At 51.0% G+C, this 57671-nt stretch carries 49 protein-coding genes and 5 pseudogenes (2 of these 54 cut by a window edge); 25 read left to right on the forward strand and 29 right to left on the reverse strand.

Annotated elements, in window-relative coordinates:
* From pilW to IUJ45_RS00270, 6 genes are all read right to left on the reverse strand, one after another.
* Positions 1–192, reverse strand: partial view of a type IV pilus biogenesis/stability protein PilW gene (pilW, locus tag IUJ45_RS00245; RefSeq protein ID WP_002232579.1) — the start only. Its footprint begins 570 nt before the window's first position; the window shows 192 of its 762 coding nt (coding positions 1–192); the start codon lies at positions 190–192; the stop codon falls past the left edge of the window.
* Positions 193–194: 2 nt separating this feature from the next.
* Complete coding sequence (rlmN, locus tag IUJ45_RS00250; protein ID WP_002222371.1) at positions 195–1289, reverse strand: dual-specificity RNA methyltransferase RlmN; 1095 nt, start codon at positions 1287–1289, stop codon at positions 195–197.
* A 143-nt stretch (positions 1290–1432) separates the two neighbouring features.
* Complete coding sequence (ndk, locus tag IUJ45_RS00255; RefSeq protein ID WP_002213338.1) at positions 1433–1858, reverse strand: nucleoside-diphosphate kinase; 426 nt, start codon at positions 1856–1858, stop codon at positions 1433–1435.
* 58 nt (positions 1859–1916) lie between these two features.
* Positions 1917–3068: a cell division protein ZapE gene (gene zapE, locus IUJ45_RS00260; protein WP_002220874.1), complete on the reverse strand. Its 1152-nt coding sequence runs from the start codon at positions 3066–3068 to the stop codon at positions 1917–1919.
* Positions 3069–3461: 393 nt separating this feature from the next.
* On the reverse strand, positions 3462–4289 hold the full coding sequence (fghA, locus tag IUJ45_RS00265; protein WP_002217061.1) for an S-formylglutathione hydrolase: 828 nt from the start codon (positions 4287–4289) through the stop codon (positions 3462–3464).
* 8 nt (positions 4290–4297) lie between these two features.
* Positions 4298–5434 (reverse strand): S-(hydroxymethyl)glutathione dehydrogenase/class III alcohol dehydrogenase, encoded by a 1137-nt coding sequence (locus IUJ45_RS00270; RefSeq protein WP_082308592.1) that lies wholly within the window; start codon positions 5432–5434, stop codon positions 4298–4300.
* 120 nt (positions 5435–5554) lie between these two features.
* On the opposite strand from IUJ45_RS00270, the gene IUJ45_RS00275 reads away from it, so the two are divergent.
* Positions 5555–5962 carry a MerR family transcriptional regulator gene (locus IUJ45_RS00275; protein ID WP_002213348.1) on the forward strand — a complete coding sequence of 136 codons (408 nt, stop codon included), beginning with the start codon at positions 5555–5557 and terminating at the stop codon, positions 5960–5962.
* 350 nt (positions 5963–6312) lie between these two features.
* Here the strand turns inward: IUJ45_RS00275 and IUJ45_RS00280 are convergent, their stop codons facing one another.
* The 7 genes and pseudogenes from IUJ45_RS00280 to IUJ45_RS00305 all read right to left on the reverse strand — a co-directional run bounded on the left by IUJ45_RS00280 (position 6313) and on the right by IUJ45_RS00305 (position 14057).
* Complete coding sequence (locus IUJ45_RS00280) at positions 6313–6627, reverse strand: integration host factor subunit beta (RefSeq protein ID WP_002213349.1); 315 nt, start codon at positions 6625–6627, stop codon at positions 6313–6315.
* A gap of 10 nt (positions 6628–6637) precedes the next feature.
* A complete protein-coding gene (gene rpsA, locus IUJ45_RS00285; RefSeq protein ID WP_002239753.1) occupies positions 6638–8323 on the reverse strand; it encodes a 30S ribosomal protein S1 in 1686 nt (561 codons plus the stop codon).
* Between the two features lie 154 nt (positions 8324–8477).
* Entirely contained in the window at positions 8478–9134 is a 657-nt protein-coding gene (gene cmk / locus IUJ45_RS00290) for a (d)CMP kinase (protein WP_002243579.1), read from the reverse strand.
* Positions 9135–9229: 95 nt separating this feature from the next.
* A complete protein-coding gene (locus IUJ45_RS10915; protein ID WP_256373242.1) occupies positions 9230–9364 on the reverse strand; it encodes a hypothetical protein in 135 nt (44 codons plus the stop codon).
* A gap of 13 nt (positions 9365–9377) precedes the next feature.
* A pseudogene (locus IUJ45_RS00295) lies at positions 9378–10744 on the reverse strand (sodium-dependent transporter).
* A 576-nt stretch (positions 10745–11320) separates the two neighbouring features.
* Entirely contained in the window at positions 11321–12013 is a 693-nt protein-coding gene (locus tag IUJ45_RS00300; RefSeq protein WP_002225170.1) for a 16S rRNA pseudouridine(516) synthase, read from the reverse strand.
* A 67-nt stretch (positions 12014–12080) separates the two neighbouring features.
* Positions 12081–14057 carry a LysM peptidoglycan-binding domain-containing protein gene (locus tag IUJ45_RS00305; protein ID WP_002246970.1) on the reverse strand — a complete coding sequence of 659 codons (1977 nt, stop codon included), beginning with the start codon at positions 14055–14057 and terminating at the stop codon, positions 12081–12083.
* Between the two features lie 177 nt (positions 14058–14234).
* Between IUJ45_RS00305 and IUJ45_RS00310 the strand changes: the two genes are divergently transcribed.
* The 3 genes and pseudogenes from IUJ45_RS00310 to IUJ45_RS00320 all read left to right on the forward strand — a co-directional run bounded on the left by IUJ45_RS00310 (position 14235) and on the right by IUJ45_RS00320 (position 16635).
* Positions 14235–14900, forward strand: coding sequence for a class I SAM-dependent methyltransferase (locus tag IUJ45_RS00310; RefSeq protein ID WP_002213370.1), 666 nt, complete (start codon positions 14235–14237; stop codon positions 14898–14900).
* A gap of 51 nt (positions 14901–14951) precedes the next feature.
* The gene (gene mutM, locus IUJ45_RS00315; RefSeq protein WP_002245999.1) at positions 14952–15779 is read left to right on the forward strand and encodes a DNA-formamidopyrimidine glycosylase; all 828 of its coding nucleotides are present in this window, start codon (positions 14952–14954) and stop codon (positions 15777–15779) included.
* 87 nt (positions 15780–15866) lie between these two features.
* Positions 15867–16635, forward strand: a pseudogene (locus IUJ45_RS00320) (1-acylglycerol-3-phosphate O-acyltransferase).
* Positions 16636–16946: 311 nt separating this feature from the next.
* Here IUJ45_RS00320 and IUJ45_RS00325 read toward each other — a convergent pair.
* On the reverse strand, positions 16947–17258 hold the full coding sequence (locus tag IUJ45_RS00325) for a hypothetical protein (protein ID WP_002237051.1): 312 nt from the start codon (positions 17256–17258) through the stop codon (positions 16947–16949).
* Positions 17259–17786: 528 nt separating this feature from the next.
* Here IUJ45_RS00325 and nrdA point away from each other — a divergent pair.
* From nrdA to yfaE, 5 genes are all read left to right on the forward strand, one after another.
* Entirely contained in the window at positions 17787–20066 is a 2280-nt protein-coding gene (gene nrdA, locus IUJ45_RS00330) for a class 1a ribonucleoside-diphosphate reductase subunit alpha (RefSeq protein ID WP_002237050.1), read from the forward strand.
* Between the two features lie 57 nt (positions 20067–20123).
* Positions 20124–21137, forward strand: a complete 1014-nt coding sequence (dcm, locus tag IUJ45_RS00335) for a DNA (cytosine-5-)-methyltransferase (RefSeq protein WP_002222381.1) — start codon at positions 20124–20126, stop codon at positions 21135–21137.
* Entirely contained in the window at positions 21130–22317 is a 1188-nt protein-coding gene (locus IUJ45_RS00340; RefSeq protein ID WP_002246001.1) for a type II restriction endonuclease, read from the forward strand. The genes dcm and IUJ45_RS00340 overlap by 8 nt, the downstream gene beginning before the upstream one ends.
* A 60-nt stretch (positions 22318–22377) precedes the next feature.
* The gene (gene nrdB, locus IUJ45_RS00345) at positions 22378–23511 is read left to right on the forward strand and encodes a class Ia ribonucleoside-diphosphate reductase subunit beta (protein WP_002237049.1); all 1134 of its coding nucleotides are present in this window, start codon (positions 22378–22380) and stop codon (positions 23509–23511) included.
* A 197-nt stretch (positions 23512–23708) separates the two neighbouring features.
* Positions 23709–23999, forward strand: a complete 291-nt coding sequence (gene yfaE / locus IUJ45_RS00350) for a class I ribonucleotide reductase maintenance protein YfaE (RefSeq protein WP_002217077.1) — start codon at positions 23709–23711, stop codon at positions 23997–23999.
* Positions 24000–24039: 40 nt separating this feature from the next.
* On the opposite strand, the gene ftsB is transcribed toward yfaE, so the two are convergent.
* The 6 genes from ftsB to mfd form a co-directional block, all read right to left on the reverse strand.
* On the reverse strand, positions 24040–24318 hold the full coding sequence (gene ftsB / locus IUJ45_RS00355; RefSeq protein WP_002213385.1) for a cell division protein FtsB: 279 nt from the start codon (positions 24316–24318) through the stop codon (positions 24040–24042).
* A 13-nt stretch (positions 24319–24331) separates the two neighbouring features.
* Positions 24332–25618, reverse strand: a complete 1287-nt coding sequence (eno, locus tag IUJ45_RS00360; RefSeq protein ID WP_002219188.1) for a phosphopyruvate hydratase — start codon at positions 25616–25618, stop codon at positions 24332–24334.
* 47 nt (positions 25619–25665) lie between these two features.
* A complete protein-coding gene (locus IUJ45_RS00365) occupies positions 25666–26106 on the reverse strand; it encodes a DUF4149 domain-containing protein (RefSeq protein ID WP_002237048.1) in 441 nt (146 codons plus the stop codon).
* Positions 26107–26120: 14 nt separating this feature from the next.
* The gene (gene kdsA, locus IUJ45_RS00370; protein WP_002232563.1) at positions 26121–26963 is read right to left on the reverse strand and encodes a 3-deoxy-8-phosphooctulonate synthase; all 843 of its coding nucleotides are present in this window, start codon (positions 26961–26963) and stop codon (positions 26121–26123) included.
* Between the two features lie 21 nt (positions 26964–26984).
* A complete protein-coding gene (gene panD, locus IUJ45_RS00375; protein WP_002217080.1) occupies positions 26985–27368 on the reverse strand; it encodes an aspartate 1-decarboxylase in 384 nt (127 codons plus the stop codon).
* A gap of 148 nt (positions 27369–27516) precedes the next feature.
* On the reverse strand, positions 27517–31629 hold the full coding sequence (gene mfd / locus IUJ45_RS00380; protein WP_082308594.1) for a transcription-repair coupling factor: 4113 nt from the start codon (positions 31627–31629) through the stop codon (positions 27517–27519).
* A 184-nt stretch (positions 31630–31813) separates the two neighbouring features.
* Here mfd and IUJ45_RS00385 point away from each other — a divergent pair, with 184 nt between their 5' ends.
* Genes IUJ45_RS00385 through mltB form a run of 3 tightly spaced genes read left to right on the forward strand, consistent with a single transcriptional unit; the run spans position 31814 to position 34552 of the window.
* Complete coding sequence (locus IUJ45_RS00385; RefSeq protein ID WP_002246960.1) at positions 31814–33241, forward strand: acyl-CoA dehydrogenase family protein; 1428 nt, start codon at positions 31814–31816, stop codon at positions 33239–33241.
* Positions 33232–33534 carry a hypothetical protein gene (locus IUJ45_RS00390; protein WP_226893058.1) on the forward strand — a complete coding sequence of 101 codons (303 nt, stop codon included), beginning with the start codon at positions 33232–33234 and terminating at the stop codon, positions 33532–33534. Before IUJ45_RS00385 ends, IUJ45_RS00390 begins: the two co-directional genes overlap by 10 nt.
* A complete protein-coding gene (mltB, locus tag IUJ45_RS00395) occupies positions 33443–34552 on the forward strand; it encodes a lytic murein transglycosylase B (protein WP_002237044.1) in 1110 nt (369 codons plus the stop codon). The genes IUJ45_RS00390 and mltB overlap by 92 nt, the downstream gene beginning before the upstream one ends.
* 32 nt (positions 34553–34584) lie before the next feature.
* Here mltB and IUJ45_RS00400 read toward each other — a convergent pair.
* From IUJ45_RS00400 to IUJ45_RS00415, 4 genes and pseudogenes are all read right to left on the reverse strand, one after another.
* Positions 34585–34689, reverse strand: a pseudogene (locus tag IUJ45_RS00400) (IS1595 family transposase); the annotation flags it as partial.
* A gap of 154 nt (positions 34690–34843) precedes the next feature.
* A pseudogene (locus IUJ45_RS00405) lies at positions 34844–35392 on the reverse strand (IS1595 family transposase); the annotation flags it as partial.
* Between the two features lie 64 nt (positions 35393–35456).
* Complete coding sequence (locus IUJ45_RS00410) at positions 35457–36422, reverse strand: IS30-like element IS1655 family transposase (RefSeq protein ID WP_002246325.1); 966 nt, start codon at positions 36420–36422, stop codon at positions 35457–35459.
* Between the two features lie 210 nt (positions 36423–36632).
* Entirely contained in the window at positions 36633–38639 is a 2007-nt protein-coding gene (locus IUJ45_RS00415; protein WP_082308595.1) for a site-specific recombinase, read from the reverse strand.
* A gap of 288 nt (positions 38640–38927) precedes the next feature.
* On the opposite strand from IUJ45_RS00415, the gene IUJ45_RS00420 reads away from it, so the two are divergent.
* Positions 38928–40955: a BCCT family transporter gene (locus IUJ45_RS00420; RefSeq protein ID WP_082308596.1), complete on the forward strand. Its 2028-nt coding sequence runs from the start codon at positions 38928–38930 to the stop codon at positions 40953–40955.
* Between the two features lie 90 nt (positions 40956–41045).
* On the opposite strand, the gene IUJ45_RS00425 is transcribed toward IUJ45_RS00420, so the two are convergent.
* Positions 41046–42599 carry a fatty acid--CoA ligase gene (locus IUJ45_RS00425; RefSeq protein ID WP_002246243.1) on the reverse strand — a complete coding sequence of 518 codons (1554 nt, stop codon included), beginning with the start codon at positions 42597–42599 and terminating at the stop codon, positions 41046–41048.
* Between the two features lie 143 nt (positions 42600–42742).
* On the opposite strand from IUJ45_RS00425, the gene IUJ45_RS00430 reads away from it, so the two are divergent.
* Positions 42743–43708, forward strand: a complete 966-nt coding sequence (locus IUJ45_RS00430; RefSeq protein WP_002246325.1) for an IS30-like element IS1655 family transposase — start codon at positions 42743–42745, stop codon at positions 43706–43708.
* A gap of 260 nt (positions 43709–43968) precedes the next feature.
* Here the strand turns inward: IUJ45_RS00430 and IUJ45_RS00435 are convergent, their stop codons facing one another.
* From IUJ45_RS00435 to IUJ45_RS00450, 4 genes and pseudogenes are all read right to left on the reverse strand, one after another.
* On the reverse strand, positions 43969–45162 hold the full coding sequence (locus IUJ45_RS00435; protein ID WP_002246241.1) for an SGNH/GDSL hydrolase family protein: 1194 nt from the start codon (positions 45160–45162) through the stop codon (positions 43969–43971).
* Positions 45159–46142 carry a peptidoglycan O-acetyltransferase PatB gene (gene patB / locus IUJ45_RS00440; protein ID WP_002246240.1) on the reverse strand — a complete coding sequence of 328 codons (984 nt, stop codon included), beginning with the start codon at positions 46140–46142 and terminating at the stop codon, positions 45159–45161. The genes IUJ45_RS00435 and patB overlap by 4 nt, the downstream gene beginning before the upstream one ends.
* Before the next feature lie 10 nt (positions 46143–46152).
* Positions 46153–47589, reverse strand: a complete 1437-nt coding sequence (locus IUJ45_RS00445; RefSeq protein ID WP_082308597.1) for an MBOAT family O-acyltransferase — start codon at positions 47587–47589, stop codon at positions 46153–46155.
* Between the two features lie 129 nt (positions 47590–47718).
* Positions 47719–47868: pseudogene (locus IUJ45_RS00450) on the reverse strand (sugar transporter); the annotation flags it as partial.
* 171 nt (positions 47869–48039) lie between these two features.
* Between IUJ45_RS00450 and IUJ45_RS00455 the strand changes: the two are divergent.
* From IUJ45_RS00455 to IUJ45_RS00505, 11 genes are all read left to right on the forward strand, one after another.
* Positions 48040–48183, forward strand: a complete 144-nt coding sequence (locus IUJ45_RS00455) for a hypothetical protein (RefSeq protein ID WP_033911062.1) — start codon at positions 48040–48042, stop codon at positions 48181–48183.
* 37 nt (positions 48184–48220) lie between these two features.
* Positions 48221–48433, forward strand: a complete 213-nt coding sequence (locus IUJ45_RS00460) for a heavy-metal-associated domain-containing protein (RefSeq protein WP_002246238.1) — start codon at positions 48221–48223, stop codon at positions 48431–48433.
* A gap of 147 nt (positions 48434–48580) precedes the next feature.
* Positions 48581–50164 carry a class I SAM-dependent methyltransferase gene (locus IUJ45_RS00465; protein ID WP_167459866.1) on the forward strand — a complete coding sequence of 528 codons (1584 nt, stop codon included), beginning with the start codon at positions 48581–48583 and terminating at the stop codon, positions 50162–50164.
* An 81-nt stretch (positions 50165–50245) separates the two neighbouring features.
* The gene (locus IUJ45_RS00470) at positions 50246–51343 is read left to right on the forward strand and encodes a hypothetical protein (protein ID WP_002249377.1); all 1098 of its coding nucleotides are present in this window, start codon (positions 50246–50248) and stop codon (positions 51341–51343) included.
* A gap of 113 nt (positions 51344–51456) precedes the next feature.
* Positions 51457–52572: a glycerate kinase gene (locus tag IUJ45_RS00475; RefSeq protein ID WP_002213413.1), complete on the forward strand. Its 1116-nt coding sequence runs from the start codon at positions 51457–51459 to the stop codon at positions 52570–52572.
* Positions 52573–52696: 124 nt separating this feature from the next.
* Positions 52697–53152 carry a low molecular weight protein-tyrosine-phosphatase gene (locus IUJ45_RS00480; protein ID WP_002233939.1) on the forward strand — a complete coding sequence of 152 codons (456 nt, stop codon included), beginning with the start codon at positions 52697–52699 and terminating at the stop codon, positions 53150–53152.
* A gap of 70 nt (positions 53153–53222) precedes the next feature.
* On the forward strand, positions 53223–53699 hold the full coding sequence (locus tag IUJ45_RS00485; RefSeq protein ID WP_002217097.1) for a Fur family transcriptional regulator: 477 nt from the start codon (positions 53223–53225) through the stop codon (positions 53697–53699).
* Positions 53687–54613: a CobW family GTP-binding protein gene (locus IUJ45_RS00490; RefSeq protein ID WP_002232543.1), complete on the forward strand. Its 927-nt coding sequence runs from the start codon at positions 53687–53689 to the stop codon at positions 54611–54613. Before IUJ45_RS00485 ends, IUJ45_RS00490 begins: the two co-directional genes overlap by 13 nt.
* Before the next feature lie 64 nt (positions 54614–54677).
* Complete coding sequence (locus IUJ45_RS00495) at positions 54678–55235, forward strand: peptidylprolyl isomerase (RefSeq protein WP_002249376.1); 558 nt, start codon at positions 54678–54680, stop codon at positions 55233–55235.
* 216 nt (positions 55236–55451) lie between these two features.
* Positions 55452–57299, forward strand: a complete 1848-nt coding sequence (locus IUJ45_RS00500) for a site-specific DNA-methyltransferase (RefSeq protein ID WP_415752980.1) — start codon at positions 55452–55454, stop codon at positions 57297–57299.
* Between the two features lie 12 nt (positions 57300–57311).
* A protein-coding gene (locus IUJ45_RS00505; protein ID WP_082308599.1) for a type III restriction-modification system endonuclease crosses the window boundary here: on the forward strand, positions 57312–57671 show its 5' end (the start). 2580 nt of this gene lie beyond the right edge of the window; 360 of the gene's 2940 nt are visible here — the first part of the coding sequence; the start codon lies at positions 57312–57314; its stop codon lies beyond the right edge, outside the window.

Consider the following 57671-nt stretch of genomic DNA (forward strand, 5'->3'; position numbering starts at 1 on the left):
TTTCAAGGCGTCTTCAATACTTGCCGTCGCCTGACGGTAGTCCTGACCGCGCATATATTCCATTGCCAACTGGGTTTTGATATTGGAAACCTGATTGGCTTTTTCTGCCCGCGAGGGGCGGTAGGAAGTGCTGCACGCGCCCAAGGCAAGGACAAGTAATAAAGAGATTCGTTTGGATGGCTTAAAAGGCATAATTACCCCTGTTGTCCGATTAAAATCTGCTGCCATTTTTGTTGGCGGCGCGTTTTATCCTGAACCTGCCCCGCCAACTGTCCGCAGGCGGCATCGATGTCGTCGCCGCGCGTTTTTCGTACGGTAACGACAAATCCTGCCTGCTGCAAAATATCGCGGAACACACGGATGTTCTCATTGCTGGAGCGTTCGTATCCGGAGTTTGGGAAGGGATTGAACGGAATCAGATTGAACTTGCAGGGAACATCTGTGACCAGTTCGATCAGTTCGCGCGCATGTTGCGCCTTATCGTTTATTCCGTCCAACATGACGTATTCGAAAGTGATGAAATCCCTGGGTGCTTTGACCAGATAGCGTTGGCATGCGGCCATCAATTCTTTCAAGGGATATTTTTTGTTCAACGGTACGATTTGGTTGCGGACTTCGTCATTGGAAGCGTGGAGGGAAACCGCCAAAGCCACCGGCATGACATCGCGCAACCTGTCCATTTGGGGAACCATACCCGAAGTGGAAACGGTTACGCGGCGGCGGCTCAAACCGTAGCCGTGGTCGTCCAGCATGATGCTTAAGGCGGTAACGACATTGTCGAAGTTCGCCATCGGCTCGCCCATACCCATCATCACTACATTGGAAATTACGCGTTCGTTTTTCGGTGTAACACCCATCGCTTTGTTTGCCCACCACAATTGCCCGATGATTTCGGCAGCAGTCAAATTGCGGTTGAAGCCCTGCCGGCCGGTCGAACAAAATGTACATTCCAAAGCGCAGCCGACTTGTGAGGAAATGCAGAGCGTGCCGCGATCCGATTCGGGGATGAAGACGGTTTCCACCCCGTTGCCCGTACCGACATCCAAAAGCCATTTTCGAGTGCCGTCTGAAGATTTTTGAGACATCATCAGCTTGGGAATTTCGATGCCTGCCTGTTCGTTCAGTTTATGGCGCAACGATTTTGCCAAATCGGTCATTTCGTTAAAATTTTGCGCGCCGGATTGGTGCATCCAACGCATAACCTGTTTGGCACGGAAGGGTTTTTCGCCCATATCGGCAAAATGTCGGGTCAGCCCTTGAAGGTCGTAGTTGAGCAGATTGGTTTTCATGTGTTTGTGTTTTTCTTAAATCAAGGCTTCAAATAAAAAATTGCAGGGCAGGCAAGTTTGATTTGAAGCCTTTTGCAACAGAGTCTTCAGACGGCATGGATATATTTTATGCCGTCTGAAGAGGAGTTGGGCGGTGTATTGTATCAACGGGGGCAGATTTCGGTTTGGCTGAAAAAGTAGGCAATTTCCAAAGCGGCATTTTCCACGCTGTCGGAACCGTGTACGGCATTAATGCTGACCGAAGTGGCAAAGTCCGCGCGTATCGTGCCTTCGGCGGCTTCGGAAGGATTAGTTGCACCCATCAGTTCGCGGTTTTTCAGGACGGCGTTTTCACCCTCTAATACCTGAATCATAACCGGACCGCCGGTCATAAATTCAACCAATCCGGCGTAGAAGGGGCGGTCTTTATGAACCGCATAAAATTCTTGCGCCTCTTTGAGGGTAAGCTGCTTCATTTTGGCGGCAACGATTTTCAGACCGTTCTCCTCAAAGCGGCTGTATATTTTGCCGATAACGTTTTTGCCGACGGCATCGGGTTTGATGATGGAGATGGTACGTTCAATCGCCATGCTATATCCTTATTTTTACTTAAGAAGAATCAAATCGGTATTCTATCAAAAAAATAACTTATCCGCCTGAAGCCTTGGGAGATAGGGTCAGGTGCGGCTGTTCCAAATAAACTTCGGACTGCATTTCGACCATCCGGCTGGCGGTGCGGGTAAATTCTTCGGCAAAATCGCCTTCCGTATAGATATGGTTGACATCTACCGCGCCGGTGGCACACAGTTTGACCCGGAAATCGTAGAGTACGTCAATCAGCCAAGTCAGCCGCCGCGCCTCCGCCTTTTCTTGCGGTGAGAGTTGTTCCAAACCTGAAATAAAAACCATTTCATAATGTTCGGCCAAATACAGATAGTCGGACTGTGAGCGGGGGCCGAAGCACAGTGCGCGGAAATCAAACCATATGGCACGGCCGGACTCGGCTTTGTGGGGAATCTCCCGACCATGGATGGTGCTGATGCCGGGGTTCAAATCGGTAATGCCTGTCATTTCTTTGAACAGTTTTGCCAGTTTTGCCTCATTTTCTTCATTGGCAGGCGTAAAGAAAATCTCGGCGGGGCGGAGGGTACGCAGTCGGTAGTCTTCACCGCCGTCAACGTTTAAGACGGTCAGGCTGGACTCGATGAGCGCGATTGTGGGAAGAAAACTGCTCCGGTTTTGACCTTGCGGGTAGAGTTCGGAAGGCGCGTAGTTTGAAGTCGCCACCAAAACAACGCCCTCGTTAAGCAGGTTTTCCAGCAGACGGCCTAAAATCATTGCATCCGCAATATCGCTGACATGAAATTCGTCAAAACACAATACGCGGGTTTCTTTGGCAATCTCGGCGGCAACGGATTTCAACGGGTTGCTTTCGCTTTTCAGGGTTTTCAGCCTCTGGTGGATTTCTGCCATAAAGGCATGAAAGTGGACGCGGCGTTTGCGGCGGTAAGGGAGGCAGCCGAAAAAAGCGTCCATCAGAAAGCTTTTGCCGCGTCCGACCCCGCCATAGAAATAAAGCCCTTTGGGGACTTGCGGGGAACGCAAACTCCTGCCTAAAAAACGGTTTCTTTTGCGTTTGAACATCATCAATTCGGTCCAAAGCCGATCGAGGTGTTCGATGGCGGCTGCCTGCGCGTCGTCGCGGATGAAGTTGGGCAGTTGTGAGGCAGCCTGATACCAAGTCAGCGGGCTGTGATTTTCAAACGGCGGGGCTTTAAAAAGTTGGTCTCTATTACTCATATTTAACCTTGTTATACTTCTTGCGGCGGAGAAAGAAAATGCTTACCGTCGGTATTATAAATGATTTCCTTCAAACTTGGCGTTTTCCGTGGAAAAGAATAATGACGCGCACAAGGGGGGGGTATGAGCAAAGGCGGCGTTTCAATATGGTGCAGATATGAGCTCAAATGCCTTTTATAGTAGATTAAATTTAAACCAGTACGGCGTTGCCTCGCCTTGCCGTACTATTTGTACTGTCTGCGGCTTCGTCGCCTTGTCCTGATTTTTGTTAATCCACTATAATCCGTAGAGTCGGCTTCTTCCGGCTCAGACGGCATACGTTTATGCCGGCACTTCTTACCGCCCTCGTGCCGGCTATCCCAAAACTGCTTTGAACACTGAACGCTCTTTGGTTTACTTCAAAAACGCGGCGTGATAAGCAATATGCTCGCCAATAAAACTGGCGATGAAGTAATAGCTGTGATCGTAGCCTTTATGGAAACGCACATCGACCGGCTGGTTTGCCGCACGGCAGGTTTCGATAAAATCTTCGGTACGCAATTGTGTCGGCAAAAACTCATCTTCCAAGCCTTGATCGATGCGCATACCTTGCACTTTATAGCCTTGTTGAATGAGTGAGTTCGCATCATATTGCTGCCATTTTTCACGGTCTTTCCCTAAATAAGCAGTAAAGGCTTTTTCTCCCCACGGCACGAGGCTTGGCGATAAAATAGGCGAAAAGGCAGAAACACTTTGATAACGTTCCTGATTCCGCAGCGCCAATACCAATGCGCCGTGTCCGCCCATTGAATGCCCCATAATGGAACGTTTGCCGTTGGTAGGAAAGTGTTTCTCAATCAGACGGGGCAGCTCGTTCAAAATGTAATCATACATTTGATAATTCGCCGCCCAAGGCTGTTCGGTCGCATTCAAATAAAAGCCTGCACCCTGTCCTAAATCGTAAGCATCATCGTTCGGCACTTGCTCTCCGCGAGGGCTGGTATCGGAGGCCACCACAATTACTTGATGTTCTGCCGCATAACGCTGAAAGCCTGATTTGGTAATGAAATTTTGTTCCGTACACGTCAAGCCGGAAAGCCAATAAATCACACCAAGCGGTCGATTTTCTGGATTATTTGGCAAATAGACGGCAAATTTCATTTCGCATTGCAGCGTTTGGGCATGATGCGCCCAAACTTGTTGCGAACCGCCAAAAATTTGATGTTGTTCAATCAGTTTCATCGCATACCTTAGTAGTGAATAACGGCGCGGATCGATTTACCTTCGTGCATTAAGTCAAAGGCTTTATTGATTTGATCGAGTGTCATTGTGTGGGTTACAAACGGTTCTAACTCAATGTCGCCTTTCATTGAATCTTCCACCATTTTCGGCAGTTCAGAGCGACCTTTCACACCGCCAAATGCTGAACCTTTCCAAACACGACCTGTTACCAACTGGAACGGACGCGTTGAAATTTCTTGTCCTGCACCTGCTACGCCGATGATAATGGATTGACCCCAACCACGATGTGCACTTTCTAATGCTTGACGCATTACGTTTACATTGCCGATACATTCAAAGGTATGGTCAATGCCCCATTTGTTGATGTCTAACAACACATCTTTAATTGGTTTATCGTAATCGTTCGGGTTCAAACAATCCGTTGCACCGAACTGTTTTGCCAACTCAAATTTTGATGGATTGGTATCAATGGCGATAATGCGGCCGGCTTTGGCTTGACGCGCACCTTGCACCACCGCCAAACCAATCGCCCCCAAACCAAACACGGCAACAGAGTCGCCTTCTTGCACTTTTGCCGTATTATGTACCGCACCAATACCTGTGGTAACGCCGCAGCCGAGCAAACATACTTGTTCATGGTTGGCTTCAGGGTTGATTTTCGCCAGTGAAACTTCGGCAACAACGGAGTATTCACTGAAAGTCGAACAGCCCATATAGTGATAAATCGGCTGACCTTGATAAGAAAAACGCGTCGTGCCGTCCGGCATTAAGCCTTTACCTTGTGTATCACGCACTGAGACGCACAAGTTGGTTTTACCTGAACAACAAAACTCACATTCGCCACATTCGGCGGTGTAAAGCGGAATCACGTGATCACCCGGTTTTACGCTTGACACACCTTCGCCCACAGTAACGACCACACCCGCACCTTCGTGTCCAAGCACCACAGGGAATACGCCTTCAGGATCGCTTCCTGATAACGTAAACGCATCAGTATGGCACACGCCAGTGTGGGTATTGCGGATTAACACCTCGCCTTTACGCGGCATTTCTACGTCGATTTCCACAATTTGTAAGGGTTGGTTAGGGGCGAATGCCACCGCCGCACGAGATTTGATGGTTGAATCGGCTTGTTTCATTTCCATTGTCTTTCCTCTTAATTCATTGACAAAGTTGCCTTGCCTGAGCAACATAGCAACAGTTTACACTTTAGAGTTAACTCTAAAGCAAGTGTTTTTTACTGTTTTTGTTTAGAAGGAGGGAAAATGACTTATACTACTGCCAAAGCCGCCGAAAAAATAGGCATCTCCGCCCACACCCTACGTTTTTACGACAAAGAAGGTTTGTTGCCCAATATCGGACGTGATGAATACGGTAACCGCTGTTTTACCGATAACGATTTGCAATGGTTGGGCTTATTGCAATGCTTGAAAAATACGGGAATGAGCTTAAAAGACATCAAACGCTTTGCGGAATGTACCGTCATTGGCGACGATACCATTGAAGAACGCCTTTCCTTGTTTGAAAATCAAATAGAAAATGTGAAGTGTCAAATTGCCGAATTAAAACGCTATTTAGATTTGCTTGAATACAAATTGGCGTTTTACCAAAAAGCGAAAGCATTAGGCTCGGTAAAAGCTGTAAATTTGCCGCAAATTCCTGAAACGGCTTAGTTTTAGTGCAATAAGCAGGATTTTTGTCCTGTTCGTAATAGAAATCAAAAATTTGTTGTTTAAAAAGCGGATTGTAAGCAATGATATAGTGGATTAACAAAAATCAGGACAAGGCGACGAAGCCGCAGACAGTGTAAATAGTACGGAACCGATTCACTTGGTGCTTCAGCACCTTAGAGAATTGTTCTCTTTGAGCTAAGGCGAGGCAACGCCGTACTGGTTTTTGTTAATCCACTATAAAAAAATCCACGCTCTAATCCGTTGCTTGCTTGGCTCAAGGTATTGAAGCAACGGATGAAGTTAAACCACAGAAAAAACGCCGCGTAACAGCGGCGTTTTGATGCTAAGGTTTAATTGGCATTTTCTTTTAAAGCCAAGTCGACCCGCTCGCGCAATTCTTTACCGGGCTTGAAGTGGGGTACATGTTTTTCAGGTACTTCCACACGCTCGCCGGTTTTGGGATTGCGACCGATGCGGGCAGGACGATGGTTCAAATCGAAGCTGCCGAAACCGCGGATTTCGATGCGTTGACCTCGGGCAAGCGATCTAGTCATGGTGTCAACCAAGACTTTTACGCTGTACTCTACGTCTTTTGCCAGAAGATGCGTGCCGTTTTTGGCGGCAAACACTTCTGCCAAACGAACCATTAACTCAGACTTTGTCATGTCTGCAACCTTATTCTTGTTCGCCGGAGAGTTTGGCTTTCAGCAGGTCGCCCAAGCTGGTGGTGCCGGCATTCGCATTGGCGGCGGCATTGACGGAGTTCAGTGCTTCGCGGCTTTCTTTGGCATCTTTGGCTTTAACGGAAAGTTTGATGCTGCGGTTTTTGCGGTCAACGGTAACGATGACGGCTTCAACTTCGTCGCCTTCTTTCAGTTTGGTGGTCAAATCTTCAACGCGGTCGGCTGCAAATTCGGAAGCAGGCAGGTAGCCTTCTACTTCGTCAGACAGGGCGATAACAGCACCTTTGGCGTCAACAGATTTCACGGAACCTTTAACCAAAGAACCTTTGTCGTTCACGCTGATGAAGTTGCCGAACGGATCGCCTTCCAGTTGTTTGATACCCAAGGAGATGCGTTCTTTTTCCACGTCGATTGCCAATACGACGGCTTCGACTTCTTCGCCTTTTTTGTATTTGCGTACGGCTTCTTCGCCGGATTCGGTCCAGGACAGGTCGGACAGGTGAACCAGACCGTCGATGCCGCCGGGCAGGCCGACGAATACGCCGAAATCGGTAATGGATTTAACCGCACCGGAGATTTTGTCGCCTTTGTTGTGGTTGGCGGCAAATTCTTCCCAAGGATTGGCTTGGCATTGTTTCATACCCAAAGAGATACGGCGGCGGCCTTCGTCGATTTCCAAAATCATGACTTCGACTTCGTCGCCCAGTTGTACGACTTTGCTCGGGTGTACGTTTTTGTTGGTCCAGTCCATTTCGGAGACGTGTACCAAACCTTCGATGCCTTGTTCGATTTCGACGAATGCGCCGTAGTCGGTCAGGTTGGATACTTTGCCGAACAGGCGGGTGCCTTGCGGATAACGGCGGGTCAGACCGCTCCAAGGATCTTCGCCCAGTTGTTTCATACCCAAGGAAACGCGTTGTTTTTCTTGGTCGAATTTCAATACTTTGGCTTCAACTTCCTGACCGACTTCCAAGACTTCGCTCGGGTGTTTCACGCGCCGCCATGCCAAATCGGTGATGTGCAACAGACCGTCGATGCCGCCCAAGTCAACGAATGCACCGTAATCGGTAATGTTTTTAACGATGCCTTTGATGACGGAGCCTTCTTGCAGGTTTTCCAGCAGGGCTTTGCGTTCTTCACCCAAAGTGGCTTCCAGAACGGCGCGGCGGGAAACAACGACGTTGTTGCGTTTTTTGTCCAGTTTAATCACTTTGAATTCGATCTCTTTGCCTTCGAAGTGAGAAGTGTCTTTTACAGGACGTACGTCGACCAAAGAACCTGGCAGGAATGCGCGGATGCTGCTAATCATAACGGTCAGGCCGCCTTTGACTTTGCCGTTGATGATGCCGGACAGGATGTTGCCGTTTTCCATGGCTTCTTCCAGGGCAATCCAATCGGCAGCGCGTTTGGCTTTTTCGCGGGACAGTTTGGTTTCGCCGAAGCCGTTTTCGACGGATTCGATGGTAACGGTAACGAAGTCGCCGACTTTAACTTCAATTTCGCCTTGAGCGTTTTTGAATTCAGCTACATCAATCAGGGATTCTGATTTCAGACCTGCGTTTACGGTAACGAAGTTTTGGTCGATTGCCACTACTTCAGCGGTAATCACCTCACCCGGGTTCATTTCTTGCAGGGTAAAGCTTTCTTCCAACAGCTGAGCAAAATTTTCCATAGACATATATAACTCTTTTCGGTACACCGCCAAGGGGTGCGGGGTGGGTTGGTGGATGTCTGCCGTCCTTGGCAGGGCAGACGGGTAAATAAGGTTTCAGACGGCATATGGGGAAATTCATGCTGTCTGAAACGCAATGCGGGCGATTATACCTGAAAATTTAAACTTTACGATACCAATCAAGCACTTTTTTTACAGTTTCTTCTATAGTCAGGCGGCTCGTATCCAAAAGCAGGGCATCGGGTTGTTGTTTCAGGGGGGCAACCTTGCGGTTTCGGTCTGCCTCGTCTCTGGCTTCGATGTCGGACAGGATGCGCTCGAATGCCAAACCTTCGCAGGGGATGCCGATTTGTTTGGCGCGGCGTTCGGCACGGATTTTGGATTCTGCCGTCAGGAAGATTTTAAGTTCGGCTTGGGGGAAGACGACCGATCCGGTGTCCCGTCCGTCGGCGACCAGTCCTTTTTCGGTCAGAAAATCGCGTTGGCGTTGCAGCAGGGAGGCGCGGACTTTAGGCAACTGTGCGACTGCGGATGCGCCCATGCCGATGGCTTCTGTCCGGATGCCGTCTGAAACGTCTTCGCCGCCGAGCAGGATGCGGCTGTCTGAAAATACGGCGGGCAGTTTTTTTGCCAGTTCGGAAACGTTTTCTTCATCGTGCCATCCCACGCCTTGTTTTTGTGCATATAGGGCGGTCAGGCGGTAGAGTGCGCCGGTATCGAGATAATCGTATCCCAATGCGGCGGCAACGCGGGCGGCAACCGTGCCTTTGCCCGATGCGCCCGGGCCGTCGATGGCGATGACTTTTTGTCTGTTCATAAGGGGGATTCCTGATGGTTTGGGGTATGGGTTTTGCCGTCTGAAGGATGTATTTCCCATTGGGGCGGATTCTACCTGTTTTAAAGGACGATTGTCTAAGCAGACGGAACGCCGCCTGCCCGGAAACATCCGACAGAAGTCGGCAAGCCGGTTCGGATTTCGGCGTTGCGGGTATTGTGGCGGGCATCAAGGCAATGCTGTCTGAAAGAGGTATGACCTTCAGACGGCATCGATTGCTGCGGATTAGAACAGGTTGCTGACGAAAATCAGCAGAATCACCAGCGGCACAAGATATTTCACATAAGCAAACCAAATATTGACCGTCGTATGGTTGCCTTTATAAAGCAATTCGTCCTTCGCTTCGTCCTTCATCACAAAACCGGCAAACAGCGCGGAACCGAGCGCGGTCAGCATAAACAAGATGTTGCCGCTGATGTAGTCGAAGGCATCGAAAATATTTTTGCCGAACACGGAACGTCTTTCCACGGACCATAGCTCAGAATGGACGGGATGTTGCCGAAAATGAAGATGGCAGCCAATACAATCGTAATCGCGGCGGTACGGCGGATTTTGGTTTTTTCCTGAATGGTCGTAATCAACACTTCATAAATGGTCAGCGAAGTTGTCAACGCGGCAATCAGGAGCAGCGAGAAGAAAATCACGGCGAACACAGATCCCGCCCACATATGTGAGAACACAATCGGCAAGCTTTGGAACACCAAAGTCGGGCCGGAATCGGGGGCAACGCCGAAGCTGAAGAGCGACGGGAAAATCATAAAGCCCGCAAGTATGGCGATGATGGTATTGGTAATTGCCGTGATAACTGCCGTCTGAACCAGATTTTCGTTTTTATCCAAATAGCTGGACAAGGTAATCATCACGCCGAAACCCAAGCTCAGGGCAAAAAATACCTGCCCCAAAACGAAGACGAACAGTTCGGCGGTAATCTTGCTGAAATCAGGTTTCAGATAGAAAGCAACCCCTTCCATTGCGCCCGGAAGGGTAACGTTGCGGACGACCATCGCGATTAGGAACAAAAACAGCAGCGGCATCAGCTATTTTGCCGCTTTTTCAATGCCGCCGATAACGCCTTTGACCAAAATCCATTGGTTCACGGCGACAAAAAGCAGCGTATAAAACGCAATTTCCCAAGGGCTGTTTCAATGTGTTCGGCAAAGAAGCCTTTTGTAACCACACCGTCGACGGGGCTGGAAATATTCAAATTTCCTCCAATAATATTAACGATATAGCTGATTACCCAGCCGCCGAGTACCATGTAATAAGCCATGATGCCGAACGCGCCGAGCAGCCCATCCAGCCGACCAGTTTCCAAATTTTGGCAATGGGTTTGCCGTTCATCGGGCCGCCGAACGCATCCAGCGCGTTCACGCCTTTGCGCCGTCCGATGACATTTTCCACCAAAATCATCGGGATGCCGATAACCAGCATCGCGATACAGAATAAAAACACATACGCGCACCACCGTTTTCACCGACCAAATACGGGAAACGCCACGTCGCGCCGAAACCGACAGTCGCGCCGGCAACGGTCAGGATATAGGTTAATCGGCTGGACCAGGTTTGACGATTGGTATTTGAAGGGGAAGACATATTGAAACCGTGTCCGATTGAGATAAAGCGGAAATTCTACACGCGTTTTTTAACAGGAACTGACTGATTGCTTTTCAACTGTCTAGTGATTTTCCATGTAAAAGGCATATATTTCAGTGAGTATTTCTGATGAGTATAACCCGATGAGGAAGAATCGGAGTTTATAAATAGATTAATTTGTTATTCTTCTACATCGGTGTATGGAAATGAAATTTTGTTAATTATATTAATGATAGCATTTAAATAATGATGAAAGAGAGGGAATTTGAAATATAGTGGATTAACAAAAATCAGGACAAGGCGACGAAGCCGCAGACAGTACAAATAGTACGGCAAGGCGAGGCAACGCTGTACTGGTTTAAATTTAATCCACTATAAAAAAACCATCTATACAAGGGGAGAAGTATAGATGGCAAAACACATTACGGGGAAAACGTCTTACTCATAAGCCTGCTTGAACAGGCGTTACTCAGACAAATGGATTATATCGTAAATTGATTTTTTGCGTTAAATTGGGTTAAACCATATATTTAATGAGTATGTGGATGAATATAAATGGAATTCTTGGATGTTATTTCAGAATTTTGGACATTCGATAAATTTCCATTCCCCGGGTTTGAGGTTTTCTGTTTCCAGATGTGCGAATCGCCGGCGATGAAGGTGTTGCACGCGGTTGCCGGCGGCGGCGATCATGCGTTTGACTTGGTGGTATTTTCCTTCGGTAATGGTCAGCAGCAGGGTGGTCGGGTTTTTCAAAACGGCATCGGCGGCACAAACGGTTTCGTTTTCGTCGTGGAGCAGCACGCCGTTTTTCAAGGTTTCGCAGAGCGTTTCTCCTGTGGGGTGTTTGAGCGTTACTTCGTACAGCTTGGGAATTTTTCTGCTCGGCGAAGTCAGGCTGTGGTTCAGTTTGCCGTCGTTGGTAATCAGCAATACGCCGGTCGTATCTGCATCCAGCCTGCCGACCGCCTGCATATCGATGTTCCGCATATTGTCGGGGAACAGGCTGAATACGCTGCGGTAGTGCTTGGGTTTGTGCGAAGTTTCGTAATCTTCAGGCTTGTTGAGCATGATGTAGAAATAGGGTTCGGGAACGACGGTTACTGCTTCCCCGTCAATATCCAACGTTTCGACGGATGAGGAATCGATGTCTGCATCGGTGTCGTCCATGCAGGTTCCGTTGATGAAAACATAACCGCCGGCAATCAGCCATTGGCACTGCTTGCGGCTTCCTATGCCTTGATATTGCAGGTATTTGATAAGTTTCATGATGGTATGGGAAATGTGGGATGAAAAAGACAGGACTGAGAAAGTCCTGTCATGTGCCGTATCCGAATCAGCTTCCAATCAGTTTGACCCTCTGTCCCGGATTGATGGTGTTCAGGTTGGGATTGAGCCGGCGGATGTCGTCGATATGGATATTGAAGCGCGCGGCGATACTTTTGAAGGTGTCGCCTTTGCGCGCGGTGTAGGATACTTTTTCAATACGGGTTTGGGCAGGGGCTGCCTGCGCCAGGCGGAGTACCTGTCCTTTTTGGATGGTGTTGCCTTTGATGTTGTTGGCGACAATCAGGTCGGCTACACTGACGTTGTAGCGTTTGGCAATGTTGAACAGGGTGTCGCCTTCTACAACGCGGTGGATGCTGGCATGGAGCGGGGAGATTTCGGCTTCGCCGTCGGCAGCTTTGGCTACGCGCGTTTCCAAACGTACCCGGCGTTTGCCGTCGGCGGCAACGGTATGTTGCGGAGATGAGGAAATGTTGTGTTCGGCAACTGTGTCAGGCGTGCCGATGACGGCAGAGATGGTTTCTTCAGCCTGTCGGCGCAGGTTGTTTCGGGCAACAAGCTGCATGAGTTCGTCTGCCGCCTGCATGTCGTTTTGGGGGACGATCTGCGCGAGTGTTGCGGTTTGGGTTTCAGACGGCATGGCGGTCTGTTTTTCGGTTTGAGGTTGCGCTGCGGCTGTCGCAAGGGCAGGTTCGGCAATACGGACAAGGGGATCGGGTTCCGTACGGACGGTTTTCTGCGGCAAAGGTGCGACGGTAATGTCCGCTGTCTGTGCGGCGGCGGGTCGGATTCGGGCAATGCCGACGTTCACCGTGCCTGCCGGCATATTGGAACGGTAGGTGTTGGGCGTATTGTCGATGTCGATGGAAACGACGGATTCCGATGCCGTCTGAAGGGTTTTGCCGTTCTTGGCGACAAGGATGCTGCGTCCTGCGTTGACAAGGTTGCCGTTCAGGTTGTTGAGGCGTTTGATGTCGGCAATGCTCATGCCGGTTGCCGTCGAGATGTCGGACAAGCTGGTTTTGGCGGCAGGCGTATAGACTTCCCATGAAAACAGGCTGTCGGGTGCGGCGTTGAGGTAGTTGCTTTGGAAGGTTTGTACGGACGCGACAGGAAGCAGCAGTTTGCGTTTGCTTTTGGGGATGAACGCGGGGACGTTGAATGCGGGGTTTAGGGCGAGCAGCTCGCTTTGCGTGATGCCGGCAAGCCGGGCGATGGCTTCGTTGTCGAGCGGACGGTCCGGTTCGACTGCCTGAAAATACGGTTTGTTGTCTATGTCGCTGATATTCATGCCGAAAGATTGGGGGGCGGCAATGATGTTGCGCACGGCGAGCAGCTTGGGAACATAGTTGCGCGTTTCGTTGGGCATACGCAGGTTTTCGTAGGTCGGTTCGAGCCCTTGGGCGCGGGCGCGGTTGATGGCGCGTCCGACGTTGCCTTCACCCCAGTTGTAGGCGGCAAAGGCGAGCGGCCAGTCGCCGAACAGTCCATAGAGGTATTGCAGATAGTTGAGTGCGGCATCGGTGGCGGCGTAAATGTCGTGCCTGCCGTCGTAAACCGGTGTTTTTTCCAGGCCGTAATGCCTGCCGGTAGCGGGCATGAACTGCCACAGGCCCGATGCGCCGACGTGTGATTTGGCTTTGGTGACGAACGCGCTTTCGATGAAGGGAAGCAGGGCGGCTTCGGCGGGCATATTGCGTTTTTTGACTTCGTTGGCGATATGGTACATATAGGGTCTACTCCGGTTGATGACCCTGTTGAAATAGCTGTGGCTTGCGATGAATTTGCTTTCGTGGCGGCGTACCAGTTCGGGATTGACTTCGCCCATCCGGAAGCCTTGGCGCAGCTCGCTCCACAGGCTGCCGGATTGGAAATATTGTTTTGTCGGTGGCAGGTCGAGTATTGAAGAGTTTAAGCGCATAATCGCCAAACCGATTTGGTGTGATGAGGTGTTTTGGGCGTATAGGAAACCCGGACAAACGGACAGACCTGACGCGGTCAGGGCGATGGTTTTGAGTTTGGACATGATTTATATCGGCGGAATAAACATATTTTATCGTCCGATGGTACTGTTTGACTGAAAAAGCGTCAAGTTTTACAGGAACTTTATGCGGATTCGGAAATGGGCGGCCGATGTGTTTTTTGACAGAAATCCTGTTTGGAATAGAATATCGGCAGGCAATCTGTTTGAAACGGACGCAATATGGATTCATGGTTTGAAGATACGGCGATGGGGCGGTATGTTGCAAAATTGGAACAGGATTTCTTCGGGCGGTATCTGGATTCATACCGTTTTTCGGGAATGTGTGCGGTTCAGGTGGGCGGTCCGTGGCTGAGCCTGTCTGAAGATGTTGTCTGTGTGCCGCGAGATATGTCGATGTCGGCGGAAAATATGGCTTTGGCGGATGTTTCTGCGGATATGCTGCTTTTCCCGCATACTCTGGAAGGCGGTGTTCCTTCGCAAATCCTGTCGGAAGCGCACCGGATATTGAAACCGTCCGGACGTTTGATGCTGACGGGTTTCAATCCGTATTCGCTCTGGGGATTCAGCCGTTGGTTTGACGGCGAACGCCTGCCGGAAAAACGGTTTTGTCTGCCGCTGCCCGAGTTGAAAAGGCAGCTTGCGGATGTCGGTTTCGATATTGAATTTGGGAAATTTATGGTGTATCTGCCGCCCGTTTCGTCGCTCGGGCAAATACGCTTTTGGCGGTTTATGGAAAAGGCGGGCGACCGTTGGTGGCCGCAGTGTGCCGCAGTGTACGGTTTGGTTTTGGTCAAAAGGGCGGCGGGCGTAACGCCCCTGCCCGCGTGGGACGGGTATTTGGGCGGCAAAGCCCTTGCGGCGGGTGCGGCAAGGATTGCGGATTAGGGACAGCCGTCTTTCAGACGGCATCTGTCAGAAGAAATGTCGGGAGGGGTTATGCCGGAATTGCCGGAAGTGGAAACGACGTTGCGCGGCATCGCGCCGCATATTGAAGGGAAAACGGTGGAAGCCGTGGTATTGCGCCAATTGAAGCTGCGCTGGCAGATCAATCCCGATTTGGGGGAGATTTTGTCCGGTCGGCAGGTTTTGTCCTGCGGCAGGCGTGCCAAATATCTGATTGTCCGTTTCCAAACGGGGATTTTGCTGATTCACTTGGGGATGTCGGGCAGTTTGCGGATTTTTACGCCGTCGGACGGACGTATCGGCAGGTCGGACAGACACGATCACGTCGATATTGTGTTTTCAGACGGCACGGTCATGCGTTACCGCGATCCGAGAAAGTTCGGCGCGATACTTTGGTATGAGGGAATCGAAGAACATCATCCGCTGTTGGAAAAACTGGGGCCGGAGCCTTTGTCGGAGGCATTTTGCACGGATTATCTGTATGTGAGGCTGAAGGCGCAGAAGCGCGCGGTCAAACTTGCCCTGATGGACAATGCGGTCGTGGTCGGTGTGGGCAATATTTATGCCAATGAGAGCCTGTTCAGAGCGGGCATTTCGCCCCACCGTCCTGCCAACCGTCTGAAAAAGAAAGAGTGTGCGCTTTTGGTTGAAACCGTCAAAGCGGTGTTGCGGCGCGCCATTGAAACGGGCGGCAGTACCTTGAGGGATTTTGTGGACAGCGACGGCAAAAGCGGCTACTTCCAACAGGAATATACGGTGTACGGGCGGCACAATCAGCCGTGCCCCCAGTGCGGCGGTTTGGTTGTGAAAGAAACTTTGGGGCAGCGCGGCACGTTTTACTGCCCGAATTGTCAGAAATAGGGCGGAAAACGGTTTCAGACGGCATTTTATCGGTATGCCGTCCGAACGTTTCAACAACAAACACCGATTATCGGGAAAGAATTGTTCATGTCTTCAAATAAAGCTTCATTTTTTACACGTCTGCGCCGCTTGTGCCGCTTGACGGTCTGGCTGTTCAAAACCGGGAAAAACCTGCGCGGTATTGACGGCGGTTGCCCCGAGTCGCGCAATCGGGCGGTAATCGAGTTGGGCAGGGGGGGTTTTGGCGGCTTTGGATATCGGATTGGAGGTGGGCAGACCCGCACCCGAACATCCGAACGGTGTCTTGGTTGCCGCCAACCACGTGTCCTGGCTGGATATTTTCGCGATGAGCGCGGTTTATCCGAGCAGCTTTATCGCCAAGCAGGAAATCAAAAGCTGGCCGGTATTGGGCAAGATGGGGCAGAACGCGGGAACGGTGTTCATCAACCGCAATTCGCGGCGCGACATCGAACCGATTAACCGCGCCGTCTGCGAAACCTTGCAACGCGGTCAAAACGTCAGTTTTTTCCCCGAAGCGCGGACTTCCTCCGGATTGGGGCTTTTGCCGTTCAAAGCCGCGCTGTTCCAATCCGCCATCGATGCGGGGGCAAAGGTTTTGGCGGTCGCGCTGCGTTATTATGACGAAACGGGAAAAAGGACGGCTCGTCCCTCATATGCCGATGTCGGTTTGCCGACCTGCCTGTGGCGCATCGTGTCTATGAAAAAATTGACGATAAAAGTCGATTTCGTTTGCGTGGCGGATGCGGCGGAAAGCGAAGACCGTTATGCTTTAAAAGATAAAATCGAAGAAAGCATCCGTGCCGTTGTCGCCGACGATGCGGATATCGCTGTCTGAAACCGGTTGTCGGAATGTGGCAGTATGATTCGCTTTTGTGGATGTATAGTGGATTAAATTTAAACCAGTACAGCGTTGCCTCGCCTTAGCTCAAAGAGAACGATTCTCTAAGGTGCTGAAGCACCAAGTGAATCGGTTTCGTACTATCTGTACTGTCTGCGGCTTCGTCGCCTTGTCCTGATTTTTGTTAATCCACTATATTAAGGCTGCGGCAACGGGAGGACCTCAAACGAAATGGCGTAAGGATAGTTTGTTGTATTCATAAAATATGCCGTCTGAACCTGTGTTCAGACGGCATATTTTATATGGGATTAACGGCGGAACCTGCTGCCGTCGAAATCATCGAAAGCCTCATAAGCCGCCCGGCATTGGGTTTTCTGTTCCTTATAAGGCAGGGAGCGGAATGCTTTGCGCGCCTTTTTGTTTTCGCGCAATTCCTGCACGTTGCCTTGCGATCGGTACCACGCGGCACGGCGTTCCAAATATTTCCTGCATTCGGGGTGCAGCATCTGCTTGTTTGCCTTGCGGATATGTTTGGTATCGCGGTGGGCGGGTTCTGACGTACCGGCAGCGGCAGTTGTCGATACCAGTCCCAATATTGCAGACAACAGTATGGCAAGCATCTTTTTGACAGATATGACGATCCTTTCAGTTTGTCATTCCTTCCAGTATAGGATGGAAGGATGGAACGGGCAAATTGTCGGCAGTTTCAGACTCATTCAGCCGACAAAACTTGCCGTTTGATATGCGGATTCAAATAACACATTAATCTCAATAATAAATTCCAATCGGTAAGAAAATGGAATTTGTCGGCGGCGGCGCGGCAAAATCATACTTTGCAAAATTTAACAATTTGCAGGGGCAGAAAACAGGAAGCTTTCCTTTTTCGTCGGAAAATCCTTATTTCGCCGCCTTGTAGCCGGAGCCGGTCAAAAGGCAAAAAATTTACCCGTTTTTTATCGGTAAAGAATTATCAGATAAAACAAATATTATAGGAAAAATACGACAGGCGGGTTTTATCGCGCATTGCCTGAAACTGAAAAATACAACCGTTGTCAAGACTGGAGAAAATGCCAAAAATCCACTATATTGTCTGCCTTAATTTATTTGAAAAGACTGTGTCTTGAATATCAAGAGTGGAAGAGGAAGCGATGAATACACCGACTGATTTGAAAGTAACCAAACGAGACGGAAGATTAGAAGCCATTGATTTGGATAAGATTCACCGTGTCGTCACTTGGGCGGCGGACGGATTGGAAAATGTTTCCGTATCTCAGGTCGAGTTGAAATCGCACATCCAGTTCTACAACGGCATCCGCACCGACGACATCCACGAAACCATCATCAAAGCCGCTGCCGATTTAATTTCGGAAGATACCCCGGACTACCAATACCTTGCCGCGCGTTTGGCGATTTTCCATCTGCGTAAAATAGCCTACGGCGAGTACGAGCCGCCGCACCTTTACGACCACGTTAAAAAACTTACCGATGCCGCAAAATACGACAGGCATATCCTTGAGGATTACAGCCGCGAAGAATTTGACGAGCTGAACGCCTATATCGACCACGAACGCGATATGTCCTTTTCCTATGCCGCTGTCAAACAGCTCGAAGGCAAATATCTGGTACAGAACCGCGTTACCCGCCAGATTTATGAAACACCGCAGTTCTTATATGTTCTGGTGGCGATGTGTCTTTTCAGCAAATATCCCAAAGAAACACGCCTCGATTACGTCAAACGGTTTTACGATGCCGTTTCCACATTTAAAGTATCGCTGCCGACCCCGATTATGAGCGGCGTGCGTACGCCTACGCGCCAGTTCTCAAGCTGCGTATTGATCGAATGCGACGACAGCCTGGATTCCATCAACGCCACTACCAGCGCGATTGTGAAATACGTTTCCCAGCGTGCGGGCATCGGCATCAATGCCGGACGTATCCGCGGACTGGACAGCGAAATCCGGGGCGGCGAAGCACGGCATACCGGCTGCATTCCCTTCTTTAAAATGTTTCAGGCGGCAGTCAAATCCTGTTCGCAAGGTGGCGTGCGAGGCGGCGCGGCAACCTTGTTCTACCCCTTGTGGCATATCGAAGCCGAAAGCCTGCTGGTGTTGAAAAACAACCGGGGCGTGGAAGACAACCGTATCCGTCAGCTTGATTACGGCGTGCAAATCAACCGCCTGCTGTACACCCGCCTGATTAAGGGCGGCAACATTACGCTGTTTTCGCCCAACGAGGTTCCGGGATTGTACGAAGCGTTTTTTGCCGACCAAGACGAATTTGAGCGGCTCTATACGAAATACGAGCAAGACCCTGATATCCGCAAGCGCATCATTCCGGCTGCCGACCTGTTTTCCACGCTGATGCAGGAGCGTGCCGGAACCGGGCGCATCTACATTCAAAACGTCGATCACTGCAATACGCACAGCCCGTTCGATCCGCGCGTTGCGCCTGTTCATCAGTCCAACTTGTGTATGGAAATCGCGCTGCCGACCAAACCTTTGGACAATATCAACGACCCGAACGGCGAAATCGCCCTGTGTACCCTGTCTGCCTTCAACTTGGGGGCATTAAACAGCTTGGACGAATTGGAAGGGCTTGCCGATTTGACCGTGCGCGCGCTCGATGCACTTTTAGATTATCAGGGATATCCGGTAGAAGCCGCGCGTACCTCCACTATGGGCCGCCGTTCGCTCGGTATCGGCGTGATCAACTATGCGTATTATTTGGCGAAAAACGGTGTCCGCTACAGCGACGGCTCCGCGCTCGGTCTGACCCACCGTACCTTTGAAGCCATACAGTATTACCTGCTCAAAGCATCGGCAAACCTTGCCAAAGAATACGGTGCGTGCACGCTCTTTAACCAAACCGTTTATTCGCAAGGCAAACTGCCCATCGACACCTACAAAAAAGACTTGGACGCTGTGTGTAACGAGCCTTTGCACTACGATTGGGAAAGCCTGCGTGCCGACATCGTCAAATACGGCCTGCGTAACTCTACTCTAACCGCACTCATGCCGTCTGAAACCAGTTCGCAAATCGCCAACGCCACCAACGGTATCGAGCCGCCGCGCGGATTGGTAACGGTCAAAGCATCGAAAGACGGCATTTTGAAACAAGTCGTGCCGGAGTTTGAAACCCTGAAAAATGCCTATGAAACCCTGTGGCAGCTTCCCGGCAACGAAGGCTATCTGAAACTTGTTGGCGTGATGCAAAAATTCGTCGATCAGGCGATTTCCGCCAACACCGCCTACGACCCGGGCAAATTCGAAGGCGGCAAAGTTTCTATGAAACAAATGCTCAAAGACCTGCTGACCGCCTACAAATACGGCGTCAAAACCCTGTACTACCATAACACCCGCGACGGCGCGGACGATACGCAGACCGATATTCAGGATGACGGCTGCGCGGGCGGGGCTTGTAAGATTTGATGAAAGGGGGAGTTTTCAGATGGCCTTTAGATTAATAAATCATCTGAAATATAAAATATGAAAAATAAAATACAAAATCAATTAGATAATATAGTTACCTTAAATAATGAGAAATTTACTTTTATTGATTTATTTGCGGGAATAGGTGGTTTTCGCATTGCAATGGAGAATGTTGGTGGGCGATGTGTATTTTCTAGTGAATGGGATGATAAAGCCCGTCAAACCTACCAAGTAAATTTTAATGATATTCCTTATGGAGATATTACATTAAAGGAAACCAAAGCAGCTATTCCAAGTAAGTTTGATGTATTAACAGCAGGATTCCCGTGTCAGCCATTCTCTATAGCTGGTGTTTCAAAGAAAAAAAGCCTAGGACGAGAAACAGGCTTCTTAGATAAGGCGCAGGGAACTCTATTTTTTGATGTTGCTGAAATTATTGGAAAACATCGACCTAAAATTTTTCTTTTAGAGAATGTGAAAAACCTTGTTTCGCATGACAAAGGAAATACATTTAAAGTAATTAAAGGGACTTTAGAAGAGCTTGACTATCAGATATTTTATCAAGTTATGAATGCAAAATATTATGTTCCTCAAAATAGGGAGCGTATTTTTATTGTAGGTTTTGATAGACAATATTTTAATAAGGAAATAAATTTCAATTTTCCTTCCCCACCAGAATCACAACCAAAATTAAAGCAAATTTTGGAAGATGATGTAGATAATTCTTTTACTCTTTCTGATAACTTATGGCTTTACCTTCAAAATTACGCTAAAAAACATAAGGCAAAGGGTAATGGATTTGGTTTTGGATTAGTTGATTTAGATGGAATATCACGAACTCTATCTGCACGATATTACAAAGATGGTTCCGAAATACTCATCCCTCAGAAAGGAAAAAATCCTAGGAAGCTGACACCTAGGGAGTGCTCGCGTTTAATGGGATTTCCTAAAGATTTTGTTATTGATGCAGTATCCAAGACAGCTGCATACAAGCAGTTTGGCAATTCAATTGCTGTACCGTTGGTTCAAGCTATTGCTAAACAAATTATAAATGAGTTAAAAAATGAATGACTTGGCAGCTCAGACAATACAAGTAGTAAATAAATCCGATGACTTAGTAGCTTCAGCAATACAGACAGCAAATAAATCAATTGCAGTATACTGTCGTTATATTCGTCCCAATGATGTTGGTACTACTGGTAGTCACCAATCAGGATTTTATATTCAAAAACATTTTTCAGACGACCTCTTTGATGTAGTTTGCCAAAAGGGAACAAATAAAACTATTTCAATCAAAATTAATTGGCAAGATGGAAGCGTCACTAATAGCAATTTTAAATATTACGGCCAAGGCACGAGAAATGAGGCGAGAATTACGGGTTTTGGCAAGAATTTTGAATTTTTAAGTGATAAATATAGTGGTTTCTTATTGGTATTGTGCAGAGCTTGTTATAAAGATTTATTATTCCATGCTTTTGTTTTATCTTCAGATGAAGATATTGAAATATTTATCGCAGAAACTAACATTTTACCAGGAAGTTTATATTTACCTAAAAAACAAGAAGTAGAGGATAACCTAACAAAATTATTTTCACTATTTCCTAACTTCCCCAAAACTGAAGAAATGGCAGTTTTGGCAAGGGAAAATATTGCATTAAATAAAACTAACGTTAGTAATGTGTTAAAACAATGGGTTTCAAAGGAATATGAATTATTTTCCATTTTTGAAAAACGTGAATTTGAAATTATTAAATCAAAAATTACTGATTTGGATAGCTTCATTAATTTTGCACATTCTTTTACAAATCGCAGAAAAGCAAGAGCAGGAAAATCTTTAGAGTTACATTTATCAAGAATATTTGACGAATTTTCCTTAAAATTTGAGACGCAAGCGAAGACAGAAGGGAAAAAGAAACCAGATTTTTTATTTCCTGGAAGTGAAGAGTACCATGCGATGGATGAATCAGGGAATTTCATATTTCAAACTGAAAAGCTGACAATGCTAGGTTCAAAGACTACTTGTAAGGATCGCTGGCGCCAAGTTTTAAATGAAGCAGATCGAATTCCTCATAAGCATTTATTTACTCTACAAGAAGGTATATCTGATACTCAAATTCAGGAAATGAGTGATGAGAATTTAACCTTAGTTGTCCCTAAAGAATCCGTAAAAACATTTGGAACTTTTGGGAAAACCCATGTTTTAACTTTAGAAAATTTTATTAAATATATAAAGTCTCAGCAGGTTAGTTAAAACTTACAGATCATTTTTAATTAATATAGAGAATAGATTATGTCCTGCGAACACTTAACTATGTCATACAGCACCTTTCCCAAAACCAAAAACGACGCGCTGAATGAGCCGATGTTTTTCGGTCAGCCGGTTAATGTCGCCCGTTATGACCAGCAGAAATACGAGGTATTTGAAAAACTGATTGAAAAACAATTGTCGTTTTTTTGGCGGCCGGAAGAAATCGACGTGTCGCGCGACCGTATCGACTACGCCAACCTGCCAGAACACGAAAAACATATTTTCATCAGCAATCTGAAATACCAAACACTGCTCGATTCCATCCAAGGGCGCAGTCCGAATGTTGCCTTGCTGCCTTTGGTTTCGATTCCCGAGTTGGAAACGTGGATTGAAACGTGGAGCTTCAGCGAAACCATACACTCGCGCAGCTATACCCACATCATCCGCAATATTGTGAATGATCCGTCGGTCGTGTTTGATGATATTGTCGAAAACGAATACATTACCGCCCGCGCCGAAGACATTGCCTGCTATTACGACGACTTAATCGAATACACCCAGTATTACAATCTGTTGGGCGAAGGGGTGCACAATGTCGGCGGAAAACCCATTACTGTGTCTTTGCGCGGGTTGAAGAAAAAACTCTATCTCTGCCTGATGTGCGTCAACGTGTTGGAAGCCATCCGTTTCTACGTTTCATTCGCCTGCTCGTTTGCTTTTGCCGAGCGCGAGTTGATGGAAGGCAACGCCAAAATCATCAAACTGATTGCCCGCGACGAAGCCCTGCACCTGACCGGCACGCAGCATATGCTTAATCTGATGCGTTCGGGTGTCGATGATTCTGAAATGGCAGAAATTGCCGCTGAGTTGCAGGACGAATGTTTCCAACTCTTCAAAAAAGCGGCGGAACAGGAAAAAGAATGGGCGGCATATTTGTTTAAAGACGGTTCGATGATTGGTTTGAACAAAGAAATCTTATCCCAGTACGTCGAATATATTACCAATCTGCGTATGCAGGCGGTGGGGTTGCCGGCCGGATTTGAAGGCGCAAATCAAAACCCGATTCCGTGGATTAATGCGTGGCTGTCGTCCGATAACGTACAGGTCGCGCCGCAGGAAGTGGAAATATCCTCTTATTTGATCGGTCAGATCGATTCTGAAGTGAATACGGATGATTTGGGCGATTTTGAGTTGTAAACGTTTTTTGAAAAAATGCCGTCTGAAGCCGGATGTTTCAGACGGCATTTGTATGTTGTATGATGGGAAAAACAGCGGGTAGGATCGGTTATTGTTCCTTTTATAGTGGATTATAGTGGATTAACAAAAATCCGGACAAGGCGAGGCAACGCCGTACTGGTTTAAATTTAATCCACTATATTTTTGATTGGTCGGAAATGGCGCGCATTGGTACGAATAAGGGTTTTTTTGAGCTCTTGGAGGGCGAGACCCTGTTGGAAGGCTTGGAACGGACGGGGCATATGGTGGAATATCAGTGCCGAAGCGGATATTGCGGATCGTGCCGAGTGAAGATTTTGGAGGGAAGCGTTACTTATCGGGAGCCGCCTTTGGCTTTTTTGGGGCGGGACGAGATACTGCCGTGCTGCTGTTGCGTCGAGGGGGATGTCAGGCTGGATTGCGGTTTGTCGGGGGAGGATGAGGGGCTGTCTGACAGTTTGTTGAAATAAAAGCCGTCCGAACATTGGTTCGGACGGCTTTTTGACGGTATTACCGGTTATGCCTGATGAGTCGGTAAAAGGTTTCACCGTCTTGGATATAACCCAGTTCTACCCGGGCGATTTCCGAAATGGCTTCTTGACCGTTTTCCAAATCATAGACTTCGGCGGCAAGGGAATGATTGCGTAGGGCGAGTGTCTGGTTTTTTTCTTCTTGAACGGCAATCTGTTCTCTCAGACTGCTGTTGCGTCCGATGCTGCCTTTGCCGAACCAGAGGCTGTATTGGCAACAGACAAGTGCGAAGGATAAAACGACAGTTACCCACTTCATACCTTAACCTTTTTTATTTGCCCAGTTGGTAGAATGCGGCTTTGCTGGGGTAGTCGGCGGCTTCCGCCAATTCTTCCTCGATACGCAGCAGTTGGTTGTATTTCGCCATGCGGTCGGAACGGCTCAAAGAACCGGTTTTGATCTGCATACAGTTGGTGGCGACTGCCAAGTCGGCAATGGTGCTGTCTTCGGTTTCGCCGGAGCGGTGGCTCATTACGCTGGCGTAGCGGTTGCGTTTGGCTAAGTCGACGGCTTTCAGGGTTTCACTCAAAGTACCGATTTGGTTGACTTTGACCAATAGTGCGTTTGCCACGCCTTTTTCAATGCCTTCGGCAAGGATTTTCGGGTTGGTAACGAAGAGGTCGTCGCCAACGAGTTGGACTTTGCCGCCCAGTTTTTCGGTCAGCAGTTTCCAGCCTTCCCAGTCGTTTTCATCCATCCCGTCTTCGATGGAGATGATGGGGAACTCGTTGACCAGGCCTTCCAGATATTCGGCAAATTCCGCGTTGGTGTAGGAGCGGCCTTCGGCTTCCAAGTGGTATTTGCCGTCTTTGTAGAACTCGCTGGACGCGCAGTCCAATGCGAATAATACGTCTTCGCCCGCTTTGTAGCCGGCGGCTTCGGTCGCCTCGACCATCAGTTGCAGGGCTTCTTTGTGGCTGTTCAGGTTGGGGGCGAAACCGCCTTCGTCGCCGACTGTGGTCGGGAAGCCTTTGCTGTCGCACAGTTTTTTCAAGGCGTGGAAAATTTCCGCACCGCAGCGCAACGCTTCGCGGAAAGATTTTGCGCCGACGGGCATAATCATAAACTCTTGGATGTTCAGGCTGTTGTTGGCGTGTTCGCCGCCGTTGATGACGTTCATCATCGGTACGGGCAGGGACATCGGGCCTGCGCCGCCCAAGTAGCGGTAAAGCGGCAGGCCTGAGTCTTCGGCAGCGGCGCGTGCAACCGCCATAGAAACCGCCAAAGTCGCATTCGCACCCAAATTGCCTTTGTTTTCAGTACCGTCCAATTCGATCATGATTTGGTCGATATAAGATTGCTCGTTGGCATCGATACCAATGAGGGCTTGGGCGATTTGGTTGTTGACGTGTTCGACCGCCTTCAATACGCCCTTGCCCGAATAACGGGATTTGTCGCCGTCGCGAAGTTCCAAAGCCTCTTTTTGACCGGTGGACGCGCCGCTCGGTACGGCTGCGCGTCCCATTACGCCGGATTCGAGCAATACATCACACTCGACTGTGGGGTTGCCGCGTGAGTCCAAAATTTCGCGGGCGAAAATATCAACGATTGCGCTCATGAATGTTCTCCAAGTGAAGTGAAGGGAGGTAAAAAAATGGGAGGGCTTCAGACGGCATCTTTGCCGGAAAGCCGCCAACTTAAGTAAATCGAAAGTAGGGCGGCCGCCATAAAAACAATACTGGAAATACCGTGCCACATTCCGAAGGATCCGCCTACAAACGACAACAGCCAATTTTCATGCCCGTATTTCAGTGCCTCGATAACGGGGGTAACCAAAAATTGGTTGGCGGCAAGGGCGGACAATAAAAAAAGCAGCAGGGCGGTTTGCCGCCGGGTTAGGGCGGCAAAGGCGGCAGCCAGTACCGCGCCCCAAACGGCAAGCCCGCTCCAAGAGAGGATGTCGAACAATACGCCGGCAATTTCGCCCGCCTGCATTTTGGGCAGCATTTTGAACAGCACCGGCGCGGCGATATAACCCGCCATAATCTGCATACCGAGCCACAAGGTTGCGGCATACAGGCTGATTTTTCGGAAAGTCTGCATCATAAGGCGAAACCGTGTTACTCGATTGTTAAAATCGGTTGTGATTTGATTAAATCATCCAATGCTTTGATGCGGATTAAAAAATCTTCTAAAAGGTGCAGCGGCAGCGCGCTGGGGCCGTCGCATTTTGCCAGTTTCGGATCGGGGTGCGATTCGAGGAACAGGCCGGCAAGGCGGGTTGCCATGCCTGCAAGTGCCAAATCCAAAGCCTGTGCGCGACGACCGCCGGATGCGGCAGAACCGGCATCGCGGGTTTGCAGGGAATGGGTAACGTCGAAAATAACCGGCAGGTTGCCGCAGGTTTGTTTCATCACGCCGAAACCGAGTATATCGACAACGAGGTTGTCGTAGCCGAAGCTGCTGCCGCGTTCGCATAAAATCAGTTTCCCGTTGTCGGCTTCGTGGAATTTTTCCACAATGTTTTTCATTTGAGAGGGGCTGAGGAACTGGGGTTTTTTGATGTTGATGACATTGCCCGTTTCCGCCATTGCGGCCACCAAATCGGTCTGCCGCGCAAGAAAGGCGGGAAGCTGGATGACATCGCACACTTCGGCGACGGGTTGGCACTGATGGGGTTCGTGTACGTCGGTAATGACGGGGATGCCGAACTCTGCTTTGACTTTTTCAAAAATCTTTAAGCCTTCTTCCAAGCCTACGCCGCGATAAGAATGGATGGAGGAACGGTTTGCCTTGTCGAAAGAGGCTTTAAAGATATAGGGAATACCGAGTTTGCGGGTTACTTCGACGTAATGCGCGCAGGTTTGGAGGGTGGAATCCAAGCTTTCCAAAACGTTGATGCCGCCGAATAGGACGAAGGGCAAGTTGTTGCCGAGGGTGATGTCGTTGATTTTAATATCCATAATCGATGTCCGTTTTCAGGGTTACAGCACGGTGTGCGGCGGCTCATAGGAGATGATGTCGCGGATTTTGTTGTTTCCGTCTACCAAGACGACTTTGGGTTCGTGTGCGGCGATTTCGGGTTCGGAGAGTTGGACGTAAGACATGATGATGACGATATCGCCTTTCTGCACCAGCCTTGCCGCAGCACCGTTCAGACAAATCACGCCGCTGCCGCGTTTCCCTGCAATGGTATAGGTTTCAAAACGTTCGCCGTTGTTGTTGTTGACGATGGCGACTTTTTCGTTGGGGTAGATGCCTGCCGCGTCCAACAGGTCTTGATCGACGGTAATGCTGCCGACATAGTTTAAATCGGCTTCGGTTACGGTGGCGCGGTGGATTTTTCCGCCAAGCATAGTACGGAACATGTATTTCCTTTTGGTTTGTGTGCGGTTTGACGGGCGCGATGCCGTCTGGAAATCTGAATGCCGTATTATAGTGGAGTTTCCTTCAAATTCATAATGGCGGCTTTCGGACAAGGAAAACGGTGTTTCAGACGGCATTGCGGTGTCGGCTTTATTTGGGCAGGCATCTGTTTTGCAAGGTTTTTAAAACGTTTTTTACGGTGTTGATTCTGACCTCGATATTTTCCATCTCTGCGGTAAACCGCAGCTTATCGGCGCCGGCAAGGCGGTATTTTTTGTCGTTCTGAATCAGCAGGATGATTTCGGTTGGATCAATATTGTTGTTTTTGCCAAAGGTTACCGTTACCGCTTCGCCGGCCGCATCAATGGCATTGATACCCAATTCTTTTGCCATAAGCCGTAAGTGGTGGCTTTCGATGAGGGTTTTGACGGGTTGTTCGGGCAGTCCGAAGCGGTCGACGAGTTCTTCGTGTATGGCGTTGATTTGTTGCACGGTTTCGCAGACGGCGAGGCGTTTGTAGAGGACGAGCCGTTCGTGGATGTCGGGGCAGTAGCTTTCGGGCAGTAGGGCGGGGCTGTGCAGTTTGATTTCGGTGGTGATGCCCAACGGTGCGTCAAGGTCGGGCTGGTGGCCTTTTTTGAGATCGCGCACGGCTTGTTTGAGCATTTCGGTGTAGAGCGTGAAGCCGACCTGTATCATTTCGCCGGATTGTCCTTCGCCGAGGATTTCGCCTGCGCCGCGGATTTCCAAATCCTGCATGGCGAGGGTGAAACCTGCGCCGAGTTCGTCTGCCGCCGCGATGGCGTCGAGACGTTTTTCTGCGTCTTTGGTGATGTATTCGGGCGTGAGCAGGTAGGCGTAGGCTTGGTGGTGGCTGCGGCCGACGCGCCCGCGAAGCTGGTGCAGCTGCGCCAATCCGAATTTGTCGGCACGGTTGATGATGATGGTGTTGGCGTTGGGAATGTCGATACCGGTTTCGATGATGGTGGAACAGAGCAACACGTTAAATCGTTGCTGCAAAAAGTCGCGCATGACTTGTTCCAGCTCGCGCTCGCGCAGTTGTCCGTGCGCCACGCCGATGCGGGCTTCGGGCAGCAGGGTTTCCAGCCGCTCACGCATGTTTTCGATGGTATCCACTTCATTGTGCAGGAAAAATACTTGCCCGCCGCGTTTGAGTTCGCGCAATACGGCTTCGCGCACGCTGCCTTCGCTGAACGGTTTGACAAAGGTTTTGACGGCGAGGCGGCGGCTGGGCGCAGTGGTAATCAGCGAGAAGTCGCGCAGTCCTTCCAGCGCCATACTTAAAGTACGCGGAATCGGCGTAGCGGTCATGGTAAGGATGTCGACATTGGCGCGCAGGCGTTTGAGCTGCTCTTTCTGACGCACGCCGAAGCGGTGTTCTTCGTCGATAATCACTAAACCTACGTTTTTGAATTTTATGTCGTCCTGCACCAGTTTGTGCGTACCGATAACAATATCGACCGTGCCGTCCGCCATGCCTTCCAGCGCGGCTTTGGTGGCTTTGCTGTTGTTGAAACGCGAAAGGCTGGCGACTTTCACGGGGAAATCGGCGAAGCGGTCGGCAAAATTTTGCGCGTGCTGCTCGACCAGAAGCGTGGTCGGTGCGAGTACGGCAACTTGTTTGCCACCCATTACCGCCACAAACGCGGCGCGCAGGGCGACTTCGGTTTTGCCGAAACCGACATCGCCGCACACGAGGCGGTCCATCGGCTTCGCCTGCGTCAAATCTTTAATCACGGCGGCGATGGCGGCTGCCTGGTCTTCGGTTTCTTCGTAGCCGAAGCCGTCGGCAAACGCCTGATAATCCAACTCGTTGATTTCAAACTTGTGTCCCGATTGGGCGGCACGTCGGGCGTAAAGGTTAAGCAACTCGGCGGCGGTATCGCGCGCCTTTTCGGCGGCTTTGCGCTTCGCCTTGTTCCACGCGCCACTGCCGAGCTTGTGCAGGGCAATGTTTTCATGCGCCTGACCGGAGTAGCGGCTGATTAAATGCAGTTGCGAAACAGGCACATAAAGCTGCGCTTCTCCTGCGTATTCGAGCAACATCATTTCGTTGGTTTCGCCGCCCAAATCTATCGTTACCAAGCCCATATACCGCCCGATGCCGTGTTCTTCGTGCACGACGGGATCGCCGATATTGATTTCGGCAAGGTCGCGCAACAGACCGTCTGAAACGGCGGCGTGTTTCTTGCGGCGGTTGTGGACGCGCGAACGGGCGACGTATTGGTAGAGGTCGGATTCGGTAATGACGGCGATGGCACTTTGGTCGGCAACTGCTTTTCCCTCTCCCCAACCCTCCCCCACGGGGGAGGGGGCAGGTTGCTGTCGGATTTGCCCGTGCAGACTATTTTCGATGGGGTACAGGCTGCTTTTGGTTTTCAGGTCGTCTGAAACGGCGGCTGCACTTTGTTCCCTCTCCTGTGGGAGAGGGCTAGGGAGAGGGTTTGTTGCGGATGCGGGAAATTCGGTTTGAGCGGCAACTGTTTTGCTCTCTCCCCAATCTTCCCCCACGGGGGAGGGGGTAGGTTGCTGTCGGATTTGTCCGTGCAGATTATTTGCGATGGAATACAGGCTGCTTTCGGTTTTCAGGCCGTCTGAAACGGCGGCGGCACTTTGTTCCCTCTCCTGTGGGAGAGGGCTAGGGAGAGGGCTTATTGCGGCTGCGGAAAATTCAGTTTGAGCGGAAACTGCTTTGCTTTCTCCTCGACTTTCTCTCTCAGGGGAAGGGGCAGGTTGCTGTCGGATTTGCCCGTGCAGATTACTTGTACCGAGGGGCAGGCTGCTTTCGGTTGAAACGGCGGCTGCTTTCAGACTGTCTGAAACGACGGCTGCACTTTGTTCCCTCTCCTGTGGGAGAGGGCTAGGGAGAGGGTTTGTTGCGGCTGCGGAAAATTCGGTTTGGTCGGTAACCGCATCGCCTTCTCCTTCGGAGGCGGAAGTAGTTTGCTGTTGGTTCGGCGATTGCAGTCCGCCCAGTTTGAACCCGTATGCCAACGGCGCAACTGTAATCATCAGCGGCTCATGCGCCGACAAGAAGCCCTGCCAGTCGGACACAGGTTTGGCTTTCAAACCGTTTTGCTGCAAGAAACCGAGCATGGTTTCGCGCCGTCCCAAACTTTCGGCGCACAGCAAAATCCGCCCGTCAAAGGCCGTCTGAAAATCCTTCAATGCCTGCAAAGGCTCGTCGGATTGTCGGTTGACGGCAAGGTCGGGCAGGGTGTGTTCCTTGCCGGAAACATCGGGCAGTACCTGTCCGTAGTTTTTCAGACGGCCTGCGAATACATCGGCAGAGAGATACAAATGCTGTGGAAGCAAAGGCGGATAGGTTTCGTCGCCCTGCGCCATGGCGTAACGCGATTTGACGTCGCTCCAAAAGCGGTTTGCCTCGGCATGAACATCGCCCAAAGAGACAAAGAGCGCATCTTCGCCGATATAGTCAAACAGCGTTTCCAGCTCGTTTTCAAAAAACAGTGGCAGATAATATTCTACGCCTGCACCGAAATGGCCGTTGCTGACGGCTTTGTATACAGCCGCATCGTTCGGATTACCGTCGACTTCTTCTCGGAAGCGGCTGCGGAAAATCTTTTGCGCCTCGCTGTCGGTGGGGAACTCGTGTGCCGGCAGCAGGCGGATTTCGGAAACGGGGGAAATGGTGCGTTGCGTTTCGGTGTCAAAGGTTTTAATGCTGTCGATTTCATCGTCGAACAAATCGATGCGGTACGGCATTTCGCTGCCCATCGGGAACAAATCGACAATACCGCCGCGCACAGCGAACTCGCCTGCCGCGACAACGTGGGAAACATGGTTATAACCTGCATCCACCAAATCGCTTTTCAGACGGCCTATATCCAAAGTCTGCCCTGTTTTCAGCCAAAACGTGCGCCCTGCCAGAAACGGCACAGGCGGCAGCTTCTGCATCGCCGTGGCAACCGGCACGAACAACACATCCGCCGCGCCGCTTTTAATCTGCCACAACGCCGACAGCCACTCCGACACCAAGTCCTGATGCGGCGAAAAACGTTCGTAAGGCAGCGTTTCCCAGTCCGGCAGAAACACCGCCGTATCGTGCGGACGGAAAAACCGCCATGCCGTCTGAAGGCGCAACGCCTGTTCTGCATCTTGAGTCAAGACAACCTTGAGCTGCTTATGCGGCAGATAACGCGCCAAAGCTAAGGGTAGCGAGCCTTGCGAAAGATTGAGCCAACGGGATTTTTCACGGGGTTTGGGGATGGGGTAGGTCATAGTGCGGCAATCGGCGGACAGTGATGCAAACGGTCATTTTAGCACGGGAGGGGGCGCGATGCCGTCTGAAAGGTCGGCGGATTGTTGCCCGGCGCACTTTGTGGTAAAGTTTAGAAAATCAACTCTAAACTGTGGCAGGCGGTTTGACCGGCCGCCGATTAATGGGAACCGACAGAGGAAGCCGATGATACACACCGAACCGAGCGCGCAGCCGTCAACTATGGACACGGCTGCTTTTTTAAAGCACATCGAATCCGCATTCCGCCGCATTTTTGCAGACGGTATCGACCTGATGCGATACCTGCCCGAAGACAAATGGCTTGCCTTGAAGCAGGCGGGTTTGCTGTTGCCCTTCCTCGACAAAAAATACGGCGGGCGCAAGGGCAGCCAGTTTGAAATTCAGGAAGTCTTGCGGATTGCGGGGCATTACGGCGTGCCCGTTACGCTGCGTACCGGCATCGAAGGCGCGCTGGTGTTGCAGCCACTGCAAGAGTTCGGCGATGAAGCGCAAATCGCACAGGGTTTGGACATGGTTTTCAAAGGCGAGGGCGGCGGTTTAGGCGTTACCGAACCCGAAACCTCCGGCGCGGCGATTGCCCGAGAAATGCAGTCTTACTACGAATATACCGACGGACAAACCATTTACGTCAACGCCGCGAAATACTGGCAGGGCAACTCGCAAAGCGACTTCCTCCTCGTTGCCGCCAAAGAGCGCAAAAACGGCAAACTCGCCAAAGTCATCGACCTGCTGCTCGTCCCCAAAACATACATCCGCTGCGAAACCCTCGCATCCGAAGGCTTGCGCGCCGTCCGTTACGCCGTCAACCGCATCGATGCCGAAATGCCTGCAACCGCCGTGATGAAACTCTCCCAGAGCGACGCTGCCGGTTTGCGCGCGTTCCAAAACATCTTTATCCGCAGCCGCCTGCAACTGATCGGCATGACGCACGGCATTATGGAATACACCCTTGAAAACCTGGAACGATACGTCCGCAACGACATCAGATTCGTCGATTACGAACGCCGCGAAATCCGGCGCCGCCATCAGGTTTCCGAGATTCTTTACCGCTACGTCTGCCATTCCGTTTCGCCCGTTGCACCCGTCGCCCATCAACTGATGGAGGCGAACATCGTCAAAACCCTCGCCACGGAATACACTTACGCCGCCGCGCAAATGTTGCAAAAACTCTTGGGCGCGAAGGGTTTTGAACGCGGACACACCGCCGGCAATATCGCTATCGACATCCGCCCCTTCACGATTTTTGAAGGCCCGAACGATATGCTTTATGCCGAAATTTACGACCAGTTTGTCCGCGCCACCGCCGAAGAAAAAGAAGCAGGCATGAAGTTGGACAAAAACCAAACCCTGCTCGACCGCCTGCAAACCGATGCCCGCTTTGCCGCCGTCGCCCGCGACTACACTTTGCCCGAAGACATCCGCAGCTTCCTGCAGGAACACACCCTGACCGATGCCTGCGCCCTGCAAAAAGTCTTTATCGGCAAAATCATCGCCCGACTCTTTGTCTTCGTACAGGCGGAACACGAAGACACCGCAGCCTTCCTGCTGAACGACATCCGCAAAGACATATTGGACTGCCGATATTGCGGATAGCGGGCAAATACGGCGGCAGGCAATGCCGTCTGAAGGGGGAAGTGCCTTCAGACGGCATTTTCGGCGGCGGCATACGGATTTCGGGCGGTGCAAGAGGCAACGTGCGGCATTCCGCAAAGCCGCCGATTGCGGCGGATGCCGCATTTCGCGCCGCGCCCTTGTGCCGCTTTCCCACTTACCCTATTTGTTCGGAACATATTTATGAAAAACAGAAAAATACTGCCGCTGGCAATTTGTTTGGCGGCTTTGTCTGCCTGTACGGCGATGGAGGCACGCCCGCCCCGGGCAAATGAAGCCCAAGCCCCCCGCGCGGATGAAATGAAAAAAGAAAGCCGCCCCGCGTTTGACGCGGCAGCCGTATTTGACGCGGCAGCCGTACCGGTATCCGACAGCGGGTTTGCCGCCAATGCAAATGTCCGCCGTTTTGTGGACGATGAAGTCGGGAAAGGGGATTTTTCCCGGGCGGAATGGCAGGATTTTTTTGACAAAGCGGCTTACAAGGCGGACATCGTCAAGATTATGCACCGCCCCTCCACATCGCGTCCGTGGTATGTGTTCCGCACGGGAAATTCGGGCAAGGCGAAATTTCGCGGCGCGCGCCGGTTTTATGCGGAAAACCGCGCGCTTATCGATGATGTGGCGCAAAAATACGGCGTGCCTGCCGAACTTATCGTGGCGGTTATCGGGATTGAAACGAATTACGGCAAAAATACGGGCAGTTTCCGTGTGGCGGACGCATTGGCGACCTTAGGCTTTGATTACCCCCGCCGCGCCGGGTTTTTCCAAAAAGAATTGGTCGAGCTTTTAAAGCTGGCAAAAGAAGAAGGCGGCGATGTTTTCGCCTTTAAAGGCAGCTATGCGGGCGCAATGGGGATGCCGCAATTTATGCCTTCGAGCTACCGGAAATGGGCGGTGGATTATGACGGGGACGGACATCGGGACATATGGGGCAATGTTGGCGATGTCGCGGCATCGATTGCCAATTATATGAAGCAGCACGGTTGGCGCACGGGCGGGAAAATACTGGTGTCTGCAACATTGGCGCCGGGTGCGGATGTTCAGGCAATCATTGGCGAAAAAACCGCCCTGACGCGGACGGTGGCGGATTTGAAGGCGTACGGCATCATCCCCGGCGAAGAGCTTGCCGATGATGAAAAGGCGGTTTTGTTCAAACTGGAAACCGCACCCGGCGTGTTTGAATATTATTTGGGCTTGAACAATTTTTATACGGTATGGCAGTACAATCACAGTCGGATGTATGTAACGGCGGTCAGGGACATTGCCAATTCGCTTGGCGGCCCGGGATTGTAATGTTTTTTAAAAGGGGCTGTACTAGATTAGCCCTAAATCCCACACCAATCCCGCAGGATTTTAAGCTGTTGAGACGGTGTGCCGAAGTTAAATCGAAATTCGCATTCTTTCAAGAACAGTGGGAAAGATTTGCAATCGATTCCGTTGTATAGTGGATTAAATTTAAACCAGTACAGCGTTGCCTCGCCTTAGCTCAAAGAGAACGATTCTCTAAGGTGCTGAAGCACCAAGTAAATCGGTTCCGTACTATCTGTACTGTCTGCGGCTTCGTCGCCTTGTCCTGATTTTTGTTAATCCACTATATTTTCGCAAGACGCGTTTTGCCTGATTCCAAAAGTTCTCAATGCCGTTAATGTGGTTCTGACGGTCTGCAAACTCCTTGGAATGGTTGATGCGGTAATGGATAAAACCGCTCACGTCCAACTTGTCGCAGCTGCTCAGACTATCGGTATAAACAATACTGTCCGGCATGATTTTCTTTTTGATGACAGGGAGTAACGTTTCAGACTTGGCATTATCCACCACAACGGTATAGACCCGTCCGTTGCGTTTCAGAATGCCGAAAACAACCACTTTTCCTGCTGCACCGCGACCACGTCTACCTTTATGCCGTCCGCCGAAATCGCTTTCGTCCGGCTCGACAGAGCCCTCAAAAACCTCATCGGCAGCCAAGGCCAAATGATGGTTGATAACCGTGCGGATTTTACGGTAGAACAGTGCTGCCGAATTGGGATGGATACCCAAAATATCGGCGGCAGAACGGGCGGTAACTTCCAGTACAAAAAAATGGAGCAGTTCTTTCTGTACTTTTTTCTTTAATTTGCAGTGCGTTATCTTCATATTTCGAGGGTAACATATCTGCTAATCTAGTACAGCCCCTTGGATTCGGATTTCAAGTGCAACACTAGTGTATTAGTGGTTGGAACAGATTCAAGAATAAAACACTTGGCGTTTCGTAGCCAAGTGTTTTTCTTGGTCGGTGGTTCAACTCATCTTGAACCCTGCGTATCTCCCGATCACTGATGTTACGGAAATCGGTTTGTTTGGGGAAGTATTGCCGGATGAGTCCGTTGGTGTTCTCATTCAGCCCTTTCTCCCAAGAATGGTAAGGGCGACAAAAATAAGTCTCCGCTTTCAATGCTTTGGTTATTTTGGTGTGTTGGTAGAACTCTTTGCCGTTATCCATGGTGATGGTGTGCACCCTGTCTTTATGTGCCTTTAATGCCCTAACAGCTGCCCGGGCAGTGTCTTCGGCTTTGAGGCTATCCAATTTGCAGATGATGGTGTAGCGGGTAACGCGTTCGACCAAGGTCAATAATGCGCTTTTCTGTCCTTTGCCGACAATGGTGTCGGCTTCCCAATCGCCGATACGGGATTTTTGGTCGACGATAGCGGGTCGGTTTTCTATGCCGACACGGTTGGGTACTTTGCCTCTGGTCCATGTGCTGCCGTAGCGTTTGCGGTAGGGTTTGCTGCATATTCTGAGATGTTGCCACAACGTGCTGCCGTTGCTTTTGTCTTGGCGAAGGTAGCGGTAAATGGTGCTGTGGTGGAGCGTGATCTGGTGGTGTTTGCGCAGGTAGGCGCATACTTGTTCGGGACTGAGTTTGCGGCGGATAAGGGTGTCGATGTGCTGAATCAGCTGCGAATCGAGCTTATAGGGTTGTCGCTTACGCTGTTTGATAGTCCGGCTTTGCCGCTGGGCTTTTTCGGCGCTGTATTGCTGCCCTTGGGTGCGGTGCCGTCTGATTTCGCGGCTGATGGTGCTTTTGTGGCGGTTCAGCTGTTTGGCGATTTCGGTGACGGTGCAGTGGCGAAACAGGTATTGGATGTGGTATCGTTCGCCTTGGGTCAGTTGCGTGTAGCTCATGGCAATCTTTCTTGCAGGAAAGGCCGTATGCTACCGCATACTGGCCTTTTTCTGTTAGGGAAAGTTGCACTTCAAATGCGAATCCGCCCCCCTTTTAAAATGCCGTCTGAACCACGTTTCGGTTCGGACGGCATTTTTGCATCCTTTTATGGGGATTTCCCGCATCAGGGCGGTATTCGGGGCGAATCCCGCTTCAGACGGCATTGCCGGTCAAGGCTTGTCCGAAGGAGGATGTCCCTGTTCTTTGGCGGGCGGGAGGAAAAGTATGCAGGGATTGCTTTTAATCTGATTCCAAAAACTCTTAATCAGATTGCGGATGCTGCCGATTTTCGTGCCGCGCGAGCGCAGGGCGACGAAGAGGGCGAGGCTGAAGCTGACGCAGAGGTTGACCAGGCCGATGGCGAGGACGCTGAAAATGCCGAGTACGAACGTGCCCAAACCGACGTTGCCGCTGACGGCGGCATAGCCGAGGTTGGCGGAGGAAAAGGCGACGTGGCGGATGTCCAGCGGCAGCCCGAGGAGGTGTCCGAAATAGCCGGTCATACCCAAGAGCATCCCGAAGATGAAGTTGCCTGCCAGTGAGCCGTAGTGTTTGTGGATGTAGGCGGCGAGGACGCGGCGGGGTCCGGGGCGCATTATTTTACGCAGCAAGGGGTTGAAGGGCAGGCGTTGGCGCAGGTTGAGGTAGTCGGCGCGGTTGTCGAAGAAGCCTGCGATGATGCCGGAGCAGAACAGCCACAGACCTGCAATGGCGGCATACCACAGCGTCGGGTAAGCGATGATGTCTATGGATTTGAACTGGTAGGCGGCGGTGTGGACATCGAGTATGGGCTGTTGGTGCAGATGGGCATAGCCGAACGATATGGCGCACGCCAAAAGGATGGCGATGGAAACGTTGCCGAAGACGGCGACACTTTGGGAGCGGCATACGTCGATGAGGAGCTTGGCGAGTTTGTTGTCCACCGCTTTGCCGCCTTCGTTGAGGTCGACCTGTTCGGCAAAGCTGGCGGCAGTCATCGCGGGCTGTTTGGTGGCGACGGTGCAGTGCAGCATATGGATGATCATAAAGCCGATGCCGTAGTTGAACCCAGCCGACAAGGAAGTCAGGAAGGGGCTGAGGCCGAGTGTGCCGATGCGGATTTTGAGCAGCGCCATCAGGGCGATGATGATGCCGCCGCCTGCCGCCGAGTAGAACATTTTGAAATATTCTTTGCGGTTGCGGGTGATGTAGTGTTCGCCGTGGTGGCTTTTGTTTTCGGTAATGCTGCGGGCGAGCATACGGATGCTGCTGCGGCGCAGGTGGCGGGTGCTGTATTGTTCGACCGCCGCGTAGATGAGGGAGTTCATCAGCGCGATGGTCAGGCGGTTGCTGTTGCCGGCACCGGTTTGGATGTCGGTGAGCAGCTTTAGACGGTCTACGGTCTGCCGGAGCCGTTCGAGCAGGTGGGCGACTTTGACCGACGAACCGGAGCCGGCGCCCGTCCCTTTGCGGCGCAAATAGTCAATCTGGCTGAAACATTGGTCGAACATCACTTCGAGGTGGGCGGTGTCGTAAGGCGTGGTGCCGTTGCGGTAGTGTTCGACCAGTTTGGCGGTTTCGCGTTGGAGGGCGACGAAGGAAGAATCGGCTTCCAGCAGGCGCGGGGCGATGCGGATGAGGTCGGGTTCGATGGCTTCGGATGCCGTCCAGACAGACAGCATTTCGATGGCGCGCAAACGCGCATCGGCAAGGCGGATGCCCGCCGTCTGCAATTTGGACGGCTCGGCGTGGCTCCGGATGAGTTCGTATAAAACCAGCCATTGGCGGATATTGAGCGTTTGCAGCCATTTGTCGTCGTTTTCGGAATGGAAAAGATAAAGGAAGACTTCGCCCAAGTTGGCAAAATCTTTATATGACGGGCTGAAGCGTTCGTAGATGCGTATGCCCATTTCCCGGGCAAAGCTGTAGCGCGAGAAGATGCCGAGTTTGATGAGTGCCGGATAAATGTGTATTTGCGCGAGCCAGATGTAAAAACACCGGCTGAAGCGGGACAGTAATTCCCTGTCTTGTTTGAATGTGTCGATAATCAGGTCGAAACGTTCCCCCGCACATTTTTTGCCGCCACGGCGCAAAAATTTAATCAGTGCGTTGAGGACGTTGACAAAATCGGTATGTCCCAAGCTTTCCGAAAGCAGGGGGCGCAGGTTTTGAGGGGTAATTTTCTTCATATCAGCCATTGTACCGCATCGGCAATCCGGCGTTAAACGCCCCGATAGCGGGGAGGGCGCGCCTGCGGTGGGCGGCGCATTTTCCGCCGGTTTGAAATCAAACTATATTAATGATATAATAAATATCGATAAATCAATCTGATAGAATAATCCGTATTGATTTTTAATTTTTTCGATTATAACAATTTCGGCCGGTTTGTGCATTTCGTCATCCGGAAGCCGGTATTTTACCGGCAGGTTTTGACCGCTTTGCCCGATGACCGGGTTTGTCTGTTTTTAACAAAGGAGTGAGAAGGTTTGTCCCTGTCTGAATTTATAGAACGCCGAACGTCATTTAATCCGATGGTTATTTTGACGACTTTGTTTTTTGTGTGTGTTTTGGTGGTATTGGTTTTAACCGTGCCGGATCAGGTGCAGATGTGGCTCGATCGGGCAAAAGAAGTCATTTTTACCGAGTTCAGCTGGTTTTATGTTTTAACGTTTTCCATTTTTCTGGGTTTCCTGCTGATACTCTCGGTCAGCAGTTTGGGAAACATCAGGCTCGGACGGGATGAAGATGTGCCGGAATTCGGCTTCCTGTCGTGGCTGGCGATGCTGTTTGCGGCCGGGATGGGCGTGGGTCTGATGTTTTTCGGCGTGGCAGAGCCGTTGATGCATTATTTTTCGGACATTACGGCCGGCACGCCGGAACACAGGCAGCAGCAGGCATTGCTGCACACGGTGTTCCATTGGGGCGTTCACGCTTGGTCGGTGTACGGTACGATTGCATTGGCTTTGGCTTATTTCGGTTTCCGCTACAAGCTGCCGCTTGCCCTGCGTTCTTGTTTTTACCCCCTGTTGAAAGAAAAAATTTCCGGAAGGTTCGGCGATGCCATTGATATTATGGCGTTGCTTGCTACTTTTTTCGGCATCATCACCACATTGGGGTTCGGGGCTTCGCAACTGGGCGCCGGATTGCAGGAAATAGGCTGGATTGCCGAAAACAGCTTCAGCGTGCAGGTTTTGATTATCGCCGCCGTCATGTCCCTCGCCGTCGTTTCGGCAATATCCGGCGTGGGGAAGGGTGTGAAGGTGTTGAGCGAGTTGAACCTGGGTCTTGCGTTTTTGCTGCTGTTTTTTGTTTTGGCGGCGGGTCCCACTGTTTACCTGTTGTCGGCATTCGGCGACAACATAGGGAACTACCTCGGAAATCTGGTGCGCCTCAGTTTTAAAACTTATGCGTACGAACGGGAACACAAGCCGTGGTTTGAATCTTGGACGGTGCTTTATTGGGCGTGGTGGTGTTCTTGGGCGCCGTTTGTGGGTTTGTTTATCGCGCGCATTTCAAAGGGGCGCACCATCCGCGAGTTTGTCTTCGGGGTTTTGCTCATCCCCGGCCTGTTCGGCGTTTTGTGGTTTACCGTCTTCGGCAATACGGCGATTTGGCTGAATGACGGGGTTGCGGGGGGAGTGCTCGAAAAGATGACCTCCTCTCCGGAAACGCTGCTTTTTAAATTCTTTAATTACCTCCCCCTGCCCGAATTGACGAGCATCGTCAGCCTGCTGGTCATTTCTCTGTTTTTTGTAACTTCTGCCGATTCCGGGATTTATGTCCTGAACAATATTACCTCTCGGGACAAAGGCTTGAGCGCGCCACGGTGGCAGGCGGTTATGTGGGGCGTGCTGATGTCTGCCGTTGCCGTTTTGCTGATGCGCTCGGGCGGACTCGGCAACCTGCAGTCTATGACCCTGATTGTTTCCCTGCTGTTTGCCCTGCTGATGCTGATAATGTGTTTCAGCCTGTGGAAAGGATTGAGTGCGGATAAGAAATATTTTGAGACCCGGGTTAACCCTACCAGTGTATTTTGGACGGGCGGCAAGTGGAAAGAACGGCTGGTGCAGATAATGAGCCAGACGCAGGAGCAGGATATTTTAAAATTCCTCAAACATACCGCATCGCCCGCTATGCACGAGTTACAACGGGAGCTTTCGGAAGAATACGGCTTGAGCGTCCGGGTCGATAAGATGTTTCATCAGGACGAGCCCGCAATCGAGTTCGTCATTCGGAAAGAGACGATGCGCGATTTTATGTACGGGATTAAGTCTGTCGGGCAGGATGTATCCGACCAGTTGATTAACGACGGCAAGCTGCCGCATATCCGGCATCAGACAACTTACAAACCCTACGCTTATTTTTTCGACGGGCGCGTCGGGTACGATGTGCAGTATATGAACAAGGACGAGCTGATTGCCGACATTTTGAAAAACTACGAACGTTATTTGATGTTGTTGGATGATGTCGGTCAGGAACTGATGGCGCACGAGCAGGTGGAATTGGCAGAGTAAATATCCTCGCTCCGGCGTTTGCCAAAAAAATGCGGTGAAGCAGATTCACCGCATTTTTTTTGCCGGACGGGGCTTCGGACGGCACGGCGTTCATTTGTTTCCGTCAAACTGCTCCTTCAACACCCGTTTCAATACCTTGCCCGTAGCGTTGCGCGGCAGCCCGTCTTTAAAGTGGATTTGTTTGGGGATTTTGAAATTTGCCAGCACGGTACGCAGGTGGCGGCGGATTTCGTTCTCGCCCAAATCCATACCTTCCTTCAATTGGACGAAGGCGACGATTTCCTCGTCGGCATAACGGTCTTTCACGCCGATGACGGCGGCGGCTTCGACGGCATCGAGTTTGTAGATTTCTTCTTCGATTTCGCGCGGATAGACATTTTGACCTTTGGAAATAATCAAATCTTTTTTGCGGTCGACGATAAAGATAAAGCCGTCTTCGTCTATGGTAACGAAATCGCCCGTTTTCAACCAGCCGTTGACGATGGTTTCATCGGTGGCGGCAGGCATATTGAGGTAGCCCCGCATCACCGAACCGCCCCTGACGATCAGTTCGCCCACTTCGCCGCGCGGCACTTCGACCAATTCTTCATCGACGGCTTTGACTTCCAAACCGGGCAGGGGGATGCCGACGCTGCGGGCTTTTTGCCTCTCGGGCGTATTGACGGCGACGACGGGCGAGGCTTCGCTCAGTCCGTAGCCTTCCAGCAATTTGGCGCGGGGGAACTTGGCTTTGAAATCGAGGATGGTTTGTTCCGCCAAAGGTGCTCCGCCGCTGATAAACAGGCGGATGCGGTTGAACCATCTGAAATACCAAGGGATTTTCGTCTTGCTCATCGCGGTGTAAATCGCGGGCACGCCCAAAAACACGGTCGCGCGTTTGAGCAGTGCCTGTTTCAAAACGTTGGAAAAGGGGAAAACGGATTTGACCAAAATAATCGAACACGCCATATAAATCGGCAGCAGCACCATAGCCGTCAGCGTGAAGCTGTGGAACATCGGCAGGAAAACGATAAAGCGGTCGCGCTTGGAGATTTTAAAGATGCGTTCGATGCCGTTCAGGTTGGCGAACAGGTTGGCGTAGCTGATTAGCGCACCTTTGGGATGCCCCGTCGTGCCGGAGGTGTAGATGATGTGTGCCAAATCATTTATCCGGGGTTGGCGGCCCAAGTCGGGTTTTTCGGGGAAGCGGCGCACGTCTTCAAAAAAGGCATCGCCTTCCGCCATTTCGCCGTCCGGACGGCTTTGGCCCGTCCAAATGATTTTTTCGACGGGCGTTTGCGCCTTCAAGCCCGCCAATTCTTTTGACAGGCCGGCCGAGGCGAACAGGAAGCGCGCCTTGCAGTCGTTCAGGATATACGCGTATTCGCTGTTTTTCAAAAATGTGTTCATCGGTACGGCAACCGCGCCGATGGCGGATACGGCGAAATAGGCGGTAATAAATTCCGTGGAATTGGAAACCGCCAGCGCGACCGTGTCGCCGAACTTCACGCCGATATTTTGCAGATACGCCGCAACGGCTTCGGCTTCCTGCTTGAGCGCGCGGTAGGCGGTTTTTTCCTTGCCGTCGAACACTGCCGTGCCGTTGCCGTTTTTGCGGCAGGCGGCGGTCAGCATTTCGTAGAAATTGGCATAAGTCCGGTTCATGAAACTTCCTTTATGGTTGCGGACGGAGAACGCCCTCATTTGAAAACAATATGCCGACGGATTCGCATTTGAAGTGCAACTTTCCCTAACAGAAAAAGGCCAGTATGCGGTAGCATACGGCCTTTCCTGCAAGAAAGATTGCCATGAGCTACACGCAACTGACCCAAGGCGAACGATACCACATCCAATACCTGTTTCGCCACTGCACCGTCACCGAAATCGCCAAACAGCTGAACCGCCACAAAAGCACCATCAGCCGCGAAATCAGACGGCACCGCACCCAAGGGCAGCAATACAGCGCCGAAAAAGCCCAGCGGCAAAGCCGGACTATCAAACAGCGTAAGCGACAACCCTATAAGCTCGATTCGCAGCTGATTCAGCACATCGACACCCTTATCCGCCGCAAACTCAGTCCCGAACAAGTATGCGCCTACCTGCGCAAACACCACCAGATCACGCTCCACCACAGCACCATTTACCGCTACCTTCGCCAAGACAAAAGCAACGGCAGCACGTTGTGGCAACATCTCAGAATATGCAGCAAACCCTACCGCAAACGCTACGGCAGCACATGGACCAGAGGCAAAGTACCCAACCGTGTCGGCATAGAAAACCGACCCGCTATCGTCGACCAAAAATCCCGTATCGGCGATTGGGAAGCCGACACCATTGTCGGCAAAGGACAGAAAAGCGCATTATTGACCTTGGTCGAACGCGTTACCCGCTACACCATCATCTGCAAATTGGATAGCCTCAAGGCCGAAGACACTGCCCGGGCAGCTGTTAGGGCATTAAAGGCACATAAAGACAGGGTGCACACCATTACCATGGATAACGGCAAAGAGTTCTACCAACACACCAAAATAACCAAAGCATTGAAAGCGGAGACTTATTTTTGTCGCCCTTACCATTCTTGGGAGAAAGGGCTGAATGAGAACACCAACGGACTCATCCGGCAATACTTCCCCAAACAAACCGATTTCCGTAACATCAGTGATCGGGAGATACGCAGGGTTCAAGATGAGTTGAACCACCGACCAAGAAAAACACTTGGCTACGAAACGCCAAGTGTTTTATTCTTGAATCTGTTCCAACCACTAATACACTAGTGTTGCACTTGAAATCCGAATCCAAGGCCGTCTGAAAACGGAAGGCGGCAGTTTATCATCTTTGCCTTCAGACGGCATATCAAACGCCGCCTTTGCGCCGTATGCCGGAGGTTCGCCCCCGTCCTTCCGATGCTTGAGGCGAATGCCGGTTGCGTCCGGCAAACCGTGCGCGGGGTGGCTATGCCGTCTGAAGCAATATGAAGGTATGCGTTTCAGACGGCATCCCCCTGTTGCGGAAATACCGTCCGCCTCCTGTCCGATTATTGCCTGATTGCAGCGGAGCGGACGAGTTCTTCGAGGCTGTCGGCGAGCATTTCCGCCGACCGTTGGTAGCCTTTGGCGGAAAAGTGTACGCCGTCTTTGGCGGCCCATCCGTGGTTGAGCCAGTTTTTCATGCTGCAAACGCCGCCCATCGCGTTTTGCCAAGACCAGAACATCGTCTGCCCCTGACGGGCGATGCGCCGCTGCATCTGTTGGACTTCGGTCAGGCGGACGGGGCGTGTGCCGCATACGCCGAGCGTGTTTTTCAGGGATTCGGGCGCGCCGATGATGAGGATGCCGGCGGCAGGTAGGCTGTCGCGGATTTGGCGGACGGTATCCAGCCATTTCTGTTCGGTATCGGCAATGTCGATGTTGTCGCCGAAGGCTTCGTTGGTACCGTAGGCAAGGATGACTAGATCGGCGCCGGTTTGGGCAAGGTCGTTCATACGGTCGGCACGCCATTTCGACCACTGGGTTAATTGTGCGCCGTTGATGCCCATCGCGGAAACGGTAATGCCGCCGGCGGGATTTTCGATGTTGATGAAGCCGATGTCCCACGGCATTTCGGTGTGTATGGTCAGGGGCAGTGCCGCGCCCGTATCCAGTACCTGCCAGCCGCCGCCGTTGGCGGAGACGGTGTTGCCGTTGACGGTCAGGGTTTGTTCGGCAAGCAGGGGTTTGGCAAACAGGGAAACGCGCTGCTTGCTTGCTATGCCGTCCGATGCGGTCAGGGTCATGCTGCCGCCGCTGCCGGTGTGGGCGAGGATGCCGCCGAGCGGGAAGTCTCCGGTGTTGTTCCTGCTGGTGAGGCTTTGCCAGTTACCGTTGTGCCGGACGGCCGCCATGCGCTGCCCTTTGACGTTGGCGGGGTAAACCCAGCCTATGCCGCCGTCGCCCCAAGTTTTTTGTAGGCGTTTGCGCAGGCTGTCGGTAAAGAAGTCGCCGGCGGTATGCGAGTCGCCGATTTGCAGGATACGGAAGGTCTCGCCGCTGCCTTGTGCGACGGATTGGAGTTTTTTCATCCAAGGCGAGGCGGAGGCGTTGCCGTAGTCGGTCAGCAGCCCGTTTGTATCGGTGTAGGGGGCGGACGGGGAAACGGTAACGGTGTCGAGGCTGACTGAGGCGACAGGTAGGGCTTCTGCCTGCGTGGCGGCGAATAGGGCGGAAAATGCGATGAGGTGTTTGGGGTTCATGGCTGTGTACTTGATGGTTGCGTACTTGGTTCAAAAACGATTTTTTCCATTATTTTTGCCGCCAGCAGTTTTTGTCCTTCGGCGGTAAAGTGTATGCCGTCCTTGCTGCGGTAGCGGACGGGTTTGCCGTTGACGTTGACGGAGTCGGTGTAGCGGTCTTTCCCGCCGCTCAGGGTGTGCGCGGTGGGAATCAGGATGATTTTGCCTTTCAAATATTCCGAAAGCAGTTTGTCTAGGTAGCGCATCTGTCCGTCGAGCTTGGCTTTTTTCATGTAGGGGATGCCGAGCCAGACGACTTGGACGTAGTGCGTGTGTGCGGCTTCAAGGATGCGGTCGACGCGTTTCAGGTATTCTTGCGCCCATTCGTCGGAAGCGAATTTGAGGTAGCGTTTGCCAACGGGGAAATCCCACGGGTCGTTCGGACCGAGGAAGACGGCGAGCACGCTGATTTCGGGATGTTTTTTCAGGGTTTCTTCAATCGTTTTCGGCCAGTCGAAGAATGAGGGGTAGGACAGCCCCGTGCTTTGTTTGCTGAGGTTGACGGATTCGATGCCGTATTGCTGTTTCAGGCTTTTTTGCACGAAGGGTGCAACGCCCTGCATCAGCGAGTCGCCGGCGAAAAAGACTTTGTCCCCTGTTCGGACGGCGGCGGCTTCGGTGTTTTGTTTCCATTCTGTTTCGCCAGTTTGAGGGGCGGTTTCGGGTGCGGCGGCTTCAGACGGCATATCTGCCGAACCGCCGTCTTGAGCCGTCGGCGGCGTTTCGCCGGACAGGAAGGCTTTGATGCCGTCTGAAAGGGCGTAGGCGTTTTCTTGCAATGCCGCACCGCTCCGCCACCATCCGTAGGCGGCAAGCGGTTCGAGCGGGCTGTTGCGGTGGTAGGTCTGCTGCCAGTAGGCGTTGATGGGGTTTTGGCTGAACCACACGGCAATCAGGGCAGACATCAGTATGGAGGCGAAAAGGGAAAGAAAGTTTTTCATGTCCAAACCCTTAAAAATTGGCATAAATAAAGCCGGGTATCCCCGAGGGGGCCAATACGATAATCAGCAGCAGGACGGCGGAAACGGGGATAAACCACAGCCACATCGGGATTTTTTCCAAACCTTTGACCGCGCCGTCGAAAGCGCGTTGCAGGTAAGGGTAGAGCAGCATGGCGGATGCAAACGAGGCAAGCAGCAGCATGTCTGCCTGTTGCGGCGCATTCCAGCCGTTGGTATTAGCAAAGAGGGCACTGAAAACTGCGCCTGCATCGTCGGGGTTTGCGGTATTGAAGACGACGAAGGTCAGGCAGACAAAATGGAAGGTGATGAGCCACGAGAGCGGTGCGAGGTATTTCAGACGGCATAGTGCGTTGCGTCCGAAATAGCGGTCGCCCGTGTTGAGCAGCACCAGTGCCGTGCCGTGCAGCGCGCCCCAAATGAGGAAATTCCAGCCGTAGCCGTGCCAGATGCCTGAGAGTACCATCGCCGCCATCAGGTTGAACTGTGTCCGCAAAAAGCCTTTTTTGCTGCCGCCCAAGGGGATGTAGATGTAGTCGCGTATCCAGGTGGAAAGGCTGATGTGCCATTTGTCCCAAAATGCGCGGATGTTTAAAGCACGAAGCGGTGCGGAGAAGTTTTTAGGCAGCCTAAAGCCCAGCAGCATTGCCATGCCGATAACCAAATCGGAATATCCGGAAAAGTCTAAAAAGAGTTGGAAGGTATAGCCGTACACGCCCGCCAATACGCTCCAGCCGTCGAATTGGGCGGGGTTTTCAAATACGGGCGACACCCAGTTTTCCGCCAGCATCCCCGCCAGCCACCATTTTTTGGCAATGCCCAGAAGAATCAGGGAAACGGCGAGTGCGGGGCGGACGGGCGAACGCGGTTGGCGGGTACGGATTTGCGCCAGTGCGCCCGCCTGCTCGCCGTCCGCGCTTTTGAATGCGGCGGCGCGGATAATCGGGCCGGAGGTAACGGTGGGGAAAAAACTCAGGTGCAGCAGCAGCTCGTGCCAGCTGAAACGCGCGGCGTGCGGGGCGCGGAAGCAGTAAACCAAATAGGCGAGCGACTGGAAGGTGTAATAGGAAAGCCCCAGCGGCATCAGGATGTCGATTGCGCCGCCTTGTCCGGCATATTGGGCAATCATCGGGCGGAAAAAGTCGAAATATTTGAAAAAGCCCAAGACGGTCAGCGAGGCGGCAATGCCGCACCCCAGCCAGAAACGGCGCGTATTTTCGCGATCGGAACGGAGCAGTTCGCCCAAAAGGTACACGCAGGAGGAATAAAGGACGACGATTGCCGCAAATACGGGGCTGATATGGTAGAGCCAGCCCATACCGGCAGCCAAAAGCAGCAGGTTTTGGACGGACGGGTATTTCGCCAAGCCCCAGTAAATCGGCAGGAAGGCGAGAAAGAACAGTGCGAACTCGACAGACAGCAGCGGCATAAACCATCCTTGGAACAAAAAAATAGGCGTTAAAACACGGCAAAGCCCGTTATTTTAAGCAGGGGCGGATATTTCTTCAATCAAAATGCCGTCTGAAGGGCAGGAGGGGCTTCAGACGGCATCGCGCGGTCAGGTTCGGATATGGCGGTTCAAATTCAGGCAGACCCACAAACCTGCCGCCGCCGTCAGCATACCGGCAATGCCGATACGGGAAATGCCGACATATTGCGTTACCCAATGTCCCAACAGTGCGCCGCTGCCGATACCGACGTTGTATAGTGGATTAACAAAAATCAGGACAAGGCAACGAAGCCGCAGACAGTACAAATAGTACGGAACCGATTCACTTGGTGCTTCAGCACCTTAGAGAATCGTTCTCTTTGAGCTAAGGCGAGGCAACGACGTACTGGTTTTTGTTAATCCACTATAAATGCGCCGATTGCCAAGGCGATGATGCTCAACCAGGGTTTTTGCGAAGCGTTCATTTTTGTTGTCCTGATGGGAATTGCCGCCATTATGCGCAAGCGTCAGTATTTTTCCAAACCGCCGCACCGTTTCCGTGTTTGCCCAGGTTCACGCTCCGACTTACAATAACGCCCGTCAGAATGCAGTACCAACGAAAGGAAAAATCATGGAAACCCTCCTTCTCGACATCGGCGGCATGAACTGCGGCGGCTGCGTTAAAAGCGTTACCCGGATATTGGAAAGCGTCAAAGGCGTGGCAAGCGTCGAAGTCAGCCTTGAAAACAAAAGTGCGACCGTCGGATACGATCCCGCGCAAACCGATGCAGGGGCGTTGATTGAAGCCGTTGAAGACGGCGGCTATGATGCCGCGTTGAAATAAAGCGGCAAAAATGCCGTCTGAAGCCTTCGCGCCTCCCCGATGCCGTCTGAAGTACGCTCCGCGCCTTCAGATGGCATTTGATTTAGTTGAACGGGTAGGATGAATTGGTTAAACTTGCGGGCAATAGTGCCTTCAGACAAACAAAATATGCCGAACAAAAAGAATAAAGCCGCCTTTGCGCGCACTGTAACGAAAAACGGTGCGCCGGACGTGTCCGACATCAAAAATTCATATGATGATTTGATGTACGAATCCGGCGCATTCTCTCAAACCGCCATCAATAATTTGGAGGCGCGCGCCCGCCTGATGGGCTTGCAGCCCGCGCCCGCCGCCAATGCCAAGGTCTTGGAGCTGGGCTGTTCGATGGGCGGAAACATCATCACGCAGGCACTTTATTACCCGGATGCGGAATTTACCGGTATCGACCTGTCCGGCAGGCAGGTTGCACAGGGCAACGCCATCATTGAAAAAATGGGCTTGAAAAATGTGCGTCTGGAAGAAAAAGATATTTTGACCGTCGATGAATCATTCGGGAAGTTCGACTATATCATCGTCCACGGCATTTGGTCGTGGGTGCCTGACGCAGTTAAAGACAAAATTTTTTCGATTTGCCGGAACAACCTGACCGAACACGGCATTGCCTATATTTCATACAATGTTTACCCGGGCTGGAAACGGCAGGAGCAGTTGCGCGAAATTATGTACTTTGCCGGCAGGGATGTGCTTGAAGAACCCTTGGAAGCGCGGACGCGGAAAGGCTTGGACGCGCTCAAGGCGCTGGCGGAAATTTTGGAAAACGACAAGGGCTTGGACGGCGGCGGCAAACTTCCGGCGATTCAAAAAATATTGAATCATAATTTTTATTACATCGCACACGAATATATGGAGGCGTTTAACGACCCGATTTACGTCAACGGCTTCATCGAATGGGCTAATCGCCACAGGCTCGCATATATCGGGGATACCGATTTGCACGCGTCTTTTGTTTCTTGGATGGCGGAGCATACGCGGGAGCGGATTCTGGCATTGGCAGGGGGCGATTATATTGCCAAAGAATTTTACAGCGATATTTTATCCGACCGCCAATTCCGCCGTTCGCTTTTATGCCGTGAGGAAGTCGGGGATACTGTCAGGCGTGACGAGTCGGTTGCCGTCGAAGTGATAGAAAGTTTGAATTTCCGCCCGGCAAGAGGAGAAACAATCGACTTTGATGAAAACGATACCCTGCTTTCGGGCATACGCGATGTGATGAAAACCGGAGAGGCGTTTAAAACGGAAGATGTTGCGGAAAATCTCGCCCGCCGATTTCCCGGTCTGGAATTTGACCGCATGAAAATCAATTCCCAGCTTTTATTGCAAACCATTCTCGGGCGTTTTTCTGTTTCATCAGACAATGCGGGCAAACCATTTTTTGAAGACCATAAAACCTATGTGCCGGCGCGTTTTACAGATTATGCCGCCGCCTTTGTGGAACACGGCGCGGAAGCGTTTGTCCAGCCTGCCAACCGTTACAACGAAAGCACCCCCTCATTCGGGTACGGGCATTTGTACATTATGCGGCAATTGTCGCGGCCGACGAGCAAACAGGCATTGATTGAAACGGTTGCCGAAAACTTGAACATCGTCAGCACCACGCCCGACGGTTTGACATTCCATCCGCCTGCCGAAGTGTATGTGGAAGAAATATTGGCAGACTTGGCAGACAGGCATTTTCTCGTTTCGGCGGATTGACGGGCAAGTCCCGACGGCAATCCGTCCGATATATTTTCAAACAGGAAAAACACACACTGCGAAAAGCGGTACACGACATATATGAACCAGACATTTACCTTGCCCGATACGCGCCCGTATCCCCAAAATCCGATTAAGAACCACCTGCTGCTCAATGCCTACCAGTTGGCGCATAATTCTTCCCAGGCTTCGCGCAAACTCTCGTCCGGCCAACTTCAAACCGAAATCAGGGGAATGCTTGAGCAAAACCACTATATCAACCTTTCCCTCGCGCTGACGATGTCGCCCGATGCCGGAACTTATGCCGCGCTGCTTTCCAGTGTGAACGCGGTACTCGATTGCGAGAAAGAAGGCGAAGTGCAGTGGTTCGCCCTGCCGGTCGTGCTGGTGTCCGGCTGCAAGAAAGAACGGGCAATCGAGATGAAGCTGCCGACGGAGGCATTGTTTGCCTGCCTGCAAAACTATCCGCACCTGCGCGTTTTGACGCAAGAGACGCAATGGCTGCCTTATCTTGTGCATTCGTCCGATTTGAGTGCGGTCGCGCCGGATGAGTGGTGGCGTGCCAAACAAAATACCGAAGCGGCGGCGCAACACTTACGCCGTTTCGCCCCGCGCCCTTTGCTGTTGCCCGAAGGGCAGTCCGTCCACGTCGTTTACGCGCTGGGTTTCGGCAGCGGCAAGGTTCAGACGGCATTGGGTCAGAACCTTCTTCAGGCAGGCCTGCCCTTAATGCAGGTATGGCAGGAAAATCTTGCATCGGAAGGCGTTACGCTGTTTGCCAATCCACTTTCCCCGGATTCTCCGGTACGCGCGCTTTCAGACGGCAGCCACACGCGCCAGCGTATGGCGATGGATGTGTTTGCGGCAAACGCGATACGCGCCGTCCGTATGCAGAGTCCGCGCGTCGGCGTGGTCGCTGCGGCAAAGGCGGGCGGACAGGTTTTATTCGGGTTTAATGCGACCGACGGCGCGTTTGAAGTCGTGCCGCAGGTGTTTTCGTGGCAGCTTTCCTTTACCGACAATATTGGCGTTGTTCAGCAAAATTTTTTGGATTTAATGGCAGAATGCCGCGTGGAACACGTTTACCTGTTGCATAATGCCTTGGGCGAACAGGAAAACATCCCGAGCTATGCGGAAGCATTGAAACGGGAAGGGCACAATCCGTTTTTCAGCGCATAGTGATTTGTAGTAGTGATAGGCTTTCTCATTTCTATAATAAATCAAAATAAAGAGCACAACACTTTTTCATTCTGTGTTGTGCCTTGAGTGAAACGAAAGGATGAATTATAAATATGAAGATTGTAATTGCACCGGATTCGTTTAAGGAAAGCTTGACAGCTCAACAGGTAGCTGAAGCAATAAAAAGAGGCTTCCAACAATCGATAGCAGATGTGGAATGTCTCCTCTGTCCTGTCGGTGATGGGGGAGAAGGCACTGTAGATGCTATCCGACATTCTCTTGACCTAGAAGAAAAATGTCTCCAAGTGACAGGACCTTTTGGACAAAAAGAAGTCATGCGCTATTTTCAAAAAGAACAACTAGCCCTATTCGAAGTTGCTGATTTGGTTGGTCTTGGAAAAATCCCGCTAGAGAAACGAAATCCATTACAAATCCAAACTCGTGGTATTGGAGAATTGATTCGCCACCTCATTAGTCAAGAAATTAAAGAAATCTATATTGGCGTTGGCGGTACGGCCAGTAATGATGGAGGTATTGGGATTGCTGCTGGTTTAGGTTATCAATTTTATGATGAGGATGGAAATACCTTACCCGTTTGCGGTCAATCCTTACTAAACCTAGCTTCTGTTTCAACAGAAAATCGCTATGAAATTCCTGAAGATGTTCACATTCGTATTTTAGCAGATGTTGTGAGTCCCTTATGTGGACACCAAGGTGCGACCTATACGTTTGGCAAGCAAAAAGGGTTGGATTCTACTATGTTTGAGGCCGTAGATCAGGCAATACAAGATTTTTATGAAAAAGTCTCCCCTGCAACATTAAAACTTAAAGGAGCAGGAGCTGGTGGAGGCATCGCTGGTGGTTTGTGCGCCTTTGCTCAGGCAAGTATCGTATCTGGAATTGACACCTGCCTGGACTTGATTGACTTTGATAAGAAAGTGTCAGATGTTGACTTGGTTATCATTGGTGAAGGAAGACTAGATCGTCAAAGTTTAGCAGGGAAAGCGCCTATTGGTGTAGCAAAAAGAACCCCTGTCGGAGTTCCTGTTGTCGCTATTTGTGGCAGTCTCGTTGAAGATTTGCCTTCCCTGCCATTTGAAAATATCCAAGCTGCCTTTTCTATTTTGGAGAAAAGTGAACCTTTAGAAGATAGTTTGAAAAATGCCAGTCTCTATTTGGAGCATACGGCTTCTAATATTGGACACTTATTAAATATGCCTAAGATTTAGCCAAACCATTTCTTCCAGATGGATGTTTTGGCTGGTTCTGCCTTATGCGGTTACGATTAACCGACCGATGCCGTCTGAAAGGGTTTCCGCTTCAGACGGCATCGCGCCGGAACAGGGAGGGGATATGAAAAAACCGAAAATCCTTTTTGTCTGCCTCGGCAACATCTGCCGTTCGCCGATGGCGGAATACATTTTGCGCCGCCGCGCCGCCGAAGCGGGCATTCCCCTTGAAGCGGACAGCGCGGGGACATCGGGCTGGCACGACGGCGAAGATATGCACCGCGAGACGGCAAAGATATTGAAAAAACACGGTATCGATGCTTCAGGCTTTACCAGCCGCAAAATCCGCCAAAGCGATGCGGTGGCGTTTGACTGCATCATCGCGATGGACGGCAAGAATTTGTCCGAATTGGAAAGAACCTTCGGCAGGCGGTCGGAAAAAATATTCAAGCTGACCGACCTGATACCCGAAAGCGGTTACGACCATGTCCCCGATCCGTGGTACACGGGCGATTTTGAAGAAACCTTCAGGCTTGCGGATGCGGGCTGTCGGGCATTGTTGGAAAAGATTTCCAAATAAAGCAATTGAATACAAATATAAAACCGCCTCCTGCCGTATCGGTTGTTCAGACGGCATAAACAGGGAATTTATGAAAACAAATTTCAAACAGAAAATTATCGAACAGGCACGCAGCGAAGGCTTGCAGGTAACCGCTTTGCGCGAGCAGGTATTAGATATTGTCTTGCAGCAAAGCGGCGTGATTAAAGCCTACAACGTCTTGTCGCAGATGCAGCAGCAAAGCGAGGGCGTGCTTGCACCGCCTACCGCCTACCGCGCCCTTGATTTTTGGGCGGAGCAGGGCGTTTTGCACAAAGTGGCGGCGGTCAACGGCTATATTTTGTGCAGCCACGCGCAGCACGAGTGCGACGACCATTGCCACGACCACGAAGAAGCCGAAGCGCACCACAGCGCGTTTATTTTGGTCTGCACCGAATGCGGCACGGCGGACGAGCAAACCCTCAGCCACGAGTGGGCGGCACTGCGCGCAGGCGTTGCCGAAAGCGGCTTTGCGCTGAAAGAAGAACACGTTGTTTTAACTGGGATTTGTAAAAAATGTCAGAAGTGAAAAAAACCAAAGTCCACCTGATTTCAGGTTTTCTGGGAACAGGCAAAACCACTGCGCTCAAAAGCCTGATGGCGCAAAAAGACCCGAACGAAAAATGGGTCATCATCGTCAACGAGTTCGGCGAAATCGGTATTGACGGCGCGGTATTGAGCGACAACGGCATCCCTGTGGCAGAAATCGCCGGCGGCTGTTTGTGTTGCACCGCCGGCCCGCAAATGGGCGTAACCGTGCAGAAAATGCTGCGCGACGCCAAGCCCGACCGCCTGATGATTGAAGCAAGCGGACTGGCTCACGCAGCCAGCGTCATCGACGAACTCAAAGCCAAACCGCTGGACAGCCTTTTGGAAATCGGCGCCGTCTTTACCGTCGTCAATCCGCGCCAGTTCATCAACCCCGATTACGCGCAACAGGCGTTGTATAAAGACCAAATCGGCATCTGCGACGTATTGGTCGCCAGCAAAACCGATTTATGCACCACCGAACAGCTTGCCGAATTTCACGACAAAGCGGCAAAACTGTTCCCGCCCAAAGCCAAAGTGGTCGAAGTCCAAAACGCACAACTCGACATCCGGTGGCTCGATATTCCCGTCATCGAAAAATCACGCTACCGCCTCAAAGCCCTGCCGGACAACACCATGGGCTTCCAGTCGCAAGGTTTCACATTCCCCGCCGGACGCGATTTCGACGGCGAAAAGCTGACCAACTTTTTCAACGACCTGCCCAAAATGACCGAAGGACTCGTCCGCGCCAAAGGCGTGTTTCAAGTATTGGGAACGTGGGTGTGGCTCAACTGGGTAGACGGACAGTGGGGCGCGAACCAAGTCTCATGGCGGCGCGATTCGCGTTTTGAATTGATTGCCAAATCGTTTGATGCGGATTTAATCGAACAAAAGCTCAAAGACGCATTGGAATAGCGTTCACGCGCTTTCAGACGGCATATGAAATGAAAATGCCGTCTGAAGGCTTTAGGAGGACGGGATGAAACCCAAATTCAAAACCGTTTTAACCGCGCTGCTTTTGGCGGTTTCCCTGCCGTCTATGGCGGCAACCCATGTTTTGATGGAAACCGATATGGGCAATATCCGTTTGGTTTTGGACGAGTCCAAAGCCCCCAAAACCGTTGCTAATTTCGTGCGCTATGCCCGAAAAGGCTTTTACGACAATACGATTTTTCACCGCGTCATCGGCGGCTTCGTTATCCAAGGCGGCGGATTTACCGAGGACTTGGCACAAAAGGCAAGCGATAAGGCCGTTGCCAACGAATCCGGCAACGGCTTGAAAAACACTGTCGGCACCATCGCCATGGCGCGGACGGCCGATCCGGATTCCGCCACCAGCCAATTCTTTATCAATCTGGCGGACAATGATTCACTCAACTACAAAAACGGACAATACGGCTATACCGTTTTCGGCAGGGTCGAAAGCGGCATGAACACCGTTTCCAAAATCGCCCGCGTCAAAACCGCCACGCGCGGCTTTTATCAAAACGTACCCGTACAGCCCGTCAAAATCCGTCGCGTTGTTGTCGGGCAGTAACACGCAGACAGACGTTCAGACGGCGTCGCCCGTTTCCCAAAAAACGCCGTTTAAAGTAAAAAAATATTTTAAAACAGACAGTTGATATTGACAAATTCAAACCGAGGATTTTAAAATGCTGCCAAGCCAAGCCAAGCCAAGCCAAGCCAAGCCAAGCCAAGCCAAGCCAAGCCAAGCCCTGATCTAAGCGACACAGCCGGGGCGAACACCGAGGCAATCTACACTTCAGACGGCATTACCGCCAACTCTACCCAACTCGAACAGCTCAAAAAACTGTTTCCCGCCTGTTTTGACGCAGACGGAAATTTCCTTATCGACAGATTACAAGCCGAAATTGCGCCACAGACCGACATCGGACGCGAATTTTACGAAATGAACTGGCTGGGCAAATCATATGCCCGCCTGCTTCGCAACCTGCCGCCCGAAACCCTGATAAGTGAAGATAAGACGCACAACGCCAAGCCCGAAAATGCAGGCAGCCAAAACCTGCTGATTCGTGGCGACAATCTAGAAGTGTTGAAACACTTAAAAAACGCCTATACAAACAGCGTGAAGATGATTTACATCGACCCGCCCTACAACACTGGCTCGGACGGCTTTGTCTATCAGGACGACCGCAAATTCACCCCAGCCGAACTTGCCCGCCTGGCGAATATTGACGAAGACGAAGCCGCGCGGATTTTAGATTTCACCGACAAAGGCTCAAACTCGCACAGCGCATGGCTCACCTTTATGTATCCGCGCCTGTATGTCGCCCGCGAACTGTTGCGCGAAGATGGCGTGATTTTTATCTCGATTGATGATAACGAAGCAGCGCAGTTGAAGTTGCTTTGCGATGAAGTGTTTGGGGAAGGGAATTTTATTAAAGATTTAATTGTTAATACATCAGAAGGTGGTGGTAATGCAAAATATGTTGTAAATGGGCATGAAACTGTTTTAGTTTATGCGAAAGATATTACTCATTTTGACAATCTAAAAAGACCAAAAGATATACGCGGCAAAAAAATTGTAATCAATGATGAATTATATTGGATACAGGAAGATGCCGTTCGCGAACAGTTTGGCAAATATGGGAACTTACATTACGAAGATATTATTGAAATAAAAGGAATTGAGTTTAAAAACAAAATTGATAAAGATATTGAAAATAATGAATATATCTTAATTCCGAAGTCTTATGGGAAAACAATTATTGGAAAACTTAGAAAAGTATCCGATGATTTTTCCAAATTTCATAGCATCTTAAATATTGGAAATATAAGTAAAAATCTTACTAAAGATGGTATTCGTGAATTAGAAGAGTTGTTTGAAACTGGAAAAGGTTATTCTCCTTTTGAAACACCAAAACCATTAGATTTATTGAAAAGATTAGTTCTTTCCGCAACTTTCAAGGGAAATCAAACTGACCTAATCCTAGACTTCTTCGCAGGCAGCGGTACAACCGCCCATGCCGTCATGCAGCTTAACGCCGAAGAACAAAACGGCAGCCGACGCTATATCTGCGTGCAGCTTCCCGAAAAAACCGCTGAAAAATCCGAAGCCCATAAAGCGGGCTACCCAACCATCTTCGACATCACCAAAGCCCGCATAGAAAAGGCCGCCGCCAAAATCCGCACCGAACATCCCGATTACACCAGCGATTTGGGCTTCAAAATCTTTCAAACGGCAGACAATTTCAGGCAGCATCCGGACAAGGATTTTTCGCCCGACCAACCGGATTTGCCGCTTAACGATGAATTAAGCGAAGAACAGCTGCAAACGCTTCTGACCACCTGGACGCTGTATGACGGGGCGGCACTGACCACGCCGGTTGAGCCTGTGCGGTTAGGGGATTACATGGCGTATTTGTGCGAAAAGCGGCTGTATCTGCTTAACAAGGGTTTTACTTCCGTCGATTTGTTGGCGTTTATCCGCAAGCTGGACGACGATGCGGCTTTCAATCCCAACCGCGTGATTGTATTCGGCAGCAATATGGCAAGCGCCATGCAGCACGAACTTGACCAGGCGGTTCGCGGTTATGCCAATAAAAAAGAAATTGAGTTAAACGTGATTATCAGGGTTTGACGGAGAAAGTTTATGAGTGGTTTTAATTACGAGAAAAACCAGCCGCACCAAATGCGGGCGGTTTCGGCGGTTTTGGGCGTGTTTGACGGGGCAACGCCCAAATATCGGGCGGCAGACGAAAATCCCGAACTTTTGTTTGCTGCAAAACAATACGCAGACAATATCCTGAAAGTGCAAAGCCAAAACGGCATAGACGGCCGATTCCCCGACCGTTCGGACGACCAAAATATCCTTGATATTTCCATGGAAACGGGCACGGGCAAAACCTATACCTACACACAAACCATGTTCGAGCTGCACCGTTGGCTGGGCGTGTTCAAATTTATCGTGGTCGTGCCGACTTTGTCCATTAAGGCGGGAACGCGGCAGTTT

Origin of the sequence: Neisseria meningitidis (genome assembly GCF_022869645.1) — a bacterium.
Classification (GTDB): Bacteria; Pseudomonadota; Gammaproteobacteria; order Burkholderiales; family Neisseriaceae; genus Neisseria; species Neisseria meningitidis.

Excerpts from the sequence above, each read along its gene's own strand:
- rlmN (WP_002222371.1), bottom strand. The coding sequence starts at position 1,289 with ATGAAAACCAATCTGCTCAACTACGACCTTCAAGGGCTGACCCGACAT.
- ndk (WP_002213338.1), bottom strand. The coding sequence starts at position 1,858 with ATGGCGATTGAACGTACCATCTCCATCATCAAACCCGATGCCGTCGGC.
- zapE (WP_002220874.1), bottom strand. The coding sequence starts at position 3,068 with ATGAGTAATAGAGACCAACTTTTTAAAGCCCCGCCGTTTGAAAATCAC.
- fghA (WP_002217061.1), bottom strand. The coding sequence starts at position 4,289 with ATGAAACTGATTGAACAACATCAAATTTTTGGCGGTTCGCAACAAGTT.
- IUJ45_RS00270 (WP_082308592.1), bottom strand. The coding sequence starts at position 5,434 with ATGGAAATGAAACAAGCCGATTCAACCATCAAATCTCGTGCGGCGGTG.
- IUJ45_RS00275 (WP_002213348.1), top strand. The coding sequence starts at position 5,555 with ATGACTTATACTACTGCCAAAGCCGCCGAAAAAATAGGCATCTCCGCC.
- IUJ45_RS00280 (WP_002213349.1), bottom strand. The coding sequence starts at position 6,627 with ATGACAAAGTCTGAGTTAATGGTTCGTTTGGCAGAAGTGTTTGCCGCC.
- rpsA (WP_002239753.1), bottom strand. The coding sequence starts at position 8,323 with ATGTCTATGGAAAATTTTGCTCAGCTGTTGGAAGAAAGCTTTACCCTG.
- cmk (WP_002243579.1), bottom strand. The coding sequence starts at position 9,134 with ATGAACAGACAAAAAGTCATCGCCATCGACGGCCCGGGCGCATCGGGC.
- IUJ45_RS10915 (WP_256373242.1), bottom strand. The coding sequence starts at position 9,364 with ATGCCGTCTGAAGGTCATACCTCTTTCAGACAGCATTGCCTTGATGCC.
- IUJ45_RS00300 (WP_002225170.1), bottom strand. The coding sequence starts at position 12,013 with ATGAAACTTATCAAATACCTGCAATATCAAGGCATAGGAAGCCGCAAG.
- IUJ45_RS00305 (WP_002246970.1), bottom strand. The coding sequence starts at position 14,057 with ATGTCCAAACTCAAAACCATCGCCCTGACCGCGTCAGGTCTGTCCGTT.
- IUJ45_RS00310 (WP_002213370.1), top strand. The coding sequence starts at position 14,235 with ATGGATTCATGGTTTGAAGATACGGCGATGGGGCGGTATGTTGCAAAA.
- mutM (WP_002245999.1), top strand. The coding sequence starts at position 14,952 with ATGCCGGAATTGCCGGAAGTGGAAACGACGTTGCGCGGCATCGCGCCG.
- IUJ45_RS00325 (WP_002237051.1), bottom strand. The coding sequence starts at position 17,258 with ATGCTTGCCATACTGTTGTCTGCAATATTGGGACTGGTATCGACAACT.
- nrdA (WP_002237050.1), top strand. The coding sequence starts at position 17,787 with ATGAATACACCGACTGATTTGAAAGTAACCAAACGAGACGGAAGATTA.
- dcm (WP_002222381.1), top strand. The coding sequence starts at position 20,124 with ATGAAAAATAAAATACAAAATCAATTAGATAATATAGTTACCTTAAAT.
- IUJ45_RS00340 (WP_002246001.1), top strand. The coding sequence starts at position 21,130 with ATGAATGACTTGGCAGCTCAGACAATACAAGTAGTAAATAAATCCGAT.
- nrdB (WP_002237049.1), top strand. The coding sequence starts at position 22,378 with ATGTCATACAGCACCTTTCCCAAAACCAAAAACGACGCGCTGAATGAG.
- yfaE (WP_002217077.1), top strand. The coding sequence starts at position 23,709 with ATGGCGCGCATTGGTACGAATAAGGGTTTTTTTGAGCTCTTGGAGGGC.
- ftsB (WP_002213385.1), bottom strand. The coding sequence starts at position 24,318 with ATGAAGTGGGTAACTGTCGTTTTATCCTTCGCACTTGTCTGTTGCCAA.
- eno (WP_002219188.1), bottom strand. The coding sequence starts at position 25,618 with ATGAGCGCAATCGTTGATATTTTCGCCCGCGAAATTTTGGACTCACGC.
- IUJ45_RS00365 (WP_002237048.1), bottom strand. The coding sequence starts at position 26,106 with ATGATGCAGACTTTCCGAAAAATCAGCCTGTATGCCGCAACCTTGTGG.
- kdsA (WP_002232563.1), bottom strand. The coding sequence starts at position 26,963 with ATGGATATTAAAATCAACGACATCACCCTCGGCAACAACTTGCCCTTC.
- panD (WP_002217080.1), bottom strand. The coding sequence starts at position 27,368 with ATGTTCCGTACTATGCTTGGCGGAAAAATCCACCGCGCCACCGTAACC.
- mfd (WP_082308594.1), bottom strand. The coding sequence starts at position 31,629 with ATGACCTACCCCATCCCCAAACCCCGTGAAAAATCCCGTTGGCTCAAT.
- IUJ45_RS00385 (WP_002246960.1), top strand. The coding sequence starts at position 31,814 with ATGATACACACCGAACCGAGCGCGCAGCCGTCAACTATGGACACGGCT.
- mltB (WP_002237044.1), top strand. The coding sequence starts at position 33,443 with ATGAAAAACAGAAAAATACTGCCGCTGGCAATTTGTTTGGCGGCTTTG.
- IUJ45_RS00410 (WP_002246325.1), bottom strand. The coding sequence starts at position 36,422 with ATGAGCTACACGCAACTGACCCAAGGCGAACGATACCACATCCAATAC.
- IUJ45_RS00415 (WP_082308595.1), bottom strand. The coding sequence starts at position 38,639 with ATGGCTGATATGAAGAAAATTACCCCTCAAAACCTGCGCCCCCTGCTT.
- IUJ45_RS00425 (WP_002246243.1), bottom strand. The coding sequence starts at position 42,599 with ATGAACCGGACTTATGCCAATTTCTACGAAATGCTGACCGCCGCCTGC.
- IUJ45_RS00430 (WP_002246325.1), top strand. The coding sequence starts at position 42,743 with ATGAGCTACACGCAACTGACCCAAGGCGAACGATACCACATCCAATAC.
- IUJ45_RS00435 (WP_002246241.1), bottom strand. The coding sequence starts at position 45,162 with ATGAACCCCAAACACCTCATCGCATTTTCCGCCCTATTCGCCGCCACG.
- patB (WP_002246240.1), bottom strand. The coding sequence starts at position 46,142 with ATGAAAAACTTTCTTTCCCTTTTCGCCTCCATACTGATGTCTGCCCTG.
- IUJ45_RS00445 (WP_082308597.1), bottom strand. The coding sequence starts at position 47,589 with ATGCCGCTGCTGTCTGTCGAGTTCGCACTGTTCTTTCTCGCCTTCCTG.
- IUJ45_RS00455 (WP_033911062.1), top strand. The coding sequence starts at position 48,040 with ATGATGCTCAACCAGGGTTTTTGCGAAGCGTTCATTTTTGTTGTCCTG.
- IUJ45_RS00460 (WP_002246238.1), top strand. The coding sequence starts at position 48,221 with ATGGAAACCCTCCTTCTCGACATCGGCGGCATGAACTGCGGCGGCTGC.
- IUJ45_RS00465 (WP_167459866.1), top strand. The coding sequence starts at position 48,581 with ATGCCGAACAAAAAGAATAAAGCCGCCTTTGCGCGCACTGTAACGAAA.
- IUJ45_RS00470 (WP_002249377.1), top strand. The coding sequence starts at position 50,246 with ATGAACCAGACATTTACCTTGCCCGATACGCGCCCGTATCCCCAAAAT.
- IUJ45_RS00475 (WP_002213413.1), top strand. The coding sequence starts at position 51,457 with ATGAAGATTGTAATTGCACCGGATTCGTTTAAGGAAAGCTTGACAGCT.
- IUJ45_RS00480 (WP_002233939.1), top strand. The coding sequence starts at position 52,697 with ATGAAAAAACCGAAAATCCTTTTTGTCTGCCTCGGCAACATCTGCCGT.
- IUJ45_RS00485 (WP_002217097.1), top strand. The coding sequence starts at position 53,223 with ATGAAAACAAATTTCAAACAGAAAATTATCGAACAGGCACGCAGCGAA.
- IUJ45_RS00490 (WP_002232543.1), top strand. The coding sequence starts at position 53,687 with ATGTCAGAAGTGAAAAAAACCAAAGTCCACCTGATTTCAGGTTTTCTG.
- IUJ45_RS00495 (WP_002249376.1), top strand. The coding sequence starts at position 54,678 with ATGAAACCCAAATTCAAAACCGTTTTAACCGCGCTGCTTTTGGCGGTT.